Here is a 41,700-nt window from a genome sequence, read left to right on the forward strand (position 1 = left end):
AGTTTGGATTAAGAAAGGACTGTAAAATATGGACGGTCGTATGCCAATTATTGAAGCACTTGGTGCTCATGTAAAGAGAAAAGCTACTTCCTGGCATGTTCCGGGGCATAAGAATGGGACATTAGTTGAGGGACTACCTTCTTTTTTTGAATGGGATAAAACGGAGTTGCCTGGTTTGGATGATTTTCATCATCCGGAAGAAGCCATTTATAAAGCCAAGCTTTTATTGCGACGAATTTACGAGTCAGCTGATAGTCATTTTTTGATCAACGGATCGACGGTCGGGAATTGGGCGATGTTGGCTGCTGTCTCTCAGAGGGGAGACCGGATATATGTTCAGCGTAATTCACACAAATCGGTCTTTAATGCGATGGAATGGTTGGGCTTATCACCAATTTTACTTGAACCGGAAAAGGATCCGGCAAAGGGTATCAGTGGGAATGTTTCACGTGAAACATTAAAAGAAGCTTTAACGGTTTTTCCTGGAGGTACAGCCGTATTTTTAACATCACCGACTTATTATGGTGAAACTGCTCGAATCGAAGAGTTGGTTCGGATCACAAAATCATCCAATATACCATTACTGATTGATGAAGCCCATGGCGCTCATTTCGGTGAAGCGTTTGGTGTCCGTTCGGCATTTGAACTTGGTGCAACCGCCGTGGTTCAATCAGCACATAAAACATTACCTGCTCTGACGATGGGGGCGTGGCTTCATGAACGATTTACGGAGGATGAACGAAGACGATTGACGCGGGCCCTTCAGTCATTTCAAACATCCAGTCCGTCTTATCTGTTGATGGCTTCACTGGACTTTGCCCGTGATTACCGCGAACGTTGGACGGTTTCCTACATGAAATCTGTTCGGACTAGTCACGAATTCCTTCATCAGCAAATCAACCAACGGACAGGTATGACGGCATTTACGTTTGATGATTGGTCACGGATGGTGCTTTCCTGTGAACCGTATTCCGGAAGTCAGTTGTTGGAGGCACTAGCAGATCAAGGACTTGATGCTGAATTTGCTCTGGGAGCACACGTCGTGTGCATTTTACCGCTACGAATCATCGAACCATTTGAACGGGATGCCTGGATCCATCAGATCCAATTAACCGTCGAGTTCCTGAAAGCAGAAGGAATTCCAGATAAAAGGTATATGGAACAACCGATTATGGGTAAAATAAAGGTATCGTCCCTGGCTTATCCACTTGACCAATTGGAATACGCCCAGGCAGTCGAGCAGACTTTTGAAAAAGCAGTCGGATTGGTTTCACTTGAAACCATCATCCCGTATCCACCTGGTATACCATTACTGTTGCGGGGAGAACGGATTACAGCAGAACATATCAAAATGATTGAATACTATACAAACACATCGATTCATCTGCAAGGCGGTGAGTTTCTCCATCAGGGGAAATTGCGTGTGATACAGGAAGGAACTATAGAATGACAGGAACATTTATTACGGTCGAAGGACCAGATGGTGCCGGGAAAACGACCCAGTTGCAGTTACTTGCAGATCGTTTAACGGCTGAAGGATATGATATCGTGATGACACGTGAGCCCGGTGGTACACGAATCGGAAATGAGATTCGATCACTGATCTTAAATCCCGACTTTCAAGAGATGGATGAGATGACGGAAATTCTCCTGTATGCGGCGTCTCGGGCACAGCATGTCAATGAATTGATTCGCCCGGCTCTTGCTGCCGGAAAAGTTGTTTTATGCGATCGATTCATCGATGCATCAATTGCGTATCAAGGATATGGACTCGGGTATTCGATTGAACAGGTCCGCTCTATTAATCAACAGGCCACCAACGAGCTATCCCCGGATCGAACGTATCTGTTTAACTTGTCGGTCGCAGATTCAAAGCAACGGATGATGGACCGCGGGGCACTGGATCGAATCGAGCAACGCGATGACGCATTCCGTCAACGGGTGTATGAAGGCTTCCTGACGTTAGCGGAACAAGAACCGGAACGAATTCAGTTGGTTGATGCAACTCAATCGATTAAAGCATTACACACGATATTATGTCAGGATGCGCTGGCGTATTTAAAAAAAAGGGAGAGATTATCATGAAAATGGTCATTACGATTGTCCAAGATAAAGATAGCCTACGTTTAGCAGAAGCATTGGTCGAACATGATTTTCGGGCAACGAAACTGGCGACGACAGGCGGTTTTCTCAAAGAAGGAAATACGACGTTCATGATTGGCGTCCAAAGCGAACGATTGGATGATTTAATGCGTTTGATTAAAAAGAACTGTTCGAGCCGGGAACAAATGGTCTCACCGATCTCACCGATGGGTGGTCATGCCGATTCATACATTCCTTACCCGGTCGAAGTACAGGTAGGCGGGGCGACAGTATTCGTCTTACCAATCGAAGGGTTTTATCAGTTCTAATGCAGACATTTCATGAACTAGAACAAACCCAATCAGTCATCGCGACGATTTTGCGTAACTCGTTACAGACGAATCGTATTAACCATGCTTATATCTTTACGGGGGACTATGAGCCGCTTCTTTTAGAGGCGGCTCAGTTGTTCGCGAAGAGCCTGTTTTGCGAACGGCGGGATCAAATCGAACCATGTCAAGTCTGCCGGAGTTGCCGCCGTATGGACAGCGGCAACCTGGTCGACTACTATCAAATCGAACCGGACGGCGCCACCATTAAGAAAGAACAGATTCAGCAGTTGATGCATGATTTATCGTTACGGGGTCTTGAAGGAGACCGGCAAATCTATGTCGTAACACAGTCGCATAAAATGACACCTCAGGCAGCCAACAGTCTGTTGAAGTTCTTTGAAGAGCCGGGTGCCGGAAAAGTAGCGATTTTAATTACGAATCAGCCGCAGTTATTGTTGCCGACGATTCGTTCACGAGGGCAATTATTAAGTTTTCGTCCGGCAGATCGTTTGTTAATCGGACAAGTCTTATCCGAAAAAACGGGACGGGATAACGAATTAACGCAACTGGCTGCCCGGGTGTATCCGAAAATAGAGGATGCAGAACAGGCATTAGTCGAAGACTGGTTTGTAAATGCCCGAGTGTCAGTGGTACAATTGATGGAGGAATTAGCGAATCGTCCGGCGGATTTACCGTTGTTTGTCCAGGAAAAATGGATGAGTCAATTTAAAAATCGGCAAGATGCACGAATTGGTCTGGAACTCGTGACCTGTTTCTTTGAAGATGTTCTTCATCTCAAATTGAATCCGTCATGGGAAACGATCACATATGCAAATAGCCGGCCATTACTGGAACAAATGGGTGGAAAAAGTCAGACGACGATCACGCGGTGGTTGCAGGCAGTACTCGCAGCCGTTAAGCGGATCGAAGCAAATGTTAATCCTCAATTAACAGTTGAGCGTCTCATGTTTGACTTACAGAAAGGGTAGAGCGATATGCTAGAAGTAGTAGGCGTTCGCTTTAAAGAAGCGGGCAAAATTTATTATTTTGCACCTGGACAAGAGTCATTATCACGAGGACAGTCCGTCATCGTTGAGACAGTACGGGGCATTGAATATGGCGAAGTGGTCATTGCCGATAAACAAATGGACGAAGAAGATGTGGTCTTGCCACTAAAATCCATTCTTCGGGTCGCAGATGATAAAGATGCGATGATCGTCCGTGAAAATAAAATGGCAGCGTTTGATGCGCATGCTGTTTGTGTGGAAAAAATTCGTGAGCACAAACTCGATATGAAATTAGTCGATGTCGAATATACATTTGATCGCAATAAAGTCATTTTCTACTTCACGGCAGAAGGTCGTGTCGATTTCCGGGAACTCGTCAAAGATTTGGCAGCTGTTTTCCGGACACGCATTGAGTTACGACAAATCGGTGTTCGTGATGAAGCGAAGTTACTCGGAGGAATCGGTCCGTGTGGTCGTGTTCTTTGTTGCTCTTCGTTTTTAGGTGAATTTGAACCGGTCTCAATCAAGATGGCGAAAGATCAAAATCTGTCCTTGAATCCGACGAAGATTTCTGGTGTCTGCGGTCGTTTGATGTGTTGTTTAAAATATGAAAATGACACATACGAAGAAATGCGACGGGATTTACCGGATTACGGAAAACGATTGACTGTTCCGGAAGGTGAAGGACGCGTGGTTGGTCTGAACATTCTCGATCAAATCGTCCAAATTGAGTTAAAAGACCGTTCGCGGGTTCTGACATACTCGATGGAGGAACTACTGTCTGTCGGTGCCGTAAAACAAAAACGACCAAAAGAATAACGGGGTGCATACGCGTGGAGAGAGTCGATAAAAAAGAAATCATTACGCGTGTTGATGCGATCGAGCAACAGATTCACTTGCTGACTGAGCATCTGAGCGTATTGAAAGATCAGCTTGCTTACATGATGGAGGAGAACCAACATCTGTATCTTGAGAATCATCACCTCCGTGAGAAGGTAGAGCGCGATGAGCAACAACCGATTACAGAAGAAGCGCAGGCGGAAGCCGGTACAGGTGCTGGCTATGATAATCTAGGGCGACTGTATCAAGAAGGATTCCATATTTGTAACCTGCATTATGGTCAAGTCCGTAAAGACGGAGATTGTCTGTTCTGCTTGTCCATGTTAACGAAACATTGAGAGGCTGACTTCCTAGGAGTCAGTCTTTTTTTCAGAAAGGAAGAACGATATGCCTGAACTATTATCAGATGAGCGACTGGATCATCTGCTTGGAAAAGAAGGACGGATCATTCAAAGCCCCACCGTATTTTCCTACTCCCTGGATGCCGCCTTACTGGCGCAGTTCGCCTGGGTACCGATCCAACAAGGGAAGTTGGCCGATTTATGTGCTGGTAATGGAGCGATTCCATTATTTTTGTCTTATCGGACGAAAGGGATGATCACAGGGCTTGAAATTCAACCCCGTCTTGTCGATATGGCCGAGCGCAGTATTCAACTGAATGAAAAACAGGACCAACTGCAGATGATCGAAGGTGACGTCAAGGAAGCCGGGAAACGACTGGGGTATGGTCTGTATGATGCCGTCACGTGTAATCCCCCTTACTTCCTGGCAAATGAGTCATCGAACCGGAACATAAGTGAACATTATACAATCGCCCGGCATGAAGTATTATGTACGCTGGAAGATTGTATCCGGTCAGCGGCAGATCTTCTGAAGCAAGGTGGAAAAACAGCATTCGTCCATCGACCGGAGCGTCTGCTCGATATCGTCACCTTGATGCGGCAGTACCGGCTTGAACCGAAGCGGATGCAACTCGTCTACCCGAAAGAAGGAAAAGAAGCTAACATGCTGTTGATTGAAGGGATCAAGGATGCCAAACCGGGTCTGAAAGTATTGCCTCCCTTCATCGTCTACGAACAGGACGATACGTACACATTGCAGATGCGGAATCAGTTTGATGTCTGAACATGCCATCTACATCGTCCGTTGCCGGGACGGCAGTCTCTACACAGGATATGCAGTTGATGTCGAAAAGCGGATCGCAACACACAACAATGGACAAGGGGCAAAGTATACCCGGGCCCGGTTGCCGGTCGTACTCGAATATACAGAAACATTTTCCACAAAGTCGGAAGCCTTAAAGCGTGAGTATGCCATTAAACAATTGACACGTCTTAAAAAAGAACGACTTATTCAAGGAGGGAGGTCATCTCATGAAAGCAACAAGTAGTTTCAAAGGACAAACAACCGGTTTGTACATCGTACCGACACCAATCGGTAATCTTGAAGACATGACTTATCGAGCGGTTCGTATCTTACAAGAGTCCGATCTCGTCGCGGCTGAGGATACACGGCAAACGATGAAATTATTTAATCATTTTAAAATCGACACGAAACTCGTCAGCTATCACGAACATAACAAACAGGTCAGCGGGGCACGGCTGTTGGGCGACCTGCATGCGGGAAAACAGGTCGCCCTGGTCTCGGATGCCGGGATGCCGGGAATCTCAGATCCGGGCAGTGATTTGATTCGGGAAGCGATTGCCGAGGACATTCCGGTCGTTGTCTTACCGGGAGCCAATGCCGCGTTAACGGCACTCGTCGCCTCAGGTCTTGCGACAGAACGATTTCTATACTATGGTTTTTTACCGCGTAAGAAAAAAGAGCGTCGTGAGGCGCTTGAGACCGTCCGTTATGAAAAAGGCAGCCTCATCTTCTACGAAGCACCGCATCGCCTTAAAGAGATGTTAGGCGCCTTACGGGATGTACTCGGGGATCGTCAACTGACGTTAGCCCGCGAACTGACAAAACGGTATGAAGAGTATATCCGGGGTTCTGTGACAGAAGCTCTCGAATGGGCCGGAGAAGAAGTCCGGGGAGAGTTTGTTGTCATCGTCGAAGGATCGACTGAGGAGCGGCCGGTGGAAGAGGAACAGGAAGCGGATCCGTTGCAACAAATTGAACGGTATATCGAACAAGGCGAAAAGCCGAATGCTGCCTTAAAACGTGTGGCGAAGGAACGTGGACTCGATCGTCAGGAATTATATTTGCGTTATCATGAATCCTAAAAAAAGAAGCGACTCCATTTGGAATCGCTTCTTTTTACTTATTCGTTTCCAGCGTAATGACGGTCGAGGAAATCTTTTAACTCAACGAGGACACGTTGTGCGCCATCTGGAGAGAGAATCAATTTACCATCTGCTAATTTGAAGTTATCGTCTGATACTTCACCTGTTACTTGGCAAGTCATGTTTGGTTTGTATTTTTTAAGGATGATTTGCTCGTTGTCGACATAAATCTCAAGAGCATCCTTCTCTGCAATTTGAAGAGTACGACGAAGTTCGATTGGAATAACGACCCGTCCGAGTTCATCTACTTTACGTACAATACCTGTTGATTTCATTTTGTTGTTCCTCCTCTGATGTCTAGGTTCTCTTTATTTTTGGAAAATCGTCAAAATTCGACATCACTTCTATAGAATGTAGAATACTAAACTTTCCAAAAGTAGTCAACCAATCTGAATAGCTTGAAATCAAAATGTCATTTATTTCTCAAAAAAGCCACATATGAAACGATTTACTAATAGATTTTCCCTTTTTAAAGGAAATCAAACTATTTAGTGTGTTTTTTTGGTATTCGATGTCTGATGTCAAAAAATGTTTGGATTCGACAAAAAACGAGTTTCGACACAGACGGCAGAACAGCGTATAATAATGAAATGAAATACAGAACGGAGGAATATCATGGCAAAAACATTTTATATCACTACACCGATTTACTATCCTAGCGCTAAGCTACATATCGGTCACGCCTATACGACAGTCGCAGGGGATGCGATGGCGCGTTACAAACGTCTTCAAGGATTTGATGTTCGTTACTTGACCGGAACGGATGAGCACGGACAAAAAATTCAAGAAAAAGCGAAGGAAGCCGGCGTTTCCGAGCAGGAGTTCGTCGATGGTGTCGTCGAACAAATCAAAGTCTTATGGGACCGTCTTGATATTTCCTATGATGATTATATCCGGACGACAGAACCACGTCATAAAGAAGTCGTTGAACGCGTTTTCGAGACATTACTCGAAAAAGGTGATATCTATCTTGGAGAATACGAAGGCTGGTATTCTGTTCCGGATGAGACGTATTATACGGAATCACAGCTCGTCGACGGTAAAAGTCCGGACAGCGGTCATCCGGTCGAACTCGTCCGGGAAGAGTGTTACTTCTTCCGGATCAGTCAATATGCGGATCGTTTAGTAGAGTATTATGAAGCAAATCCATCATTCATTTTACCGGAATCACGGAAACATGAGATGATCAATAACTTCATCAAACCGGGTTTACAAGATCTTGCCGTCTCCCGGACGACATTCGATTGGGGTGTCAAAGTCCCGTCCAATCCGAAACACGTCGTGTACGTATGGGTTGATGCGTTAACGAACTACATCTCGTCACTTGGATACGGAACAGACGACCAAGGAAACTTTGATAAGTACTGGCCGGCTGATGTCCATCTCGTCGGAAAAGAAATCGTTCGTTTCCACACGATCGTCTGGCCTGCTCTCTTGATGGCACTCGACTTACCACTTCCAAAACAAGTGTTTGCACATGGTTGGTTGTTGATGAAAGACGGCAAGATGTCGAAATCAAAAGGAAACGTCGTTGATCCGGTTCCGATGATTGATCGGTACGGACTCGATGCGTTACGTTATTACCTGCTTCGGGAAGTACCGTTCGGTTCAGACGGGATGTTCACACCGGAAGCATTCGTCGAACGGATGAACTTTGATTTAGCGAATGACCTGGGCAACTTACTCAACCGGACGATTGCGATGATCACGAAGTATTTCGACGGCGTTATTCCGACGTATGCCGGAAACGTGACACCGTTTGACGAAACATTGTCGACACTGGCCAAAGAAACGGTCGAGAAGGTCGAAGCTTCGATGGAACACATGGAGTTCTCGGTTGCTTTATCGCACATCTGGCAATTGATCAGCCGTGCCAATAAGTACATCGATGAGACACAACCATGGGTGCTCGCAAAAGATGAAACGAAAACAAAAGAACTCGCTTCATCGATGGTCCACCTGGTTGGTGCATTGCGCCACGTCGCAATCATGTTACAACCGTTTATGACACGTTCGCCAAAAGAAATCTTCCGTCAACTCGGTCTTGAAGGACAACCGATGGACTGGACAGCACTTGAACAGTTCGCAGCTGTTGAAGAGGGGACGAAGGTCGGTACGGCAGAACCAATCTTCCCGCGTCGCGATATGAAAGAAGAGGTCGAAGCCATCGTTGAGATGATGAAACAAGCTTCTGCTGCACGCGTCGAAGAAGAGACGGAAGTCGAAGTGGCAGACACGGATGTTCGTCCGGAAACGACGATTGATGTGTTTGACCAAATCGAGTTACGCGTCGGAGAAGTCGTTACAGCTGAAAAAATCAAAAAAGCAAAAAAATTGCTGAAGCTGACGGTCGACATGGGGAAAGAAACACGACAAATCGTTTCAGGAATCGCTGAATGGTATGAGCCGGAAGATTTAGTCGGTCGGAAAGTCATCGTCGTCGCCAATTTAAAACCGGTCACATTACGGGGAGAATTGTCGCAAGGAATGGTGCTCGCTGCCGAGAAATCAGGTAAACTTGAATTAGCTACCGTACCATCAACGATGGCGAACGGGGCAAGCGTAAAATAATCCAGATGCCTGTGGACTCGATGTCACAGGCATTTTTTTGAAAGAAGGAGTCGAATAGTATGTTGATTGACACACACACACATTTAAACTCGGATCAGTTTGACGGAGATGTCGATGAGACGATTGAGCGGGCACGCGCAAACGGTGTATCTCCGATGATCGTCGTTGGTTTTGATCATAAGACGATTGACCGGGCAATGGAACTCGTTGAACAGTATGATGATCTCTACGCCGTCATCGGATGGCATCCGGTCGATTCGATTGATTTCGACGATGCTGCCTATGAAAAGGTGGAACGTTTAATGGACCATCCGAAAGTCGTTGCCCTCGGAGAAATCGGACTGGATTACCACTGGGATACTTCTCCGAAGGATATTCAGGACGCAGCGTTTCGAAAGCAGATTCGCTTGGCGAAACAAAAAAATAAACCGATCGTCATCCATAACCGGGAGGCGACAGAAGATACGCTCCGCATCTTGGAAGAAGAAGACGCAAAAGAAGTCGGTGGCATTTTACACAGCTATAGCATGAGTGCAGAACTGTTACCACGTTGCCTAGCAATGAATTTCTACATTTCCCTCGGGGGACCGGTGACGTTCAAAAATGCGAAGATGCCTAAACGCGTCGCACAAGAAGTGCCGCTTGACCGGTTATTGGTCGAGACGGACTGTCCGTATCTGACACCAACGCCATATCGCGGAAAACGGAATGAACCGGCGTATGTGCGATTCGTTGCGGAAGAAATCGCACAGTTGCGCGGGATGATGTACGCTGATGTCGAACAGGCGACGACTGAGAACGCGAAACGCGTCTTCCGCCTTCCATGATTCGATCGATCACGTATATGACAATCGGCTGTACCCTATTATTGGTTGCGAGCCTGCTTTATGTAATGATGGACCATCCGCGTGATGTCACGATCATGGTGGACGGTCGACAAACAAAAGTCGAGACGCTTGAGACATCCGTTTTCGGTGTCTTGCAGGAAGCCGGTATTTCAGTTCGACCACAAGATGTCATCGAACCGGCACTGAGTGCTGATCTTCCGAAAAATGATTTGATCGTCATTCAACCGGCCAAAGAAATTACACTAATCATGGGGTATGGTGAAGCGCGGACCATCCGGACGCAAGCCCGCCGCGTCGACGATTTGTTAAAAGAACAGGGAATCAGCCAGATGTTAGAGACAGATGACGTATATCCTTCAAAAGAAGCCGTTTTGGCAAGCGGAATGACCGTCCGGTACCGGGAAGCATTCCCGATCGAGCTGATTGTCGAAGGAAAAGCCCGCGAAGTCTATACGTACCAAACGACGGTGCGGGAACTGCTGGCGATGCAGGGGGTTAAGCTCCAGACGGAAGATAAGGTCATGCCTGGTCTGGAAACAGTCGTCGCAAAGGATATGCTGGTCACGGTCAATACGACGCGTCGTGCCGTGCTGACGGAACAACAGCTGTTACCATTTGAAGTCGAGACCGTCGAAGACGACACGTTGCCAGCGGGTGAACAGTTGGTGACGAAATCCGGCCGGCCGGGCATTCGGACACAAAAATATCAATTGACCCTCGCGGACGGTTTAAGCAAGGAAAAGAAACTGATTGCTAATGAAGTTACGAGTGAACCGGTCAAACAAGTCGTCAAGGTCGGAACGAAACCGGTCGAAACGGTTGAGACCGTTGAGACCGTGGCGACACCGGCAGCAAAACCGGCATTTGATACGGAAAAAGCGACGGTACCGTTAGCAGAAGTGCCTAAAGCGGCAGCCGATTTGGATTTTAGCAAAGCGAAAACGCTGGTGGTCGAAGCAACAGCTTATACGAACGATCCGGCTTCCAATGGCAGCCAGCTGTATGACGGACGGGCTTTGACAGCAACCGGCTATGATGTAACGGATACAATCACGTATCAAGGACTGCCGATTATCGCCGTTGATCCGAAAGTCATTCCGCTCGGAACCAAGGTGTACGTCGAAGGGGTCGGACTGGCGATTGCCCTCGACACAGGCGGTGCCATCAAAGGCAATAAAATCGATGTACTCGTTGAAGGGGAGTCGACCGCCAAACAGTTTGGCCGGAAGACGATCCAAGTCTGGGTCATCCCGAACGATACGACGGAAGCGGGCACTTGACGCTTCCTTGTTTTTTTTGCGGAAACAGGTACAATTACGGAAGTGTTTGAAAAAGGTGGAGAAGATATGATGCGGAAACGCTTAAAAGAAGTCATCGTCGTTGAAGGACGCGATGATACGACACGCTTACAGGAAGTATTCGATGTCGATACAATTGAAACAAACGGTTCAGCCGTCAACGAACAGACATTACAACGCATTGCCAAAGCGCTTGAACGCCGTGGTGTCATCGTGTTTACCGATCCCGACTTCCCGGGTGACCGGATTCGGGCACGGATCAATGAACGGGTACCGGGATGTAAACAGGCCTACCTGCCACGGGCAGACGCAAAAGATAAACGCGGGAAAATCGGTGTCGAACATGCATCACCTGAAGCAATCGAACGGGCACTTGGTGCGGTATATGAGACAGAAGAGCAGCATGATGCCGAAGTGACACGGGATATGATTCTCGCCGCCGATCTGATCGGGGGACCGGCAGCCTCGAAACGTCGGAAACGGTTGGGACAAGTGCTTGCCATTGGTGAACCGAATGCTAAACAACTCGTCAAACGTGTCGCGTCGATCCGAATCACGAAACAGGAATGGGAAGACGCTTTGAAACAGATAGAGGAGGAACAGGATTGAAAGACATCGCTACATTGCACCGGACGAAGGAAATCTTGGCCAAACACGGATTTTCATTTAAAAAGTCCTTGGGACAAAACTTTTTAATCGATTTAAATGTACTCGGAAACATCGTCGGTGCCGCTAATCTGACACCGGAAAGCGGTGTGCTTGAGATTGGCCCCGGTATCGGCTCATTAACGGAACAATCAGCAAAACAGGCGAAAAAAGTCGTGGCGCTCGAAATCGATCAACGGCTCTTGCCGATTCTTGAAGACTCACTTGCTCCGTACCCCCACGTGAAAGTCATTCATGGGGATGCGCTGGAACTGGATCTTGAAACGATCGTTGACGAAGAATTCACGCAACAAGGGATTACGGATCTCGCCGTCGTGGCGAATCTTCCTTACTACGTGACAACACCGATCATCATGCGTATTTTAGAAGCCCGGACTCCGTTCCGGACACTCATCATGATGATTCAAAAAGAAGTGGCGGAACGAATCGGGGCAAAACCGGGAACGAAGGCGTACGGTTCATTGTCGATCGCCATTCAGTATTATGCGGAGGCAGAAGTCTGTTTCACGGTACCGAAACACGTCTTCATTCCGGCACCGAACGTCGATTCAGCAGTCATCCGTTTAAATATTCGCAAGGAGCCGGCAGTCAAGACACTGGATGAGAAACTCTTCTTCGAAGTGACACGTGCCAGTTTCGCCCAACGCCGGAAAACGATTTTGAATAACTTATCCAGCCATTTCGGTAAAGCGGAAAAAGAGGCGGTCGAAGCGGCCTTACATGAAGCGGGTATTGATCCACGCCGCCGTGGTGAGACGCTCAGCCTGCAGGAATTTGCACAGCTGGCCGATGCACTTTTGCCGATTAAAAAACGTTGACGGTAGACAAAAGAACGGATATAATATTTCCCCTTTCTAATATTTAGTTCATATGCTATAATAAATATTAGTGAGGTGAAGCGTATGCCAAAGACGTTGAACGAAATCAGACATGTATTTGAAACACATGTAGGTGAAAGACTGACGCTAAAAGCAAGCGGCGGTCGTAAAAAGGTCGTAACCCGAATCGGAACGCTCGTTGAGACGTATCCATCGGTGTTTGTAGTCAAGCTAGACGCAGAGCGCCACAATGTCGAGCGAGTTTCTTATAGCTACGCCGACGTGTTAACCGACTCCGTACAAATCGAATTCGCGAATTCGTAAACTTACCTTCCGAAGCGGACAGAAATGTTCGCTTCTTTTTTTGTGCAAAGGTTGATACAATTCGTACAGGAAACGTACTAGAGGAGGAACGGCAGGATGACGATTATTGTAAAAGCTCCAGCGAAAATCAATTTAGTATTGGATGCGACGGCGAAACGTCCGGATGGTTATCATGATGTACATATGGTAATGACGACGGTGGATTTGGCAGATCGTCTCGAATTGACGGAACTAGCGTCCGGCGAGATTCGGATGAATGCCCAACATGCATATGTGCCGAACGATGAACGCAACTTAGCGTATAAAGCAGCAGCGGTTTTAAAGGAACGGTTCGATATCAAGAGCGGGGTTGAAATCTACTTAGAAAAACAAATCCCGGTCGCAGCAGGTCTTGCGGGCGGCTCGAGTGACGCGGCAGCCACGTTGCGGGGACTGAACGAATTGTGGAAGCTCGATTTGACACTTGAACAGTTGGCGGAAATCGGAGCAGAAGTCGGATCGGATGTCCCGTTTTGTGTCATGGGCGGAACCGCGATTGCAACGGGACGCGGAGAGAAGCTCGAGAAACTAGTATCTCCTCCGCCTTGTTGGGTCGTACTAGCGAAACCGACGATTGGTGTCTCAACAGCCGATGTTTACGGAGCACTGGATTTAGAAACAGCGGAACGTCCGGATGTCGAAGCGATGATTGATGCGGTCAAGAACCAAGATTTCACGGCGATTTGTGATGCCCTTGGCAATGTCCTTGAATCAGTGACGTTACCGATGCATCCGGAGGTCGAACAAATCAAGGCGTTCATGACGAGTTGCGGGGCGGAAGGTGTCCTGATGAGCGGTAGCGGTCCGACTGTCTTTGCCTTGACAGAGCATGAAAACCGGGCTCAACGTCTCTATAACGGATTACGAGGATTTTGTAATGAAGTCTACGTCGTTCGTCTTTTAGGGGAAAACCATTGATAGTTTCCGTATGAAAATGATATATTCACTATTGAATATTCGGAATTACGGAGAGGTGGAACGATTTAGATGAAAATTCGGAGAAGTGGTCGGCTGGTAGACATGACACGTTACCTGCTGGATCATCCGCATCATCTGGTCTCATTGACGATCTTCGCAGAACGGTACAGCTCTGCGAAATCTTCGATCAGTGAAGATTTAGATATTGTCAGTGAAATGTTGGAGCATGAAGGAACAGGACGACTCGTCACGGTTCCGGGAGCCGCGGGAGGCGTCATGTTCATCCCGACATGGAGCAGCGCCAAGGCGTTGCCGTTCATCGATGAGTTATGTGAACGTGTCGCACGACCGGATCGTCTGTTACCGGGAGGCTACTTGTATTTGACGGACTTGCTAGGAGATCCGCGGATGGTGAAACAGATGGGACAAGTGTTTGCTTCTGTCTTCAGCCAGAAAAAAGTCGACGTCGTCATGACGATTGCGACAAAAGGAATCCCGCTTGCGTATGCCGTCGCCGAACAGTTGGGTGTACCGTTCGTCATCGTCCGCTCGGACAGCCGGGTGACGGAAGGTTCGACCGTCAGCATCAACTATGTTTCCGGCTCATCGAAAGCAATCCGGACGATGGCTCTTGCGAGACGCAGTTTACCGCGCGGTGCGAACGTCCTGCTGATTGACGATTTCATGAAAGCCGGCGGAACGATCCGGGGGATGATGAGTCTGCTGAGTGAGTTTGAAGCGAACGTAGCAGGTGTCGGTGTGTTGATCGAAGCAGAGGGTGCCGAGAAGAAGATGGTCAGTGAGTACGTCAGTCTGATGAAACTTTCGGATGTTGATGTGGATCTTGGACAGATTCAAGTGAAACGGGGAAACGTCGACCAGTATTTCACCGACGTAGAAAATACCTGAATTTGACACACAATTTTTTTGTAACTATACTGTAATTATCAAACTTTTGGAAATTATGCGTGAAATGATTGGCAAAAGCTAAACCTTTGAATGTTTTAAGCCGTAAGTAGAAGTAGACAACGAAGAGTTGTGACAACGGTTATAAAAGGGGTGCGGACAAAATGAATGTCACCGACGTCAAGATTCGTCGCGTCGTAGCAGAGGGTCGAATGAAAGCACTGGCCTCGATTACGCTCGACCACGAATTTGTGGTACATGATTTACGCGTGATTGAAGGGAACAGCGGTCTTTTCGTCGCGATGCCAAGCAAGCGGACACAGGAGGGCATCTTTCGTGATGTCGCCCATCCAATCAATGCATTAATGCGAAAAAAAGTCGAAGATTCAGTACTAGAAGCATACGCGATTCGTGAAGAAAACGGTGAGGCGTCAGAATTTGAACTGACGGCGCTCGAAGTAACCGATCCTTCCTAACGCGATTGGCAGGTCTCCATCGATGGGAGAACCTGTCTTTTTTTGCGTGTTTTGTCGATTTCCGGTCTGTCCTGTCATTGATTCGTTGCGCCATTTTCGTTATAGTGGGAACGAGTGGACTATTTCAGAACGAAATCAACACTAATTTACATGGAGGAGCGACAAGGATGAATCATTTCGCGGTAATTCTAGCAGCGGGTAAAGGCACTCGGATGAAATCAAAGCTATATAAAGTACTTCACCCAGTAGCTGGGAAACCTATGGTACAACATGTCGTTGATCAATTGACGACACTCGGTGTCACGCGTCAAGTCGTCATCGTCGGTCACGGTGCAGAGTCTGTTAAAGAAGTGCTCGGCACATCGGTGGAATATGCACTTCAAAGCGAGCAGCTTGGCACGGGTCATGCTGTTCAAATGGCAGAACCTGTCCTTGGACAGGAGAAAGGCTCGACACTCGTCGTCTGCGGAGACACTCCCCTTTTGACAAGTGAGACGTTACAATCTCTCTTGCAACATCATGCAGAAACAGGTGCGAAAGTAACTGTTTTAACAGCGCATGCGGATGATGCGACGGGATATGGACGAATCGTTCGTGGGGAAGACGGCAACGTCTCGAAAATCGTCGAGCACAAAGATGCGAACGCAGAAGAACTTCTCATTAAAGAAATCAATACCGGAACGTACGTATTTGATAATGAGATGTTATTCGCGGCTTTAAAAGAAGTTAAGAATGATAATGTCCAAGGTGAGTACTACTTACCGGATGTCATCGAAATCGCAAAAGCAGACGGTGAAACGATTGCGGCCTATGCGGCATCGACGTTTGAAGAAACGATTGGTGTCAATGACCGGGTTGCCCTGGCGCAGGCGGAAACGTCAATGCGGAAGCGGACGAATGAACATTGGATGCGTCAAGGCGTCACGTTCATCGATCCGGCGTCTACGTATATCGGACCGGATGTCGTGATTGGTTCGGATACGGTCTTGTACCCGGGAACACAATTGCTTGGTAAAACGACGATTGGCTCGGAATGTATCATCGGACCCAATTCGGATATCCGTGACAGTGAAGTAGCTGATCAAGCCGTGGTGCGTCAATCAGTCGTAACCGACAGCCAAATTGGAGCAGCTGCACAAGTCGGTCCATTTGCGCACTTACGCCAACAGGCAGTTCTCGGAGCGAACACGCGCATCGGTAACTTCGTCGAAGTGAAGAAATCCACTTTTGGTGAAGGCAGCAAATCTGCTCACTTAAGTTACGTCGGTGACGCAACAATCGGCACGAACGTTAACTTAGGTTGCGGATCGATCACAGTGAATTATGATGGAACAAATAAATTCCAAACTGTCATTGAAGACGATGCGTTCATCGGTTGTAATGTCAATTTGATCGCACCGGTCACGGTCGGTAAAAATGCGCTTGTCGCAGCAGGATCAACCGTTACGGATGATGTTCCGGAAAACGGTCTTGCCATCGCACGGGAACGTCAAACAACTAAACCAGATTACCGTTAATTTTATTCGTTCATTATCTGTCGCTCTACTCGTCTAAACCCAAACAAATGGAGGCCACCTAACCATGTCTACTGTCTTAGAACATGAAATTCGTATTTTCGCACTTAACTCGAACAAACCACTGGCAGAGGAAATCGCTAAAGTCATCGGAATCCCTGTCAGCGAAAGTTCAGTCAAACACTTCAGTGACGGCGAAATTTCAATGAACATCGAAGAAAGCGTCCGTGGGGATGATATCTACATCATTCAATCGACAAGCCAACCGGTCAACGAAAACTTGATGGAGCTTCTCATCATGATTGATGCTTTAAAACGTGCTTCTGCGCGGACGATTAACGTCGTTATTCCGTATTACGGATATGCACGTCAAGACCGCAAAGCCCGTTCACGTGAGCCGATTACAGCGAAGCTTGTAGCGAACTTACTTGAAGTAGCCGGTGCGACACGCGTCGTGACGATGGATCTTCATGCTGCACAAATCCAAGGATTCTTCGATATTCCAGTAGATCAATTAATGGGTGTTCCCCTGCTTGCTTCTTACTTCGAGAAGAAGAACATCGACCCGAACGAACTCGTCATCGTTTCTCCAGACCATGGCGGTGTGACACGGGCACGTAAATTAGCGGAACAATTAAAAGCACCAATCGCGATCATCGATAAGCGTCGTCCGAAACCGAACGTCGCAGAAGTCATGAACATCGTCGGACAAGTCGATGGCAAGATTGCCATTATCATTGACGATATCATTGATACAGCGGGTACAATCACGCTTGCTGCCAATGCCTTGATCGAAAACGGAGCGAAGCAAGTATATGCTTGCTGTACGCACCCGGTTCTCTCAGGTCCAGCGATGGAGCGGATTGAAAACTCGGCAATCGAGGAACTCGTCGTCTTGAACACAATCGATTTGACGAAACGTGAATGTGCAAGCAAAATCAAACAAATCTCAGTTGCACGCTTGTTGGCAGAAGCCATCATCCGTGTTCACGAACAAAAATCAATCAGCCCGCTCTTCAGCTGATTTCAAACAGATATGAACGCCAAGGTCCGGTTTTTAGAAATCGGACCCTTGTGCGTTCCATTTTTCGTCAACGGGATAAAAATCAAAAAAGCAGATCAGTAGAGGAGGTGACGATATGAAATGTATCGTCGGTTTAGGAAATCCAGGCACGAAATATGCAAATACGCGTCACAACATCGGTTTTTTAGCGATCGATGCCCTCGCCAAAGAACATGGCATAAAATTAGCGGAGTCGAAGTTTAAAGCCGTCTTCGGAACGGGAATGATTAAAGGGGAACGGGTTGTTCTCGTTAAGCCATTGACGTATATGAATTTATCGGGAGAAGCTGTCCGTCCGCTGCTCGATTTCTATAAAATTGCGGTCGAGGACGTCCTTGTCATTTATGATGACCTTGATTTGCCGCTTGAAAAGATGCGCCTGCGTTCAAAAGGAAGTGCCGGTGGTCACAACGGAGTTAAATCGTTGATTCAACATTTAGGTACACAAGACATCAAACGATTGAAACTTGGAGTCGGTCGTCCGCCAGCACCGATTCAAGTCATCGACTGGGTCTTGATGCCGTTCGCCAAGTCGGAACAGACGACGTTGCAACATGTGTTGTCTGATTCCGTCAAGATCGCAACTGATTTTATCGATACACCGTTTTTAGCTTTGATGAATCGTTATAACTGAACAAAACGCTTTGGGTGACCAAAGCGTTTTTGCTGTCGTCCTAGGAGGGAAAGAACGTATGAAACAACTACAAAATCTGTTACTCGGCATTCCGGAGATTAAAACCGTCCGGGAACGGTTCCGTGACGGAGTCAATGCCCAACTGATCACAGGGCTGATGAACAGCGGAAAAGCGTTATTCGTCGCTGGTATTTACCAAGAGACGAAAAAACGGTTCGTCATCGTGACCCACAACATGTTCCAGGCTCAAAAATTATATGATGATTTAATTGAACTTATACCCGAGCAGGACGTGATGTTGTACCCGGTCGATGAAACACTTGCGGCGGAGCTGTCATACGGTGCAAGTCCGGAATTGCGTGCGACGCGGATTGAAACCCGTCATCGTCTGCTGACGACGGATGATGGAATCCTTATCATTCCGCTTGTCGGACTGAGACGTTACGTCCCGACGGCGCCCGCCTTTTTAGGACATACAAAACGAATCAAACCGGGCGATTTGCTGTCAATCCCAGACTTTATTCAGGAATTGGTCGACGCCGGATACGAACGGACGGCAACGGTGACGACGCCGGGCGAGTTCGCAGTCCGAGGAAGCATCATCGACTTATACCCGTTAACCGTCGAACGTCCGTATCGGCTCGATTTATTTGACGAAGAAGTCGATTCCATCTATACGTTTGATGCGGAAACCCAACGCTCGCTTGGTGTCATCGCGGAAGCTTTGGTACCTCCGGCAACGGAACATTTTGCATCGCGTGACGGATTGAAATCGGCCGGTGAACAATTACGCCGTCTGTATGAAGCAACGAAGGAACGGGTCCAAAGTACGGAAGTCTTGGCTGCTCTGGAAGAAGGAATTGCTTACGATGTCGAAGTCCTCGAAAGCGGTGATCGTCCGAAGCAACTTGCAAAATATGCACCGCTTTTATATGAAACGACGTTACTCGACGATATTAAAGATGCTGTTTTGATTGTCGATGAGGTGGCACGGATTGAAGAAGCCGCCGAGGTCCAGGATACGGAAGAAGCGGAATGGATGGCTTCGTTGATTGAACGGGGACAAAGCATCAGTGACTATACGTTGTCGGTTCCGATGTTGCAGGTGTTCAAGCAACGCCAATTGCTCTATTTATCGTTGCTCCCGACACGCCGCAGCGGCGTGCCGGAAAGTGCGGCGATTCATTTCAGCATCAAACCGATTGCACCTTTCCACGGACAGATGGAACGGTTGAAACAGGAAGTCGATCGTTACGGCCGGGCCGATATGTGGATGGTCTTCCTGGCAAGTAACCGGGAACGGGCAGAGCGGATGCGACAGACGTTATCGGATTACGGAGTCGAAGCTTCCCTGCACACGACGGAAGACGAGATTCGCCGCGGACATCCGTCGATTTTAATCGGTGGCATTCACGGCGGATTCGAGATGACCAATGCCCGTCTCGTCGTCATCACGGAAGAAGAAGTCTTTAAACAGCCGGCACGGCGCCGGAAGCAAACGACGAAACTGACGAACGCCGAACGGATCAAAAGTTACCAGGAATTGAAGACGGGCGATTACGTCGTCCACATCCATCACGGAATCGGTCGTTACCATGGTATCAAAACGATTGATGTTGCCGGCAACCACCAGGATTACCTGCATTTGATTTATGCCGGTGAGGATTCGTTGTATGTCCCGGTCGACCAGATTGACTTGATTCAGAAGTATGTCGGGGCAGAAGGAAAAGAGCCGAAGATTTATAAACTAGGCGGTATGGAGTGGAAGAAGGTCAAGGCGAAGGTTCAAAAATCCGTTGAGGATATCGCGGATGAACTGATTAAGCTCTATGCGGCACGCGAAGCAGCAGTCGGCTTTGCCTTCCCGGAAGATGATGACAGTACACAGGCCTTTGAAGCGTCATTCCCTTATGAAGAAACCGTTGACCAACTCCGGTCGATCGAAGAAATCAAAAAAGATATGGAACGTCCGCGCCCGATGGATCGGCTGTTGTGCGGCGATGTCGGTTACGGGAAAACGGAAGTTGCCATCCGGGCAGCCTTTAAAGCTGTCATGGCAGGAAAACAGGTCGCCTTACTCGTTCCGACGACGGTGCTTGCCCAACAGCATTATGAAACGATGCTCGAACGATTCAGTGAGTGGCCGATCAACGTCTCCGTCATGAGTCGTTTCCGCTCGGCGGCAGAACTGAAAGCGACGAAAAAAGGATTGAAGGAAGGAACGATTGATGTCGTCGTCGGTACCCATCGTGTCCTGTCGAAAGATGTCCAGTTCGCGGACGTCGGCTTATTGATCATCGATGAAGAACAACGCTTTGGCGTCAAACATAAAGAACGATTGAAACAGTTGAAGACAAATGTCGATGTTCTGACATTGACGGCGACACCGATTCCCCGGACGTTGCATATGTCGATGATCGGAATTCGTGATTTATCCGTACTTGAGACACCACCGGAAAACCGTTATCCGGTTCAGACATATGTCATGGAGTATGACGGAATCGTCATGCGCGAAGCACTCGAGCGTGAACTGGGCCGGGGCGGACAAGCGTTCTTCCTGTATAACCGCGTCGAAGGGATTGAACGCAAGGCAGAGGAAATCCGGGCCCTTGTACCGGAAGCGCGTGTCGTCACTGCCCACGGTCGGATGACGGAAACAGAATTGGAGAGCCAATTAATCGCTTTCTTCGAAGGCGATGCGGACGTCCTGGTCAGTACGACGATCATTGAGACAGGCATCGATATTCCGAACGTCAATACGTTGATTGTCAACGATGCCGATCAAATGGGTCTTTCGCAGTTGTATCAATTACGCGGCCGTGTCGGCCGATCGAGCCGTGTTGCGTATTCCTACTTCACGTACCGTCCGCAAAAACGATTGACGGAAGTTGCGGAAAGCCGTCTGCAAGCGATCAAGGAATTTACTGAACTCGGGAGCGGTTTTAAGATTGCGATGCGTGATTTATCGATTCGCGGAGCCGGGAACCTGCTCGGATCGCAACAATCCGGTTTCATCGACTCTGTAGGGTTCGATCTGTATTCACAAATGCTTTCGGAAGCAGTTGAAGAACGGAAGGAACGGATGAAAGGTAGAAAAAAAGTTCAGAAATTCGTTCCGGATTTCACGTTCAGTCTGGATGCCTATATTCCAAGTCACTACATGGCAGATTCGGAACTCAAAATCGAGTTCTACAAACGTTTGAAGTATGTCGATACACCGGAAAGTCTCGAATCACTGGAAACAGAGATGTTGGAACGTTTCGGAGAATTCCCGACCGAAGTCGCGCGGTTGATCCAATTGACTCGCATGAGAATCTTTGCCGAACGGGCACGGGTCGAACGGGTCAAACAAACGGATCCGAAAATTGAAATCGTCTTGTCGGAACAGACGACACAAACGCTGGATGTAGCGGATTTTGTCAAATGGACGGTTCCAATCGGACGTGGTCTTGGTATGGGGCAGGAAGAAGGTAAACTTGTTCTGACGCTCAACCGCGGGAAACAAAACTTACAACAGATGACAGAGCAGGCTGAACGGTTACTGGCTGAGATTGACCGCCGGATCGTACAATGAGTCAACGAAGGACGATTGCGCAAGGGGCAGCTTTGCTTGCTATTTCGAGCTATGTCTCAAAACTGTTGAGTTTCTTTTACCGGATTCCATATCAAAATATGGCGGGAGACTTCGGGTTATATGTCTACCAAACTGTCTATCCGGTGTTTGCGATTGCAGCGGCGCTTGGTATTTACGCCTTACCGGTCGTCGTTGCGAAGTTAACATTGCATCATCCGGAAGAGAAACGTGAAGTGCTGTGGTCGATTTTCTTTGTCCTACTTGCGATGTCGATTATATTAGGAACGATTGGTTGGTGGGTCGCTCCTGAAGTCGCATTCTTGTTCGGTGACGAACAGCTCGTCCAACCGCTTCGGGCCGTCACCTTTACCTTCTATTTGTTGCCGGTCATTGCTGTTTTGCGCGGGATGTTTCAGGCGGATCTTGAAATGCGTCCGACGGCTTTCTCACAAATCACGGAAAACGCCGTTCGGGTCTGTTTATTGTTGATTGTGACGTATTACGGGGTTCAGATAGGTGCGAATCCGTATCAAGTCGGAGCAAATGCGCACATGACGGCACTCGGTGGAAGCATCGCGTCGCTGATCTTGCTGTTACGCTTTGCGAAAGGAAGAATTGGTCGTCCCGTCATCTCGAAACGACACATTCGCCGTGTCGGACGGGTCTTGTTGACGAGTGGTCTGGCAGTCAGTATCGCGTCTTTGGCCCTGTTACTGATGCAATTGATTGATGGATTGACGTTCGTCAATTTACTCGGGAATTCGATGGAAACGAAAGTCGAAAAAGGAATTTTTGATCGAGGGTATCCGCTCTTACAGTTTGCGATCTTGTTCGCGACATCCATCAGTTTGGCCAGTGTTCCGACATTGTTGATGGAATACCGGAAGCGGAATGATGAAGCAACAAAACTGCATCTTGAGACGCTCTTACGATCCGGGTTACTGATTGCGGCGGCAGCGACCGTCGGATTGGTTGGTGTCATGCGTCCGTTGAATATTGCCTTGTATCAGGACGATAACGGAACAGCAGCACTCAGCTGGTTGGCTGCGACGGCGTTCACTGCCTCCTTGTCAATGATCATCGTATCGTGTCTGCAATCTGTCGATGCGGAAAAATATGCGTTTGTCGGTGTAGTCGCAGGTCTGTTGATCAAGCTGGGTCTCAATATCTACTTAATTCCCTTATACGGCATGATCGGTGCCGGAATGGCGACTTTTGGTGGTTTTGCGGTCATGGCGGCAGCACAGCTACTTTTACTCAATCGAAAGTTCGGTCGGGTGACGGCAGGACGCCCTTTTTATGGTCGTCTCTTGAAGGCAGTCATTCCGATGGCCCTGTTTTTATACATCGTCGAACAACTTTTCCGGCTGTCGGGCTGGGAAAACCGGATTGGAGCGACACTTGAGGTCGCCCTACTCGTTTTGGGTGGAGCCGGTATCTTTTGTCTCTTTGCCTTACGGATGGGGGTCTTGACGGAACGGGAATGGGCCGTATTGCCATTCGGGGAAAAACTATATCGAATGCATCAGCATAGGAGGATTATATGACACATCAGATTACAGTCGTCGGCTTAGGAGTCGGAGAACTCGAACAATTGCCGTACGGCATTTATAAACGCCTAAAGGAAACGAAACAACCGATTTATCTGCGGACTGCGGATCATCCTGTCGTTTCGGAATTGATGGCAGAGGGAATGAAATTTACATCGTTTGATTCGATTTATGAAAAACATGATCAGTTTGAAGGCGTCTACCGAGAGATTGTTGCAACGTTGCTTGAACAGTCCGAGAAGGAGGCGATCATCTATGCTGTTCCGGGTCATCCGCTTGTCGCGGAGAGTACGGTCCAACAGTTGCTCGCTCAGACGGAAAACCTCGACATTATTGGTGGTCAAAGCTTTCTCGATCCGATGTTTGCCGCGGTCGGTGTTGATCCGATCGAAGGCTTTCAACTATTGGATGCGACAGCGTTTGATATTGATGAAGCGCAGATTCGTCAGCATTTGTTGATCGGACAAGTTTATGATCAACTGGTTGCAGGTGATTTAAAGGTCATGTTGATGGAGCGTTATCCTGACGAACATGACGTGACGCTTGTGACGGCGGCGGGAACGAGTCGCCAACACGTCACTACGGTTCCGCTCTATGAACTGGATCACATCACGACACTCAGTAACTTGACGACGGTTTATGTACCGCCTGTCACGGATCAAACGATCTTGAATCGTGATTTCACGACCCTCAAACAAATCATCGCCCGCTTGCGTGGAGAAGGCGGTTGTCCGTGGGATCAAGAACAGACACATGAATCGCTCAAAAAACATTTAATCGAAGAATCCTACGAATTACTGGAAGCAATCGACCTTCAGGACGATAACTTAATGATAGAAGAATTAGGCGATGTGTTGTTACAAGTCATGCTACATGCCCAAATCGGTCTGGATGAAGGGTATTTCGATGTCCGTGACGTCATCGGAAGTGTCAGCGACAAGATGATTCGCAGACATCCGCATGTCTTTGGAGATGTAAAAGTCGGCTCGACCGCGGACGTCGTCACGAACTGGCAGGAAATTAAAGCGCAGGAAAAATCGGAACGGACGTATCTGTTGGACGGTGTCACTAAGGGAGCTCCTGCCTTGTTGCGTGCCGAACAGATTCAGAAGAAAGTCGCGAAGGTCGGTTTTGAATGGGAAACCGTCGCCGGGGCACTTCAGAAAGTCCGGGAAGAGATTCAAGAACTGCAAGAGGCACCGGTGGAAGAGCAGTTAGGGGAATTTGGAGATATCCTGTTTTCGTTAGCGCTCGTCGGAAAATATATGGAGTTGTCGGCAGAGGATGCATTACAGCAGACCAATGACAAATTCATTCGCCGCTTCACCCGCATGGAACAATTGGCAGACCGTCCGTTAACGGAGTTATCGTTAGCGGAACAAGATGCATTGTGGAATCAATCAAAGCAGGAGGAACAGTCATGAGACTCGATAAATTTTTAAAGGTATCTCGTTTAATCAAACGCCGGACACTGGCAAAAGAAGTTGCCGATCAAGGCCGGATCACCATCAACGGGCTTGTCGCAAAAGCCAGCAGTACGGTTTCGGTGGGGGACGAGATGACCATCCGGTTCGGAAATAAGATTGTCACCGTTCAAATCGATAGTATTAAAGAGCATGCGAAAAAAGAAGAAGCATCAGACATGTATCAAATCATTCGTGAAGAAAAAGTGAATTCCGAAGAATCGATGTAATTTGGTTGAAAAAGGAAGTATACTAGAGAGTGTCAGAGATGACCACTCGGATAAGGAGGGATGATATGCCAGCACCGTTGGAATCAGGGCGCGATACACCGCCCAAGATCAAACCGCTTAATGACCGGAAAAAACAGTTGAGTCAAAATGCAATCGAAAACCGTTTACGTCTGAAGAGGCGCTTCTTAGTCTGTATGTCGATCTTTCTTATTGTCCTGTCCCTGATGGGGTGGTCATATATCGAAAAACAACAACTGATCGCTGAACAGAAGCAGTCGTTTCAGGTTGCGAACCAAGAACAGGCGAAAGCAGAAAAAGAAACAGTTCGTCTGAAAGAAGAGATTGAACGATTGAATGATAAGAAATATGTTGCGAACCTAGCGAGAAGTGAACTGCTGTACTCGAAAAAAGGCGAAACGATTTTCTATTTTTCACCGGAAGATTAAACGAAGGTTGTCGATTGATTGAAAAAATGTAGAATCACTCGTATAATAAGAAAGAATCAACTAAAAAGGAGCAATACAATTTATGTCGATTGAAGTAGGCAGCAAAGTACAAGGGAAAGTTACAGGCATCACCAATTTCGGCGCGTTCGTAGAATTACCGACGGGTAAGACAGGTCTTGTTCACATCAGTGAAGTAGCAGATTCTTACGTCAAAGATATCAATGATGTCTTGACAGTCGGACAAGAAATCACGGTTAAAGTGTTGAGTGTAGAGAACGACGGGAAGATTGGTCTTTCGATTAAGAAAGCAGTCGATCGTCCAGAAGGCGAACGTCCTCGTCCTCCAGCTCGTCAATTTGATCGCGGACCACGTCCGGCAGGTCAAGACCGTGGACCACGTTCGTTCGATAACAAAGGACCGCGTGGTGGAAGCGGCGGCGGTGGAAACCGTGGCGGCTTTAACAAAGGTGGCCGTGGCGCACCAGCTCCACGTAAAGAGCAAACGTTCGATACGTTGATGACTAGTTTCCTCAAAGATAGTGAAGATCGTCTTGCGACATTGAAACGACAAACCGATTCAAAACGTGGCGGACGCGGTGCTAAACGTCAATAACTTGCTGACCTGTTCTTTATAAGAATAGAGATGGAATGACGCTGTTCATTCCATCTTTTATTTTTTTGAAATTATTTTTATAAAAAGCGTTGACAATTATTTGACTCCACCGTATTATAGAAAATGTGCTTAAGACGCACGCATTCAAAATATGGCGGTGTAGCTCAGCTGGCTAGAGCGTACGGTTCATACCCGTGAGGTCGTGGGTTCGACTCCCTCCGCCGCTACCATATTTTTTTGGCCCGTTGGTCAAGCGGTTAAGACACCGCCCTTTCACGGCGGTAACACGGGTTCGATTCCCGTACGGGTCATTCTGTAAAAAAGCTATCTCTATTTATATAGAGGTAGCTTTTTTCGTTTAAGTCACTTATGGATCAAGGGGGACCAGGCATGGGATTCGAGATTAATCTTCCAAAAGAACCATTGTTGGTTGCTGTTTCCGGCGGTTGTGATTCAATGGTACTGGCACATCTTTTGTATGAAGCGAATCATGATCTAATGATTGTTCATGTTCATCATGGTCTGCGCGAAGAATCGGACGAAGAAGCAGAAGCGGTCCGCGCTTGGGCGGATGCGAGACAAGTGGCTGTTCGGATGACACGACTCGCATGGGATGATCAAACACCGAGCCAGGCAGCTTGCCGGGCGAGGCGTTATGCCTTTTTTCAAGACGTCATGGCTGAGACAGGTCGGCGGCATCTTGTGCTCGCACACCACCGGGACGATCAATTGGAGACGCTGTTGATCCAGTTGATCCGAGGGGAAGCAGGTGTCGACGGCATTCCCCGGATCCGTTCTTTTGCGACGGGACAGATTCATCGTCCGTTGTTGACGTACTCCAAACAGCAACTGTATGACTATGCAAGAACCCATTACGTGACATGGTATGAAGACGAGACGAATGCCGGAACGAAGTATCTCCGGAATCAGATGCGGCACCGGATCCTGCCGTTGCTTGCGGAACTTCGCCCGGGTTATGAAGAAGCAACGGTTCAGGCGGCAATATCTCGTCATGAACAAAAACAGGAACATTTCACGTACGTCACGTCCTTTGTCAAAGAACGGATGACGGACCGCGGGCTTCCTCTTGAAGCGATTCAAACACTCCCTTCAGACTTCAAGCGACTTGTCCTGCGTGCCTTATTACCGGACCGCGACTTTACTTCCGAGGAATACAATCAATTTTTGACATTCTTACGAGTAGATATGCCGTCCGGTGAAGTGTATTATGGAAACTGGAGGATACAGCGTACATATGGCTACGTGACATGTGTCCGTTGTCCGAGAAAGCACCTGCTCCCGGAAGCATTGGAAGTGGGAATTGATTTGGGCACTTATCATTATGGTGAACAAACGATTGTGTTCTCACGTTCGGCGACCGGTATTCCATTTTCAGCCATCCGTTTTCCACTGACGATTCGACAGCCCTTACCAGGTGACCGGATCCGGTTAGCGGTCGGTACGAAAAAAGTGAGCCGGATTCTTGTGGATGCGAAGGTTCCACGGGGGTTACGGACGGAAATTCCGGTTGTCGTCGATGCGACAGGGCAAGTTCTGGCGGTCATCGGACATCGAATTGCAATATTCGGGTCATTTGAACTCCTCGCAGAATCGTGTTTAATGATAGAATGGTAATGTAGTGTTTAAAATGGAGGAGGAATACCTAGTATGACCTTAATGAATGATATGGAAAAAGTACTGATTTCAGAAGAAGAGATCCAACATAAAGTCGGTGAACTCGCGGGTGAACTGACAGCGGATTACGGAGATCGTTTCCCGCTCCTCGTTTGTGTCCTGAAAGGCGCAATGCCGTTCATGTCAGATCTCGTCAAAAAGATGGACATGCATCTTGAAATGGACTTCATGGATGTCTCGACGTATCACGGCGGTACGACATCGACAGGTGAAGTGAAGATTGAGAAGGATTTAAACACATCCGTAGAAGGTCGTGACATCCTGATTGTCGAAGATATCATCGACAGCGGATTAACATTAGGCTACCTCGTGGATCTCTTTAAATACCGGAAAGCGAAGTCGGTAAAAATCGTAACATTGCTGGATAAGCCAAGTGGTCGTAAAAACGATTTACATGCGGATTACAGCGGTTTTGTCATTCCACATGAGTTCGTTGTTGGTTATGGTCTTGACTATGAAGAAAAATATCGTAACCTTCCTTATGTTGGTGTCTTGAAACCAGCAGTCTACGGCGGCTAATTATTTTTAATCTTGACTGTCACATGATAAGATAAAACCAATTACAAAGCGCGCTTTGCCGCGTTAGGATTCGTATCGATTGAAGAAAATCAATCAGTTGATGCGGAGAGGAGGCCTACGATGAACCGAGCAGTGAAGAATACCCTTGTGTTTGGGGTCATTTTTCTAGCTTTGATCTTGTTTCTGCAATACTTGCAGAGTCCAGTGAACAAAAGCAAAGAAATCAATTACACACAGTTTGTCGAGTCTGTTGAAAAAGGTGATGTGAAGACGGCGACGTTCCAGTATGAGGGACAGACGTACAATGTCACAGGTGAATTACGTGAAAAAGATACGACATATGAAACGGTCGTACCGGCTGTTGATACAGAACTGACGGATTTGTATACGCAATTGCGTAGCCAAAACGTCAAGATGGACTTCAAAGCAGCAGAAACAAACGGTGGTTGGATTGCGCTGTTGACGACAATCGTGCCATTCATCATCATCTTCATCCTATTCTTCTTCCTGATTAATCAAGCACAAGGTGGCGGCGGCGGCGGCCGTGTCATGAACTTCGGTAAATCGAAGGCGCGCCTGTATGATACAGAAAAGAAAAAGATTACGTTTGACGACGTGGCAGGAGCAGATGAGGAGAAACAAGAACTCGTCGAAGTCGTTGAATTCTTGAAAGATCCACGTAAGTTTGCCCGTCTCGGTGCCCGTATTCCAAAAGGTGTCCTCCTTGTAGGTCCTCCAGGTACAGGTAAAACGTTGTTAGCCCGTGCAGCAGCTGGCGAAGCCGGCGTCCCGTTCTTCTCGATTTCAGGTTCTGACTTCGTTGAGATGTTTGTCGGGGTCGGGGCATCACGTGTCCGTGACTTGTTTGAAAACGCGAAGAAAAATGCACCATGTATCATCTTCATCGATGAAATCGATGCCGTTGGTCGCCAACGTGGCGCCGGTCTTGGCGGCGGACATGATGAGCGCGAACAAACATTGAACCAACTTCTTGTTGAGATGGATGGATTCAGTGAAAACGAAGGTATCATCATGATCGCAGCTACTAACCGTGCGGACATTCTGGATCCCGCTTTACTCCGTCCAGGTCGTTTTGACCGTCAAATCACGGTTGAGCGTCCAGATGTCGTCGGACGTGAAGCAGTTCTTAAAGTACACGCACGTAACAAGCCGCTCGATACGACAGTTGATTTGAAAGCCATCGCACAACGTACACCAGGTTTCTCAGGTGCAGATCTCGAAAACCTGTTGAACGAAGCGGCACTTATCGCAGCCCGTACAGACCGTGATAAGATTTCAATCGTTGATTTGGAAGAAGCGATCGACCGCGTCATCGCAGGTCCTGCGAAGAAGAGTCGGATCATTTCACCGAAAGAGAAAAAAATCGTGGCATGGCACGAAGCAGGTCATACCATCATCGGTGTCACACTCGATGATGCGGATGAAGTGCATAAGGTAACGATCGTTCCTCGTGGTAATGCAGGCGGTTACGTCATCATGCTTCCAAAAGAGGATCGTTACTTCATGACGAAACCGGAACTTGAAGACAAAATCACCGGATTACTTGGTGGTCGTGTCGCGGAAGATGTCGTCTTTGGTGAAGCTTCTACTGGCGCAAGCAATGACTTCCAACGTGCGACAGGACTTGCCCGTAAGATGGTCATGGAGTTCGGGATGAGTGAAAAACTCGGACCGCTTCAGTTTGGTTCCGGTCAAGGTGGAAATGTCTTCTTGGGACGTGACTTCCAAAACGAACAGAACTATTCAGATGCGATTGCCCATGAAATCGACATGGAAATTCAAGCGATCATCAACCGTTGTTACCAAAAGGCGAAGACGATCTTGACGGAGAAACGCGATCAGCTTGATTTGATTGCGACGACGTTACTTGAAGTCGAAACACTGGATCAAAAACAAATTCACCATCTCTTAGAGACAGGCGAATATAAAAAACATGAGCCTGCGGCCATTACAGAACCGAAAGCAGACGAGAAAACGCCGGAATCGACGACACCTGTCATCGATCAACCGACAGAATCTCCAACGCAACGCGGCTCTGTGATCGACGAAGGACAAAATGTCGATACGGAAAAACCAGATCAACCACGTCGGGATGATCAAATCTGATTTTCTATCTTCCCGGTCTAATCGACCGGGGTGACGATAGAAATGAGACGGATGATTCGTTCGAGCGAGAGGTCAGCATTCCCAACCAGGGTGCTGATCTTTTTTTGTGGAAGTGCCAAGCAGCAGTGCGCACTTCGATAGGTGATGCCTAAACTGCGTGGTATAATCACAACGTATAGAATCAGTTATCGTCAGAGAAAAGTGGGGAATCAGATGATTTTAGTAATCGATGTAGGAAATACGAATATCGTACTTGGAGTATATGACGAACAAACACTTGTCGAGCATTGGCGGATCGCGACGGACCGGACGCGGACGACCGATGAATATGGGATGTTGGTGAAAGCCCTGTTTCGAGATGCAGAGTTAAACGTGGAAGATATTGAGGGAATCGTGTTATCATCTGTCGTACCCCCTGTCGTGTTTCCGCTTGAAAACATGTGCGTCCGTTATTTCAACCGGCGCCCATTCGTAATCGGGCCTGGAATCAAGACAGGACTTGACCTGAAAGTCGACAATCCAAGAGAAGTGGGAGCCGACCGAATCGTCAATGCCGTCGCAGCGACGGTCAAATATGATGGTCCTTTGATCATCGTTGATTTTGGAACGGCAACGACCTATTGTTATATCGATGCACAAAAACGCTATTACGGTGGAATCATTTCACCGGGTGTCATGGTGTCGACAGAAGCACTTTATAATAAGGCAGCTAAATTACCGCGGATTGAAATTGCCAAACCGCAGTCAACGATTGGCCGCAATACCGTACATGCGATGCAGTCCGGAACGTATTTCGGCTACGTCGCGCAAGTCGATGGACTCGTCCATCGGATGAAAGAAGAAATGGGAGAGGCAACTGTCATCGCGACAGGTGGACTCGCCCGACTAATCAGTGAGGAATCTGCAACGATAAAAATCGTCGATCCATTTTTGACGCTTGACGGGTTGCGGATTATCTACGAACGAAATAAGTGAGGGAAAACGAATGAAACGTGAAGAATTATTAGCACAATTAAAAGATGATTATTTGGTAAGAGCATTAGGGTTTAACGGAGAAGTCCGTGCCTTTGCAATCCGTTCAACAAAAACGGTGTACGAAGCGCAACTCCGTCATCAGACGACACCGGTCGTCACGGCAGCACTCGGTCGGACATTGACGATCGGTGCCATGATGGGAACGATGCAAAAAGGCGATACCCGTGTCACATTAAAAGTCGAAGGTGATGGTCCAATCGGAAAAATCATCGTCGATGCCGATGCAAAAGGACAAGTGCGGGGATACGTCAGCCATCCGCGTGTCGAGATGGATACGTACGTCAATAGTGACGGTTTAACAAAACTAAAGGTCGGCGATGCGGTCGGCCGCGGAAATATTTCCGTCATCAAAGATTTAGGTCTGCGTGATTTCGTCGGTGGTCAGTCTCCGATTCAGACAGGTGAAATCAGTGAAGACTTTACGTATTACTTCGCCGTGTCGGAGCAAAGTCCGTCTGTCGTTGGAGCGGGTGTTCTTGTTTATCCGGAAGATGAGTCGGTCATCGCAGCGGGCGGCTTGATTGTTCAATTGATGCCGGGTGCATCGGAAGAAACGATTGCGGCACTTGAACAACGTGTTGCGGCGTTAAAACCGATCTCGATTCTTGTCGGTGAAGAAAAAACACCGGAAGAGATGTTGAGTCTTGTACTGGGTGAAACGTTTGAAGTGCTGGATACGATTCCGGTTGCGTTCAACTGTACATGTGAACGTGAAAAGTTAGCAACTGCAATCGTCGCACTAGGACCTGATGAGATTCAAGCGATGATTGACGAAGATGGTGGCGCGGAAGCCGTTTGCCACTTCTGTTCGGAACATTACCAATACGATGTCGAAGAATTACAATCACTTCGCGAAAAATCACTCGAAAGAGCATAAGAGGGTCTGAAAATGGGAACTGTAAACTCTAAGTACTTGTGGATGTTGATTTTCATTTTGTTGCTGACGAATTTTATGACGGGTGCGTATGCATTCATGGGCGAACTGCCGAAAGTCGATTCACCGAAGATTGTCCAGGACAGTATCGGCGGACCGCTTGAGGATGTCGTCGCGACGGTCGGGGATGAAGAGATTACGCGTGCCGATCTGTATCAGGAGATACGTAAGGGGCATGAAAAAGAAACCCTCGACCGTCTGATTCAGGAAGCAGTCGAAAAACAGTCGGAAAACGGATCGAAGCCGACAGTAAAGCGCTTTGATTGACAATTTTCATCCAGTCCGTGGATAATTGATCTATCGGATTACTTGGAATTAAAGCTTTTCATTATGAGGAGGAATGGTCATGCGCATTGCGAATTCAGTATTAGATTTAGTCGGCCGCACGCCGATCGTTAAATTAAATCATTTAACAGGACCGGAAGATGCGGACGTGTACTTGAAATTGGAATATATGAATCCGGGGTCAAGCGTCAAAGACCGGATCGCGCTAGCGATGATCGAATCAGCAGAATCAGCGGGTCACTTAAAAGCAGGCGATACGATCATTGAACCGACAAGTGGCAACACGGGAATCGGACTGGCAATGGTCGCTGCGGCTAAAGGATACCGTTCGATTCTCGTCATGCCGGAAACGATGAGCATGGAACGTCGAACTCTTCTTCGTGCGTACGGTGCGGAGTTGATTTTAACACCTGGTCCAGAAGGAATGAAGGGTGCGATTGCTCGGGCAACGGCAGAGGCGGAAGAGCATGGTTATTTCATGCCGCAACAATTTAACAATGAATCGAATCCTGTTGTTCACGAGAAGACGACCGGACCGGAAATCGTTGAAGCGTTCGAAGGATTAACGCTCGATGCTTTCATCGCCGGAATCGGTACGGGCGGTACGATCACAGGAGCCGGGAAAGTTTTACGGGAGGCATTCCCGGGTATCGAAATCATTGCTGTCGAACCGACGGATTCTCCTGTTCTTTCAGGCGGAAAACCGGGTCCCCATAAACTGCAGGGAATCGGAGCCGGATTCGTTCCGTCGATTCTGGATACGCAGATTTATGACAGTGTCGAGCAGGTGACGACGGAAGAAGCGTTTGATCATGCCCGTCGTGCAGCGAAGTCGAACGGCGTTCTGGGTGGTATTTCTTCCGGTGCTGCGATTGCGGCTGCCTTAAAAACAGCGAAGCGTCTAGGCAAAGGGAAAACGGTTCTTGCCATCATCCCGTCGAACGGAGAACGTTACCTCAGCACACCACTGTATCAAGTGGAAGAAGAGGCGGACAGTTCAAAACTGTAATTTTTTTAACCGAGAGGTTCATTCCGATGTAAAGGAATGGACCTCTTTTTATTTGGGCGGGGCAAGCGACTTATGTTTGAGTCCTCCGCCTGTCCGATTTTTTGCGTATAATGAGAGCAGAATAGTTCGGAAGTGGGGGAACGCTCGTGCGACAGACAGTATACGAATCATTTACATGGACAAAGGAACAGTTTTATAACCGGTACGTGGAATTGACGGCAGGACAGACAGGACATGTCTGGCTTGAAAGTGGCCGAATCGGATCTTATACGATGGCGGGAGTCCGACCTGTCGGATATATCCATACGAAAAACGGAGTGACAACGATTCAAGAAGCCGGGGAGCAAAAGCAACGAACAGAGGCGCCGTTTAAACTGTTGGAAGAAATACGCGCTCGTTACGCATCGGCTCGTCCGGCAGGGATGCCGCCGTTTTTCGGAGGATTGGCCGGATATGTCAGTTACGATGCCGTCCGCTATCTCGAACGGTTGCCGGAACAGGCGGAGGATGATTTGACAACAGCCGATCTCTCGCTTTACTGGTATGATGAGGTCGCCGTTTTCGATCATCAGGCGGAACGGTTATTTGTAGCCGTCACACGGGACACGGAAGCGGAAGCAACACTTGCTTTGGCAACGGAAGTCGCCTCATGGCGTCAGCCGAGTCCGGTCCCGGTGTTCGCGGCATCGTACGAAAATCAAGTAAACCGTGGACGTTCTTTTGAACGGTCCGCTTTTATAGAGGCAGCAGACCGGATCAAACGTTACATCGAAGCGGGCGATGTCTTTCAAGTGAACCTCGCCGTCCGTCAGCAGGAACCATTGCGGACGACACCAGCGCATATCTATGATGTGTTAAGAATGGTCAATCCGTCGCCCTACATGGGTTACTTTGCGGACGAAGAGTTGGTACTCGTTTCAGCGTCTCCGGAATTATTGGTCGAAAAGATCGGTTCATCGCTCGCGACCCGCCCGATTGCCGGAACACGGCCGCGCGGGAAAGACGAGGCAGAAGATTTGGCACTAGCCAAAACGTTACTCGACAACGAGAAGGAACGGGCGGAACACGTGATGCTCGTCGATCTCGAGCGGAATGATTTAGGGCGCGTCAGCGAGTACGGTTCCGTTCATGTTGACGAATTGATGGTCATCGAAAAATATTCCCACGTCCAGCATATCGTCTCAAACGTCCGGGGAGAGATTGCGGAAGGCGAAACCGGAAGCAGTGTCCTTGCTGCGATGTTTCCAGGGGGGACGATCACGGGAGCGCCTAAAATCCGGACGATGGAAATTATTGAAGAACTGGAACCGGTCCGCCGGGGTATCTATACAGGAGCCCTCGGTTTTATCAGTTGGGCCGATGATGTGATTTTTAATATCCTGATTCGGACGCTTGTCGCTAAAGACGGGATGGCGTATATTCAGGCCGGTGCGGGAATCGTGACCGACTCTGACTCGGAAAGTGAGTATGAAGAGTCGCTCAGTAAGGCAAAAGCACTCTGGGTCGCAAAAGAAATGGCGGAGGAAACGACATGATTGTATTAATCGATAACTATGATTCATTTACGTATAACGTGGTGCAATATTTCGGCGAACTCGGACAAGACATCCGGGTGTTTCGGAATGATGCCATCACGATCGAAGAAATCGAACGATTGGCACCGGATCATTTAGTCATTTCACCGGGACCGTGTACACCGAATGAAGCAGGCATCAGTCTCGAGGCAATCCGTTATTTCGCAGGTCGGATTCCGATTCTTGGAATCTGTCTCGGTCATCAGGCGATTGGCCAAGTGTTTGGTGGAAAAGTCGTTCGTGCTAAAACGCTGATGCATGGAAAAGTCTCCTTGTTGACGCATGATGGGTCGGGTATGTTCAGCGGAATCGAACAACAGACACCGGTAACACGTTATCATTCGCTGGTCGTCGAACGGGAGAGTTTTCCGGATATCTTGACGATGACGGCAGAAGCCGACGGCGAAGTCATGGCTTTGCGTCATAAGGAATGGCCGATCGTCGGTGTCCAGTTCCATCCGGAAGCGATTTTGACACGCGACGGCAAACAGATGTTAAAAAACTTTTTGGAGTTGACGCCTTATGTATCTTTGGCATGACGGAAACGTAAAACGGGAAGAAGACATCCGGATTTCGCCGTTTGACCATGGTTATCTCTATGGAATGGGAGTATTCGAAACATTTCGCACATATGACGGACATCCGTTTTTGTTTGACGACCATATCGAACGGCTCCAGATGAGTTGTGCGGCAATCGGTATACAATTGCCGTACGGACGTGACGTGTTGCTTGAAGCTGTGGAGGATCTTTATCGTATCCATGAAAATAAAGATTTATATATCCGCTTGAACGTGTCGGCCGGAGCACGGGAGATTGGACTGTCGAGCGAACCGTACACAAAACCAAGCGTCTTGTTGTACGTGAAACCGATTGGACAGAGACAACCGGCAGAGCGGGCGCTTGAGACCGTCCGGCTTGCCCGCAGTACACCAGAGACGAGCTATCGACTAAAGTCGCATCACTACATGAACAATCTCGTAGCCAAACGTCACTTGTTTAATCAAGAAGCAGAGGGACTGTTTTTGACGAAGGAAGGCTTTATCTGTGAAGGGCTGACTTCGAATATCTTTTGGCGGTATGGCAACCAGTGGTATACACCGCCTCTTGAAACGGGCGCACTAAACGGGATTACCCGTCAATTTATCATGGAACAGATGCCGGTTGGAGAACGGCTTGCGCTGTTACCTCAATTGACAGAAGCCGATGAAATCCTTTGTACGAACTCCATTCAAGAAGTTGTTGCTGTCTCGTCACTGGATGGGCGAACCTTTCCCGGAATGACCGGAAAAGGTTATCAGTCCGTACGGACACTGTTTGATCAGGCGGTCCAAACGAAATGGTCAAGGAGGGAACAAGGATGACAAAAATCATGGGTATTTTAAACGTGACACCGGATTCGTTTTCTGATGGTGGAAACTATGTCGATCTCGAACAGGCGGTCCGGCATGCCAAACAACTCGTAGCGGACGGAGCCGATGCAATCGATGTCGGAGGCGAATCAACAAGACCGGGAGCGGCATTTGTATCAGCGGCAGAAGAAATCGAACGCGTCGTTCCTGTCATCCGTCGATTGAAGCGGGAGCTGGATGTCTTGGTATCGATTGATACGTATAAACCGGAAGTGGCGGAAGCGGCTGTAAGAGCGGGTGCTGATATCATCAACGATGTGTGGGGATCAAAGTGGGGCGACGGTTCGATGGTTAACGTTGCAGCACACTACGACGTCCCTATCATTTTGATGCACAATCGCCTGGAACCACACGGACCGGATATGTTGGCGGAAGTCCGGGCGGATCTAGAAGACTCGATTCGTTTGGCCAAGCAGGCGGGTGTTTCCGAAAATCAGATTTGGCTCGATCCTGGGATTGGCTTCATGAAAACACATCATGAAAACTTATTTTTGATGCGTCACTTGTCGATTACGACGGATTTCGGTTATCCGGTCCTGCTCGGTACATCACGTAAATCCATGATTGGTTTGACGCTCGGATTACCGGCTGACCAACGCGTTGAAGGAACGATCGCGACGGTCTGCTACGGTATTCAACAGGGATGTGAATGGATGCGGGTACATGACGTCAAAGCAGTGAAGCGAGCCGCCGTCATGATGGATGCGATGTTAGAAACGGAATTAACGGAAGGGGAATGAAGATGGATCGAATTCATGTGACAGGGATGCGTTTTTACGGTTACCATGGTGTATTTGCGGAAGAGACGAAGCTTGGCCAACGCTTCAACGTGGATTTATCGATTGGTCTTGATTTATCGCGTGCCGGTAAAACGGATGATTTACGAGAAAGCGTGAATTATGCTGAGCTATATGAAGTGACGAAACGGGTCGTGGAAGGGACGCCGTTACAACTGGTGGAAGCATTGGCGGATCGGGTCGCGAAACACGTCTTGGCACTGGATGAACGGATTCTTGAAACGACAGTCAAAGTCATTAAACCGGATCCACCAATCGCGGGACATTATGAACATGTCGCTGTTGAAATTCATCGGAAACGGGTGGATTATCAATGAATCGTGTTTATATCGCATTAGGATCAAATATTGGAGATAAGGCGGCCCATCTAGATGCTGCCATCGACGCCATGCGCTCACTTGCGACGACGCATGCCTTACGTCCTTCATCTGTCTATGAAACAGCACCTGTCGGATATGTGAATCAGGATCTTTTTTATAACATGGTCGTTGAGCTCGATACGACGGAAGCGGCGGACCGGTTGCTACTGGAACTGCAACAGATTGAACAGCAGGAAGGACGGGAGCGGTTGTTTAAAAACGGCCCCCGGACGCTTGATCTTGATATTATTTTGTATAATGATGAAACCATTCAAGCAGATGGTCTGACCGTGCCTCATCCCCGGATGCAGGATCGTGCCTTTGTACTGGCGCCGTTACGTGAATTAAATCCATCCTATGTCGTACCCGGCCTGAATCAAACGGTCGAATCATTGTATCTGGGCTTACCGGAAGCGGAGCGGACGGACGTAAGGCGGATCAAGTAGGTGTCGTGTCGAGAAGGGGAAGGGAAGAGAATGATGACAGGTTTTAAAATAGGTGACGTCGAACTGAATAATCGTGTTATTTTAGCACCGATGGCGGGTGTCTGTAATCCTGCGTTTCGTTTGATCGCAAAAGAATTCGGGGCAGGCCTCGTCTGTGCAGAAATGGTCAGTGATAAAGGAATCCTTTATGAAAATGAACGGACGATGCAGATGTTATATGTGGACGATCGGGAAAAACCGCTCAGTTTACAAATTTATGGCGGATCGAAGGAAACGTTGGTCCAAGCGGCTCAGTATGTCGATGCCAATACGAATGCGGACATCATTGACATCAATATGGGATGTCCTGTACCAAAAGTGACGAAGTGTGACGCTGGTGCCAAGTGGCTGCTTGATCCGGATAAAGTCTATGAGATGGTTCATGCCGTATCGCAAGCGGTTGATAAACCTGTCACGGTTAAGATGCGGACGGGATGGGACAGCCATCATATTTATTGTGTCGACAACGTCCGGGCTGCGGAAGCCGGAGGAGCGAAAGCGGTCGCCATCCATGGCCGGACCCGTTCACAAAAGTATGAAGGTGTCGCGGATTGGGAGATCATCGGTGAGGCGAAACGGGCCGTTAAGATCCCAATCATCGGAAATGGTGATGTTCAAACCCCGCAAGATGCGAAACGGATGATTGACGAAATCGGAGTGGACGGTGTCATGATCGGACGAGCGGCGCTTGGCAATCCGTGGATGTTGTATCAGACGATTCAATACCTGGAGTCGGGTACATTATCGATTGAGCCGACACCGCGCGAGAAAATCGATATTTGTCTCCTGCATGCGGAACGCCTTGTCGCACTGAAAGGGGAGGCGCTTGCGGTGCGGGAAATGAGAACCCATGTCGCCTGGTACTTAAAAGGGTTAAGCGGCAACGGGCATGTTCGAAAAGCATTATTCGATACAGAGACCCATGCCGGACTGCAAAAGTTGTTGCATGCGTATGTCGAAACATTGGAAACGAATGCAGTACATGTGTAACAGGTAAAGTATAGTCGGGCTAACCCGTTTTATGGTACGCTAATGCCATTGAAGATGAGCGAATCGGTTTTGCTAAGAGCTGTCGGTCATACCGGCAGCTTTTTCATCGAAGAAGTAAAAACCATCGTGAACCATTATAAAAGGAGTGAAGACAGTGAGTCAGGACATGGAAATGAACGATCAAATGCAGGTGCGTCTCGGTAAGATGAACGCCATGCGTGAACAAGGACTCGATCCGTTTGGTGCCCGTTTTGAACGTACGACAGATACGACAAGTATTCGTGCCGCTTACGGCGAACACGAAAAAGAAGAATTGGCAGAACTGAAGCCTGACGTCTCGATCGCGGGTCGCGTCATGACGACACGCCGTAAAGGGAAAGTCGGTTTTACGAACGTCCAGGACGTAAACGGTCAAATCCAACTGTATGTACGTAAGGACGATGTTGGCGAAGAAGCATACGAAATCTATAAAACATGTGACTTAGGTGACATCGTTGGAATCAGCGGATACGTGTTCAAAACGAATGTCGGCGAACTATCGGTTCACGTCACGTCGTTTACGTTACTGACAAAAGCACTACGTCCGCTTCCGGATAAATATCACGGACTAAAAGATGTTGAACAGCGCTACCGTCAGCGTTACCTCGATTTGATCACGAACACGGAATCACGTGAGACGTTTATTGCGCGTAGTAAAGTCATTCGCGGGATTCGTCAGTATCTCGACAGCCTCGGATACTTGGAAGTTGAAACACCGATGTTGCATACGATTGCGGGTGGTGCCTCAGCACGTCCGTTCATTACGCATCACAATGCACTTGATATGACACTATACATGCGGATTGCGATTGAGTTGCATCTCAAGCGTTTGATTGTCGGCGGACTTGAAAAAGTCTATGAAATCGGTCGCGTCTTCCGGAATGAAGGAATCTCAACACGCCATAATCCTGAGTTTACGATGATTGAGTTATATGAAGCCTACGCGGATTACAACGACATCATGAATTTGACGGAAAACCTGATTGCCCATGTTGCTCAAGAAGTCCTTGGTACAACACAAGTGACCTACGGTGAAGATGTAATCGACTTGTCTGTCGGATGGAAACGTGCCCACATGGCGGATCTGGTTAAAGAAGCAACCGGTGTTGATTTCTTTGAAGAGATTTCAAAAGAGCGTGCCCATGAACTCGCACACGAGCATGGTGTTGAAGTCCAAGCCCATATGACGACAGGACACATCCTCAATGAATTCTTCGAACAGAAAATTGAAGAATCATTGGTTCAGCCGACGTTCGTCTACGGTCATCCGGTTGAAATTTCACCGCTTGCGAAGAAAAATCCGGAAGATCCTCGTTTCACGGACCGTTTCGAATTGTTCATCGTTCGTCGGGAACATGCCAATGCCTTTACGGAATTGAATGACCCAATCGATCAACGTGAACGTTTTGAAGCACAGCTTGTTGAAAAAGAAGCCGGGAACGACGAAGCGCATGAAATGGATAATGACTTCATCGAAGCCCTTGAGTACGGCATGCCACCAACAGGAGGACTTGGTATCGGGATCGACCGCCTCGTCATGTTGTTGACAAACGCTCCTTCAATTCGTGATGTCTTGCTCTTCCCGACAATGCGTCACCAACAAAACTAACCAATATCGGACTCTCCGCTTCTTTATAGAAGGAAGTGGGGAGTTTTCTTCTTTGTTAATGCGGAACATTTCAAAGTAAAAGTAAGCATATTCTGATGTCGAAACGGGAATAATAACTTTTTGAATGTTTTTCTAATAAAACACTTGTACAAATAAAAACTCCATGGTATATTACTTCTTGTGCCGCAAATGGTTGTGACACACCGAAAAAAATATCAAAAAAGTTATTGACAATCGTGTCGGTGACTTGGTAAGATATTAAAGTCGCTGAAAACGACATGACGAACTTTGAAAACTGAACGATGAGGCAAAAAACGTATCTTCGGATACAAG

At 48.0% G+C, this 41,700-nt stretch carries 43 protein-coding genes and 2 tRNA genes; 44 read left to right on the forward strand and 1 reads right to left on the reverse strand.

The annotated features are described in order from the left end of the window. Positions 1–28: 28 nt before the first annotated feature. Genes DVG79_RS15110 through rsmI form a run of 9 tightly spaced genes read left to right on the forward strand, consistent with a single transcriptional unit; the run spans position 29 to position 6,489 of the window. A complete protein-coding gene (locus DVG79_RS15110) occupies positions 29–1,450 on the forward strand; it encodes an aminotransferase class I/II-fold pyridoxal phosphate-dependent enzyme (protein ID WP_233494621.1) in 1,422 nt (473 codons plus the stop codon). Next, on the forward strand, positions 1,447–2,085 hold the full coding sequence (gene tmk / locus DVG79_RS15115) for a dTMP kinase (RefSeq protein WP_114597424.1): 639 nt from the start codon (positions 1,447–1,449) through the stop codon (positions 2,083–2,085). Before DVG79_RS15110 ends, tmk begins: the two co-directional genes overlap by 4 nt. Then, positions 2,082–2,411 (forward strand): cyclic-di-AMP receptor, encoded by a 330-nt coding sequence (locus DVG79_RS15120; RefSeq protein WP_114597425.1) that lies wholly within the window; start codon positions 2,082–2,084, stop codon positions 2,409–2,411. Before tmk ends, DVG79_RS15120 begins: the two co-directional genes overlap by 4 nt. Further along, complete coding sequence (locus tag DVG79_RS15125; RefSeq protein WP_114597426.1) at positions 2,411–3,403, forward strand: DNA polymerase III subunit delta'; 993 nt, start codon at positions 2,411–2,413, stop codon at positions 3,401–3,403. Before DVG79_RS15120 ends, DVG79_RS15125 begins: the two co-directional genes overlap by 1 nt. A 6-nt stretch (positions 3,404–3,409) precedes the next feature. Next, positions 3,410–4,240 carry a PSP1 domain-containing protein gene (locus DVG79_RS15130; RefSeq protein WP_012368939.1) on the forward strand — a complete coding sequence of 277 codons (831 nt, stop codon included), beginning with the start codon at positions 3,410–3,412 and terminating at the stop codon, positions 4,238–4,240. 8 nt (positions 4,241–4,248) lie between these two features. Continuing rightward, positions 4,249–4,599 (forward strand): DNA replication initiation control protein YabA, encoded by a 351-nt coding sequence (gene yabA / locus DVG79_RS15135; RefSeq protein ID WP_114597427.1) that lies wholly within the window; start codon positions 4,249–4,251, stop codon positions 4,597–4,599. A 49-nt stretch (positions 4,600–4,648) separates the two neighbouring features. After that, positions 4,649–5,386 carry a tRNA1(Val) (adenine(37)-N6)-methyltransferase gene (locus DVG79_RS15140; protein ID WP_114597428.1) on the forward strand — a complete coding sequence of 246 codons (738 nt, stop codon included), beginning with the start codon at positions 4,649–4,651 and terminating at the stop codon, positions 5,384–5,386. Further along, positions 5,379–5,651 (forward strand): GIY-YIG nuclease family protein, encoded by a 273-nt coding sequence (locus DVG79_RS15145; protein ID WP_114597429.1) that lies wholly within the window; start codon positions 5,379–5,381, stop codon positions 5,649–5,651. Before DVG79_RS15140 ends, DVG79_RS15145 begins: the two co-directional genes overlap by 8 nt. Next, complete coding sequence (gene rsmI / locus DVG79_RS15150) at positions 5,635–6,489, forward strand: 16S rRNA (cytidine(1402)-2'-O)-methyltransferase (RefSeq protein WP_114597430.1); 855 nt, start codon at positions 5,635–5,637, stop codon at positions 6,487–6,489. Before DVG79_RS15145 ends, rsmI begins: the two co-directional genes overlap by 17 nt. A 38-nt stretch (positions 6,490–6,527) precedes the next feature. Here rsmI and DVG79_RS15155 read toward each other — a convergent pair whose 3' ends face one another. After that, positions 6,528–6,824 carry a transition state genes transcriptional regulator AbrB gene (locus tag DVG79_RS15155; protein ID WP_014969089.1) on the reverse strand — a complete coding sequence of 99 codons (297 nt, stop codon included), beginning with the start codon at positions 6,822–6,824 and terminating at the stop codon, positions 6,528–6,530. A 340-nt stretch (positions 6,825–7,164) separates the two neighbouring features. Here DVG79_RS15155 and metG point away from each other — a divergent pair, with 340 nt between their 5' ends. The 35 genes from metG to lysS all read left to right on the forward strand — a co-directional run bounded on the left by metG (position 7,165) and on the right by lysS (position 41,367). After that, positions 7,165–9,120, forward strand: a complete 1,956-nt coding sequence (metG, locus tag DVG79_RS15160; RefSeq protein WP_114597431.1) for a methionine--tRNA ligase — start codon at positions 7,165–7,167, stop codon at positions 9,118–9,120. A gap of 59 nt (positions 9,121–9,179) precedes the next feature. Next, complete coding sequence (locus DVG79_RS15165) at positions 9,180–9,947, forward strand: TatD family hydrolase (RefSeq protein WP_114597432.1); 768 nt, start codon at positions 9,180–9,182, stop codon at positions 9,945–9,947. Further along, a complete protein-coding gene (locus DVG79_RS15170; protein WP_114597433.1) occupies positions 9,944–11,248 on the forward strand; it encodes a 3D domain-containing protein in 1,305 nt (434 codons plus the stop codon). The genes DVG79_RS15165 and DVG79_RS15170 overlap by 4 nt, the downstream gene beginning before the upstream one ends. A gap of 66 nt (positions 11,249–11,314) precedes the next feature. Then, positions 11,315–11,875 (forward strand): ribonuclease M5, encoded by a 561-nt coding sequence (gene rnmV, locus DVG79_RS15175; protein ID WP_081776591.1) that lies wholly within the window; start codon positions 11,315–11,317, stop codon positions 11,873–11,875. Further along, complete coding sequence (rsmA, locus tag DVG79_RS15180; RefSeq protein ID WP_026827000.1) at positions 11,872–12,750, forward strand: 16S rRNA (adenine(1518)-N(6)/adenine(1519)-N(6))-dimethyltransferase RsmA; 879 nt, start codon at positions 11,872–11,874, stop codon at positions 12,748–12,750. Before rnmV ends, rsmA begins: the two co-directional genes overlap by 4 nt. An 84-nt stretch (positions 12,751–12,834) precedes the next feature. Continuing rightward, a complete protein-coding gene (locus tag DVG79_RS15185; RefSeq protein ID WP_012368950.1) occupies positions 12,835–13,074 on the forward strand; it encodes a Veg family protein in 240 nt (79 codons plus the stop codon). Positions 13,075–13,170: 96 nt separating this feature from the next. Then, positions 13,171–14,031 carry a 4-(cytidine 5'-diphospho)-2-C-methyl-D-erythritol kinase gene (gene ispE / locus DVG79_RS15190; RefSeq protein ID WP_114597434.1) on the forward strand — a complete coding sequence of 287 codons (861 nt, stop codon included), beginning with the start codon at positions 13,171–13,173 and terminating at the stop codon, positions 14,029–14,031. Positions 14,032–14,100: 69 nt separating this feature from the next. Continuing rightward, positions 14,101–14,940 (forward strand): pur operon repressor, encoded by an 840-nt coding sequence (gene purR / locus DVG79_RS15195; protein ID WP_114597435.1) that lies wholly within the window; start codon positions 14,101–14,103, stop codon positions 14,938–14,940. Positions 14,941–15,101: 161 nt separating this feature from the next. Then, complete coding sequence (gene spoVG / locus DVG79_RS15200) at positions 15,102–15,413, forward strand: septation regulator SpoVG (protein WP_114597436.1); 312 nt, start codon at positions 15,102–15,104, stop codon at positions 15,411–15,413. 167 nt (positions 15,414–15,580) lie between these two features. Continuing rightward, complete coding sequence (glmU, locus tag DVG79_RS15205) at positions 15,581–16,930, forward strand: bifunctional UDP-N-acetylglucosamine diphosphorylase/glucosamine-1-phosphate N-acetyltransferase GlmU (RefSeq protein ID WP_114597437.1); 1,350 nt, start codon at positions 15,581–15,583, stop codon at positions 16,928–16,930. Between the two features lie 64 nt (positions 16,931–16,994). Then, the gene (locus DVG79_RS15210) at positions 16,995–17,951 is read left to right on the forward strand and encodes a ribose-phosphate diphosphokinase (protein ID WP_014969100.1); all 957 of its coding nucleotides are present in this window, start codon (positions 16,995–16,997) and stop codon (positions 17,949–17,951) included. Positions 17,952–18,066: 115 nt separating this feature from the next. After that, positions 18,067–18,624, forward strand: a complete 558-nt coding sequence (gene pth / locus DVG79_RS15215) for an aminoacyl-tRNA hydrolase (RefSeq protein WP_114597438.1) — start codon at positions 18,067–18,069, stop codon at positions 18,622–18,624. Positions 18,625–18,682: 58 nt separating this feature from the next. Beyond that, entirely contained in the window at positions 18,683–22,198 is a 3,516-nt protein-coding gene (gene mfd, locus DVG79_RS15220) for a transcription-repair coupling factor (protein WP_114597439.1), read from the forward strand. Further along, positions 22,195–23,745 (forward strand): polysaccharide biosynthesis protein, encoded by a 1,551-nt coding sequence (locus tag DVG79_RS15225; protein WP_114597440.1) that lies wholly within the window; start codon positions 22,195–22,197, stop codon positions 23,743–23,745. The genes mfd and DVG79_RS15225 overlap by 4 nt, the downstream gene beginning before the upstream one ends. Next, positions 23,742–25,172 carry a bifunctional methyltransferase/pyrophosphohydrolase YabN gene (gene yabN, locus DVG79_RS15230; RefSeq protein ID WP_114597441.1) on the forward strand — a complete coding sequence of 477 codons (1,431 nt, stop codon included), beginning with the start codon at positions 23,742–23,744 and terminating at the stop codon, positions 25,170–25,172. Before DVG79_RS15225 ends, yabN begins: the two co-directional genes overlap by 4 nt. Beyond that, on the forward strand, positions 25,169–25,441 hold the full coding sequence (locus tag DVG79_RS15235) for an RNA-binding S4 domain-containing protein (RefSeq protein WP_014969105.1): 273 nt from the start codon (positions 25,169–25,171) through the stop codon (positions 25,439–25,441). The genes yabN and DVG79_RS15235 overlap by 4 nt, the downstream gene beginning before the upstream one ends. Positions 25,442–25,506: 65 nt before the next feature. Further along, the gene (locus DVG79_RS15240; RefSeq protein ID WP_114597442.1) at positions 25,507–25,887 is read left to right on the forward strand and encodes an FtsB family cell division protein; all 381 of its coding nucleotides are present in this window, start codon (positions 25,507–25,509) and stop codon (positions 25,885–25,887) included. 82 nt (positions 25,888–25,969) lie between these two features. Beyond that, positions 25,970–26,500 (forward strand): S1 domain-containing RNA-binding protein, encoded by a 531-nt coding sequence (locus DVG79_RS15245; protein ID WP_012368962.1) that lies wholly within the window; start codon positions 25,970–25,972, stop codon positions 26,498–26,500. A gap of 153 nt (positions 26,501–26,653) precedes the next feature. After that, a tRNA-Met gene (locus tag DVG79_RS15250) sits at positions 26,654–26,730 on the forward strand. 9 nt (positions 26,731–26,739) lie between these two features. Next, a tRNA-Glu gene (locus tag DVG79_RS15255) sits at positions 26,740–26,811 on the forward strand. A gap of 79 nt (positions 26,812–26,890) precedes the next feature. Further along, positions 26,891–28,135 carry a tRNA lysidine(34) synthetase TilS gene (tilS, locus tag DVG79_RS15260; RefSeq protein ID WP_114597443.1) on the forward strand — a complete coding sequence of 415 codons (1,245 nt, stop codon included), beginning with the start codon at positions 26,891–26,893 and terminating at the stop codon, positions 28,133–28,135. Between the two features lie 33 nt (positions 28,136–28,168). Further along, complete coding sequence (hpt, locus tag DVG79_RS15265) at positions 28,169–28,714, forward strand: hypoxanthine phosphoribosyltransferase (protein WP_012368964.1); 546 nt, start codon at positions 28,169–28,171, stop codon at positions 28,712–28,714. A 120-nt stretch (positions 28,715–28,834) separates the two neighbouring features. Beyond that, positions 28,835–30,841 carry an ATP-dependent zinc metalloprotease FtsH gene (gene ftsH / locus DVG79_RS15270; protein WP_026826989.1) on the forward strand — a complete coding sequence of 669 codons (2,007 nt, stop codon included), beginning with the start codon at positions 28,835–28,837 and terminating at the stop codon, positions 30,839–30,841. Positions 30,842–31,054: 213 nt separating this feature from the next. After that, positions 31,055–31,816, forward strand: coding sequence for a type III pantothenate kinase (locus DVG79_RS15275; RefSeq protein ID WP_114597444.1), 762 nt, complete (start codon positions 31,055–31,057; stop codon positions 31,814–31,816). A 10-nt stretch (positions 31,817–31,826) separates the two neighbouring features. Next, the gene (gene hslO / locus DVG79_RS15280) at positions 31,827–32,753 is read left to right on the forward strand and encodes an Hsp33 family molecular chaperone HslO (RefSeq protein ID WP_114597445.1); all 927 of its coding nucleotides are present in this window, start codon (positions 31,827–31,829) and stop codon (positions 32,751–32,753) included. Between the two features lie 12 nt (positions 32,754–32,765). After that, a complete protein-coding gene (locus DVG79_RS15285; protein WP_114597446.1) occupies positions 32,766–33,077 on the forward strand; it encodes a SurA N-terminal domain-containing protein in 312 nt (103 codons plus the stop codon). 79 nt (positions 33,078–33,156) lie between these two features. After that, a complete protein-coding gene (gene cysK / locus DVG79_RS15290; RefSeq protein ID WP_026826985.1) occupies positions 33,157–34,104 on the forward strand; it encodes a cysteine synthase A in 948 nt (315 codons plus the stop codon). Positions 34,105–34,250: 146 nt separating this feature from the next. Beyond that, entirely contained in the window at positions 34,251–35,639 is a 1,389-nt protein-coding gene (locus tag DVG79_RS15295) for an anthranilate synthase component I family protein (RefSeq protein WP_114597447.1), read from the forward strand. Beyond that, complete coding sequence (locus DVG79_RS15300; RefSeq protein ID WP_114597448.1) at positions 35,636–36,217, forward strand: anthranilate synthase component II; 582 nt, start codon at positions 35,636–35,638, stop codon at positions 36,215–36,217. Before DVG79_RS15295 ends, DVG79_RS15300 begins: the two co-directional genes overlap by 4 nt. Continuing rightward, positions 36,201–37,040 carry an aminotransferase class IV gene (locus DVG79_RS15305; protein WP_114597449.1) on the forward strand — a complete coding sequence of 280 codons (840 nt, stop codon included), beginning with the start codon at positions 36,201–36,203 and terminating at the stop codon, positions 37,038–37,040. Before DVG79_RS15300 ends, DVG79_RS15305 begins: the two co-directional genes overlap by 17 nt. Further along, on the forward strand, positions 37,037–37,828 hold the full coding sequence (gene folP, locus DVG79_RS15310; protein ID WP_114597450.1) for a dihydropteroate synthase: 792 nt from the start codon (positions 37,037–37,039) through the stop codon (positions 37,826–37,828). Before DVG79_RS15305 ends, folP begins: the two co-directional genes overlap by 4 nt. Positions 37,829–37,830: 2 nt before the next feature. Next, on the forward strand, positions 37,831–38,202 hold the full coding sequence (gene folB, locus DVG79_RS15315) for a dihydroneopterin aldolase (protein WP_114597451.1): 372 nt from the start codon (positions 37,831–37,833) through the stop codon (positions 38,200–38,202). Further along, positions 38,199–38,690 (forward strand): 2-amino-4-hydroxy-6-hydroxymethyldihydropteridine diphosphokinase, encoded by a 492-nt coding sequence (gene folK / locus DVG79_RS15320; protein ID WP_114597452.1) that lies wholly within the window; start codon positions 38,199–38,201, stop codon positions 38,688–38,690. Before folB ends, folK begins: the two co-directional genes overlap by 4 nt. A 30-nt stretch (positions 38,691–38,720) precedes the next feature. Continuing rightward, positions 38,721–39,719 (forward strand): tRNA dihydrouridine synthase DusB, encoded by a 999-nt coding sequence (dusB, locus tag DVG79_RS15325; RefSeq protein WP_114597453.1) that lies wholly within the window; start codon positions 38,721–38,723, stop codon positions 39,717–39,719. Positions 39,720–39,885: 166 nt separating this feature from the next. Beyond that, complete coding sequence (gene lysS, locus DVG79_RS15330) at positions 39,886–41,367, forward strand: lysine--tRNA ligase (protein WP_147269823.1); 1,482 nt, start codon at positions 39,886–39,888, stop codon at positions 41,365–41,367. Positions 41,368–41,700 lie beyond the last annotated feature (333 nt).

The sequence above is a fragment of the Exiguobacterium sp. RIT594 genome, from assembly GCF_003339585.1.
GTDB lineage: Bacteria > Bacillota > Bacilli > Exiguobacteriales > Exiguobacteriaceae > Exiguobacterium_A.

What these genes read in the sequence shown, in the direction of transcription:
- DVG79_RS15110 (WP_233494621.1), top strand. Translation starts at nt 29, where the DNA reads ATGGACGGTCGTATGCCAATTATTGAAGCACTTGGTGCTCATGTAAAG.
- tmk (WP_114597424.1), top strand. Translation starts at nt 1,447, where the DNA reads ATGACAGGAACATTTATTACGGTCGAAGGACCAGATGGTGCCGGGAAA.
- DVG79_RS15120 (WP_114597425.1), top strand. Translation starts at nt 2,082, where the DNA reads ATGAAAATGGTCATTACGATTGTCCAAGATAAAGATAGCCTACGTTTA.
- DVG79_RS15125 (WP_114597426.1), top strand. Translation starts at nt 2,411, where the DNA reads ATGCAGACATTTCATGAACTAGAACAAACCCAATCAGTCATCGCGACG.
- DVG79_RS15130 (WP_012368939.1), top strand. Translation starts at nt 3,410, where the DNA reads ATGCTAGAAGTAGTAGGCGTTCGCTTTAAAGAAGCGGGCAAAATTTAT.
- DVG79_RS15140 (WP_114597428.1), top strand. Translation starts at nt 4,649, where the DNA reads ATGCCTGAACTATTATCAGATGAGCGACTGGATCATCTGCTTGGAAAA.
- DVG79_RS15145 (WP_114597429.1), top strand. Translation starts at nt 5,379, where the DNA reads ATGTCTGAACATGCCATCTACATCGTCCGTTGCCGGGACGGCAGTCTC.
- rsmI (WP_114597430.1), top strand. Translation starts at nt 5,635, where the DNA reads ATGAAAGCAACAAGTAGTTTCAAAGGACAAACAACCGGTTTGTACATC.
- DVG79_RS15155 (WP_014969089.1), bottom strand. Translation starts at nt 6,824, where the DNA reads ATGAAATCAACAGGTATTGTACGTAAAGTAGATGAACTCGGACGGGTC.
- metG (WP_114597431.1), top strand. Translation starts at nt 7,165, where the DNA reads ATGGCAAAAACATTTTATATCACTACACCGATTTACTATCCTAGCGCT.
- DVG79_RS15165 (WP_114597432.1), top strand. Translation starts at nt 9,180, where the DNA reads ATGTTGATTGACACACACACACATTTAAACTCGGATCAGTTTGACGGA.
- DVG79_RS15170 (WP_114597433.1), top strand. Translation starts at nt 9,944, where the DNA reads ATGATTCGATCGATCACGTATATGACAATCGGCTGTACCCTATTATTG.
- rnmV (WP_081776591.1), top strand. Translation starts at nt 11,315, where the DNA reads ATGATGCGGAAACGCTTAAAAGAAGTCATCGTCGTTGAAGGACGCGAT.
- DVG79_RS15185 (WP_012368950.1), top strand. Translation starts at nt 12,835, where the DNA reads ATGCCAAAGACGTTGAACGAAATCAGACATGTATTTGAAACACATGTA.
- ispE (WP_114597434.1), top strand. Translation starts at nt 13,171, where the DNA reads ATGACGATTATTGTAAAAGCTCCAGCGAAAATCAATTTAGTATTGGAT.
- purR (WP_114597435.1), top strand. Translation starts at nt 14,101, where the DNA reads ATGAAAATTCGGAGAAGTGGTCGGCTGGTAGACATGACACGTTACCTG.
- spoVG (WP_114597436.1), top strand. Translation starts at nt 15,102, where the DNA reads ATGAATGTCACCGACGTCAAGATTCGTCGCGTCGTAGCAGAGGGTCGA.
- glmU (WP_114597437.1), top strand. Translation starts at nt 15,581, where the DNA reads ATGAATCATTTCGCGGTAATTCTAGCAGCGGGTAAAGGCACTCGGATG.
- DVG79_RS15210 (WP_014969100.1), top strand. Translation starts at nt 16,995, where the DNA reads ATGTCTACTGTCTTAGAACATGAAATTCGTATTTTCGCACTTAACTCG.
- pth (WP_114597438.1), top strand. Translation starts at nt 18,067, where the DNA reads ATGAAATGTATCGTCGGTTTAGGAAATCCAGGCACGAAATATGCAAAT.
- mfd (WP_114597439.1), top strand. Translation starts at nt 18,683, where the DNA reads ATGAAACAACTACAAAATCTGTTACTCGGCATTCCGGAGATTAAAACC.
- DVG79_RS15225 (WP_114597440.1), top strand. Translation starts at nt 22,195, where the DNA reads ATGAGTCAACGAAGGACGATTGCGCAAGGGGCAGCTTTGCTTGCTATT.
- yabN (WP_114597441.1), top strand. Translation starts at nt 23,742, where the DNA reads ATGACACATCAGATTACAGTCGTCGGCTTAGGAGTCGGAGAACTCGAA.
- DVG79_RS15235 (WP_014969105.1), top strand. Translation starts at nt 25,169, where the DNA reads ATGAGACTCGATAAATTTTTAAAGGTATCTCGTTTAATCAAACGCCGG.
- DVG79_RS15240 (WP_114597442.1), top strand. Translation starts at nt 25,507, where the DNA reads ATGCCAGCACCGTTGGAATCAGGGCGCGATACACCGCCCAAGATCAAA.
- DVG79_RS15245 (WP_012368962.1), top strand. Translation starts at nt 25,970, where the DNA reads ATGTCGATTGAAGTAGGCAGCAAAGTACAAGGGAAAGTTACAGGCATC.
- tilS (WP_114597443.1), top strand. Translation starts at nt 26,891, where the DNA reads ATGGGATTCGAGATTAATCTTCCAAAAGAACCATTGTTGGTTGCTGTT.
- hpt (WP_012368964.1), top strand. Translation starts at nt 28,169, where the DNA reads ATGACCTTAATGAATGATATGGAAAAAGTACTGATTTCAGAAGAAGAG.
- ftsH (WP_026826989.1), top strand. Translation starts at nt 28,835, where the DNA reads ATGAACCGAGCAGTGAAGAATACCCTTGTGTTTGGGGTCATTTTTCTA.
- DVG79_RS15275 (WP_114597444.1), top strand. Translation starts at nt 31,055, where the DNA reads ATGATTTTAGTAATCGATGTAGGAAATACGAATATCGTACTTGGAGTA.
- hslO (WP_114597445.1), top strand. Translation starts at nt 31,827, where the DNA reads ATGAAACGTGAAGAATTATTAGCACAATTAAAAGATGATTATTTGGTA.
- DVG79_RS15285 (WP_114597446.1), top strand. Translation starts at nt 32,766, where the DNA reads ATGGGAACTGTAAACTCTAAGTACTTGTGGATGTTGATTTTCATTTTG.
- cysK (WP_026826985.1), top strand. Translation starts at nt 33,157, where the DNA reads ATGCGCATTGCGAATTCAGTATTAGATTTAGTCGGCCGCACGCCGATC.
- DVG79_RS15300 (WP_114597448.1), top strand. Translation starts at nt 35,636, where the DNA reads ATGATTGTATTAATCGATAACTATGATTCATTTACGTATAACGTGGTG.
- DVG79_RS15305 (WP_114597449.1), top strand. Translation starts at nt 36,201, where the DNA reads ATGTATCTTTGGCATGACGGAAACGTAAAACGGGAAGAAGACATCCGG.
- folP (WP_114597450.1), top strand. Translation starts at nt 37,037, where the DNA reads ATGACAAAAATCATGGGTATTTTAAACGTGACACCGGATTCGTTTTCT.
- folB (WP_114597451.1), top strand. Translation starts at nt 37,831, where the DNA reads ATGGATCGAATTCATGTGACAGGGATGCGTTTTTACGGTTACCATGGT.
- folK (WP_114597452.1), top strand. Translation starts at nt 38,199, where the DNA reads ATGAATCGTGTTTATATCGCATTAGGATCAAATATTGGAGATAAGGCG.
- dusB (WP_114597453.1), top strand. Translation starts at nt 38,721, where the DNA reads ATGATGACAGGTTTTAAAATAGGTGACGTCGAACTGAATAATCGTGTT.
- lysS (WP_147269823.1), top strand. Translation starts at nt 39,886, where the DNA reads ATGGAAATGAACGATCAAATGCAGGTGCGTCTCGGTAAGATGAACGCC.